The 57,671-nt window shown below is 51.5% G+C and carries 51 protein-coding genes and 1 other RNA gene (1 of these 52 cut by a window edge); 5 read left to right on the forward strand and 47 right to left on the reverse strand.

The window, feature by feature from the left end; genetic code table 11:
• Positions 1-46 precede the first annotated feature (46 nt).
• The 23 genes from C2I18_RS04565 to C2I18_RS04675 all read right to left on the reverse strand — a co-directional run bounded on the left by C2I18_RS04565 (position 47) and on the right by C2I18_RS04675 (position 27,642).
• Positions 47-820 carry a cell division protein FtsQ/DivIB gene (locus C2I18_RS04565; protein WP_249902006.1) on the reverse strand — a complete coding sequence of 258 codons (774 nt, stop codon included), beginning with the start codon at positions 818-820 and terminating at the stop codon, positions 47-49.
• 64 nt (positions 821-884) lie between these two features.
• Positions 885-2,168, reverse strand: coding sequence for a UDP-N-acetylglucosamine 1-carboxyvinyltransferase (gene murA, locus C2I18_RS04570; RefSeq protein ID WP_249900099.1), 1,284 nt, complete (start codon positions 2,166-2,168; stop codon positions 885-887).
• A gap of 198 nt (positions 2,169-2,366) precedes the next feature.
• Positions 2,367-3,482 carry an undecaprenyldiphospho-muramoylpentapeptide beta-N-acetylglucosaminyltransferase gene (gene murG / locus C2I18_RS04575; protein ID WP_249900100.1) on the reverse strand — a complete coding sequence of 372 codons (1,116 nt, stop codon included), beginning with the start codon at positions 3,480-3,482 and terminating at the stop codon, positions 2,367-2,369.
• A 5-nt stretch (positions 3,483-3,487) separates the two neighbouring features.
• Entirely contained in the window at positions 3,488-4,585 is a 1,098-nt protein-coding gene (gene spoVE, locus C2I18_RS04580) for a stage V sporulation protein E (protein WP_249900101.1), read from the reverse strand.
• Positions 4,586-4,634: 49 nt separating this feature from the next.
• The gene (murD, locus tag C2I18_RS04585; RefSeq protein ID WP_249900102.1) at positions 4,635-6,053 is read right to left on the reverse strand and encodes a UDP-N-acetylmuramoyl-L-alanine--D-glutamate ligase; all 1,419 of its coding nucleotides are present in this window, start codon (positions 6,051-6,053) and stop codon (positions 4,635-4,637) included.
• 3 nt (positions 6,054-6,056) lie between these two features.
• A complete protein-coding gene (gene mraY / locus C2I18_RS04590) occupies positions 6,057-7,022 on the reverse strand; it encodes a phospho-N-acetylmuramoyl-pentapeptide-transferase (protein ID WP_249900103.1) in 966 nt (321 codons plus the stop codon).
• A 21-nt stretch (positions 7,023-7,043) separates the two neighbouring features.
• Positions 7,044-8,447, reverse strand: coding sequence for a UDP-N-acetylmuramoyl-tripeptide--D-alanyl-D-alanine ligase (locus tag C2I18_RS04595; RefSeq protein WP_342760352.1), 1,404 nt, complete (start codon positions 8,445-8,447; stop codon positions 7,044-7,046).
• A complete protein-coding gene (locus C2I18_RS04600; protein WP_249900105.1) occupies positions 8,447-9,934 on the reverse strand; it encodes a UDP-N-acetylmuramoyl-L-alanyl-D-glutamate--2,6-diaminopimelate ligase in 1,488 nt (495 codons plus the stop codon). The genes C2I18_RS04595 and C2I18_RS04600 overlap by 1 nt, the downstream gene beginning before the upstream one ends.
• Positions 9,935-9,979: 45 nt before the next feature.
• Positions 9,980-11,905, reverse strand: a complete 1,926-nt coding sequence (locus C2I18_RS04605) for a stage V sporulation protein D (RefSeq protein WP_249900106.1) — start codon at positions 11,903-11,905, stop codon at positions 9,980-9,982.
• A 124-nt stretch (positions 11,906-12,029) separates the two neighbouring features.
• A complete protein-coding gene (locus tag C2I18_RS04610) occupies positions 12,030-14,273 on the reverse strand; it encodes a PASTA domain-containing penicillin-binding protein (protein ID WP_249900107.1) in 2,244 nt (747 codons plus the stop codon).
• A gap of 49 nt (positions 14,274-14,322) precedes the next feature.
• Positions 14,323-14,715, reverse strand: coding sequence for a cell division protein FtsL (locus C2I18_RS04615; protein ID WP_249900108.1), 393 nt, complete (start codon positions 14,713-14,715; stop codon positions 14,323-14,325).
• 24 nt (positions 14,716-14,739) lie between these two features.
• Positions 14,740-15,693 (reverse strand): 16S rRNA (cytosine(1402)-N(4))-methyltransferase RsmH, encoded by a 954-nt coding sequence (gene rsmH, locus C2I18_RS04620; protein WP_249900109.1) that lies wholly within the window; start codon positions 15,691-15,693, stop codon positions 14,740-14,742.
• Between the two features lie 49 nt (positions 15,694-15,742).
• Positions 15,743-16,180 carry a division/cell wall cluster transcriptional repressor MraZ gene (gene mraZ, locus C2I18_RS04625; protein WP_249900110.1) on the reverse strand — a complete coding sequence of 146 codons (438 nt, stop codon included), beginning with the start codon at positions 16,178-16,180 and terminating at the stop codon, positions 15,743-15,745.
• 236 nt (positions 16,181-16,416) lie between these two features.
• A complete protein-coding gene (locus tag C2I18_RS04630) occupies positions 16,417-17,688 on the reverse strand; it encodes an adenosylhomocysteinase (RefSeq protein ID WP_249900111.1) in 1,272 nt (423 codons plus the stop codon).
• A gap of 89 nt (positions 17,689-17,777) precedes the next feature.
• Positions 17,778-19,409: a bacillithiol biosynthesis cysteine-adding enzyme BshC gene (gene bshC, locus C2I18_RS04635; RefSeq protein WP_249900112.1), complete on the reverse strand. Its 1,632-nt coding sequence runs from the start codon at positions 19,407-19,409 to the stop codon at positions 17,778-17,780.
• A 176-nt stretch (positions 19,410-19,585) separates the two neighbouring features.
• The gene (locus tag C2I18_RS04640) at positions 19,586-20,506 is read right to left on the reverse strand and encodes an ABC transporter ATP-binding protein (protein ID WP_249900113.1); all 921 of its coding nucleotides are present in this window, start codon (positions 20,504-20,506) and stop codon (positions 19,586-19,588) included.
• Positions 20,503-21,498 carry an ABC transporter ATP-binding protein gene (locus C2I18_RS04645; protein WP_249900114.1) on the reverse strand — a complete coding sequence of 332 codons (996 nt, stop codon included), beginning with the start codon at positions 21,496-21,498 and terminating at the stop codon, positions 20,503-20,505. Before C2I18_RS04645 ends, C2I18_RS04640 begins: the two co-directional genes overlap by 4 nt.
• A gap of 13 nt (positions 21,499-21,511) precedes the next feature.
• Positions 21,512-22,441 carry an ABC transporter permease gene (locus C2I18_RS04650; RefSeq protein WP_481857917.1) on the reverse strand — a complete coding sequence of 310 codons (930 nt, stop codon included), beginning with the start codon at positions 22,439-22,441 and terminating at the stop codon, positions 21,512-21,514.
• 20 nt (positions 22,442-22,461) lie between these two features.
• Entirely contained in the window at positions 22,462-23,394 is a 933-nt protein-coding gene (locus C2I18_RS04655) for an ABC transporter permease (RefSeq protein WP_249900116.1), read from the reverse strand.
• Between the two features lie 217 nt (positions 23,395-23,611).
• Positions 23,612-25,336: a peptide ABC transporter substrate-binding protein gene (locus C2I18_RS04660; protein ID WP_249900117.1), complete on the reverse strand. Its 1,725-nt coding sequence runs from the start codon at positions 25,334-25,336 to the stop codon at positions 23,612-23,614.
• Positions 25,337-25,486: 150 nt separating this feature from the next.
• A complete protein-coding gene (locus C2I18_RS04665; RefSeq protein WP_249900118.1) occupies positions 25,487-25,873 on the reverse strand; it encodes a DUF3397 domain-containing protein in 387 nt (128 codons plus the stop codon).
• A gap of 6 nt (positions 25,874-25,879) precedes the next feature.
• Positions 25,880-26,860, reverse strand: coding sequence for a ketopantoate reductase family protein (locus C2I18_RS04670; protein WP_249900119.1), 981 nt, complete (start codon positions 26,858-26,860; stop codon positions 25,880-25,882).
• Between the two features lie 131 nt (positions 26,861-26,991).
• Complete coding sequence (locus tag C2I18_RS04675; protein ID WP_249900120.1) at positions 26,992-27,642, reverse strand: RsfA family transcriptional regulator; 651 nt, start codon at positions 27,640-27,642, stop codon at positions 26,992-26,994.
• A 347-nt stretch (positions 27,643-27,989) separates the two neighbouring features.
• Between C2I18_RS04675 and C2I18_RS04680 the strand changes: the two genes are divergently transcribed.
• Positions 27,990-28,226: a DUF2626 domain-containing protein gene (locus C2I18_RS04680; RefSeq protein WP_249900121.1), complete on the forward strand. Its 237-nt coding sequence runs from the start codon at positions 27,990-27,992 to the stop codon at positions 28,224-28,226.
• A 221-nt stretch (positions 28,227-28,447) separates the two neighbouring features.
• The gene (locus tag C2I18_RS04685; protein ID WP_249900122.1) at positions 28,448-29,518 is read left to right on the forward strand and encodes a coiled-coil domain-containing protein; all 1,071 of its coding nucleotides are present in this window, start codon (positions 28,448-28,450) and stop codon (positions 29,516-29,518) included.
• Here C2I18_RS04685 and C2I18_RS04690 read toward each other — a convergent pair.
• The gene (locus C2I18_RS04690; protein ID WP_249900123.1) at positions 29,510-30,742 is read right to left on the reverse strand and encodes an extracellular solute-binding protein; all 1,233 of its coding nucleotides are present in this window, start codon (positions 30,740-30,742) and stop codon (positions 29,510-29,512) included. The two genes, C2I18_RS04685 and C2I18_RS04690, sit on opposite strands and share 9 nt — an antisense overlap.
• Before the next feature lie 385 nt (positions 30,743-31,127).
• On the reverse strand, positions 31,128-32,459 hold the full coding sequence (locus tag C2I18_RS04695) for a PhoH family protein (RefSeq protein ID WP_249900124.1): 1,332 nt from the start codon (positions 32,457-32,459) through the stop codon (positions 31,128-31,130).
• Between the two features lie 103 nt (positions 32,460-32,562).
• Here C2I18_RS04695 and C2I18_RS04700 point away from each other — a divergent pair, with 103 nt between their 5' ends.
• Positions 32,563-33,138: a YhcN/YlaJ family sporulation lipoprotein gene (locus tag C2I18_RS04700; protein WP_249900125.1), complete on the forward strand. Its 576-nt coding sequence runs from the start codon at positions 32,563-32,565 to the stop codon at positions 33,136-33,138.
• Between the two features lie 50 nt (positions 33,139-33,188).
• On the opposite strand, the gene C2I18_RS04705 is transcribed toward C2I18_RS04700, so the two are convergent.
• From C2I18_RS04705 to C2I18_RS04760, 12 genes are all read right to left on the reverse strand, one after another.
• Complete coding sequence (locus C2I18_RS04705; protein WP_249900126.1) at positions 33,189-33,644, reverse strand: PNPOx family protein; 456 nt, start codon at positions 33,642-33,644, stop codon at positions 33,189-33,191.
• A 69-nt stretch (positions 33,645-33,713) separates the two neighbouring features.
• The gene (locus C2I18_RS04710) at positions 33,714-34,778 is read right to left on the reverse strand and encodes an LCP family protein (protein WP_249900127.1); all 1,065 of its coding nucleotides are present in this window, start codon (positions 34,776-34,778) and stop codon (positions 33,714-33,716) included.
• A gap of 83 nt (positions 34,779-34,861) precedes the next feature.
• The gene (locus C2I18_RS04715; protein ID WP_249900128.1) at positions 34,862-35,158 is read right to left on the reverse strand and encodes a YlaH-like family protein; all 297 of its coding nucleotides are present in this window, start codon (positions 35,156-35,158) and stop codon (positions 34,862-34,864) included.
• Positions 35,159-35,305: 147 nt separating this feature from the next.
• Positions 35,306-37,150 carry a translational GTPase TypA gene (gene typA / locus C2I18_RS04720; RefSeq protein ID WP_249900129.1) on the reverse strand — a complete coding sequence of 615 codons (1,845 nt, stop codon included), beginning with the start codon at positions 37,148-37,150 and terminating at the stop codon, positions 35,306-35,308.
• Positions 37,151-37,356: 206 nt separating this feature from the next.
• A complete protein-coding gene (locus C2I18_RS04725) occupies positions 37,357-37,851 on the reverse strand; it encodes a hypothetical protein (RefSeq protein ID WP_342760332.1) in 495 nt (164 codons plus the stop codon).
• A gap of 191 nt (positions 37,852-38,042) precedes the next feature.
• Complete coding sequence (locus C2I18_RS04730) at positions 38,043-38,702, reverse strand: TerC family protein (protein WP_249900131.1); 660 nt, start codon at positions 38,700-38,702, stop codon at positions 38,043-38,045.
• A 117-nt stretch (positions 38,703-38,819) separates the two neighbouring features.
• Positions 38,820-40,106 (reverse strand): tRNA uracil 4-sulfurtransferase ThiI, encoded by a 1,287-nt coding sequence (thiI, locus tag C2I18_RS04735; protein ID WP_481857873.1) that lies wholly within the window; start codon positions 40,104-40,106, stop codon positions 38,820-38,822.
• A gap of 3 nt (positions 40,107-40,109) precedes the next feature.
• Positions 40,110-41,261, reverse strand: coding sequence for a cysteine desulfurase family protein (locus C2I18_RS04740; protein WP_249900132.1), 1,152 nt, complete (start codon positions 41,259-41,261; stop codon positions 40,110-40,112).
• A 111-nt stretch (positions 41,262-41,372) separates the two neighbouring features.
• On the reverse strand, positions 41,373-42,080 hold the full coding sequence (locus tag C2I18_RS04745) for a lytic transglycosylase domain-containing protein (RefSeq protein WP_249900133.1): 708 nt from the start codon (positions 42,078-42,080) through the stop codon (positions 41,373-41,375).
• A gap of 202 nt (positions 42,081-42,282) precedes the next feature.
• Positions 42,283-42,681 carry a DUF5353 domain-containing protein gene (locus C2I18_RS04750; RefSeq protein ID WP_249900134.1) on the reverse strand — a complete coding sequence of 133 codons (399 nt, stop codon included), beginning with the start codon at positions 42,679-42,681 and terminating at the stop codon, positions 42,283-42,285.
• An 11-nt stretch (positions 42,682-42,692) separates the two neighbouring features.
• Complete coding sequence (locus tag C2I18_RS04755) at positions 42,693-42,917, reverse strand: DUF1540 domain-containing protein (RefSeq protein WP_249900135.1); 225 nt, start codon at positions 42,915-42,917, stop codon at positions 42,693-42,695.
• Between the two features lie 170 nt (positions 42,918-43,087).
• The gene (locus C2I18_RS04760) at positions 43,088-43,585 is read right to left on the reverse strand and encodes a YpuI family protein (RefSeq protein WP_249900136.1); all 498 of its coding nucleotides are present in this window, start codon (positions 43,583-43,585) and stop codon (positions 43,088-43,090) included.
• Positions 43,586-43,864: 279 nt separating this feature from the next.
• Between C2I18_RS04760 and C2I18_RS04765 the strand changes: the two genes are divergently transcribed.
• Entirely contained in the window at positions 43,865-45,766 is a 1,902-nt protein-coding gene (locus C2I18_RS04765) for a S8 family peptidase (protein ID WP_249900137.1), read from the forward strand.
• On the opposite strand, the gene pdxR is transcribed toward C2I18_RS04765, so the two are convergent.
• Positions 45,760-47,199: a MocR-like pyridoxine biosynthesis transcription factor PdxR gene (pdxR, locus tag C2I18_RS04770; RefSeq protein WP_249900138.1), complete on the reverse strand. Its 1,440-nt coding sequence runs from the start codon at positions 47,197-47,199 to the stop codon at positions 45,760-45,762. The genes C2I18_RS04765 and pdxR overlap by 7 nt on opposite strands.
• A gap of 101 nt (positions 47,200-47,300) precedes the next feature.
• Between pdxR and C2I18_RS04775 the strand changes: the two genes are divergently transcribed.
• On the forward strand, positions 47,301-48,533 hold the full coding sequence (locus tag C2I18_RS04775) for an aminotransferase-like domain-containing protein (RefSeq protein ID WP_249900139.1): 1,233 nt from the start codon (positions 47,301-47,303) through the stop codon (positions 48,531-48,533).
• Between the two features lie 106 nt (positions 48,534-48,639).
• Here the strand turns inward: C2I18_RS04775 and rnpB are convergent.
• The 9 genes from rnpB to glyQ form a co-directional block, all read right to left on the reverse strand.
• An RNA gene (gene rnpB, locus C2I18_RS04780) (RNase P RNA component class A) lies at positions 48,640-49,048 on the reverse strand.
• Positions 49,049-49,109: 61 nt separating this feature from the next.
• On the reverse strand, positions 49,110-50,225 hold the full coding sequence (locus C2I18_RS04785) for a Nif3-like dinuclear metal center hexameric protein (RefSeq protein ID WP_249900140.1): 1,116 nt from the start codon (positions 50,223-50,225) through the stop codon (positions 49,110-49,112).
• The gene (locus C2I18_RS04790; protein ID WP_249900141.1) at positions 50,201-50,977 is read right to left on the reverse strand and encodes a tRNA (adenine(22)-N(1))-methyltransferase; all 777 of its coding nucleotides are present in this window, start codon (positions 50,975-50,977) and stop codon (positions 50,201-50,203) included. Before C2I18_RS04790 ends, C2I18_RS04785 begins: the two co-directional genes overlap by 25 nt.
• Entirely contained in the window at positions 50,974-51,798 is an 825-nt protein-coding gene (locus C2I18_RS04795; protein ID WP_249900142.1) for a hypothetical protein, read from the reverse strand. The genes C2I18_RS04790 and C2I18_RS04795 overlap by 4 nt, the downstream gene beginning before the upstream one ends.
• Before the next feature lie 91 nt (positions 51,799-51,889).
• On the reverse strand, positions 51,890-53,026 hold the full coding sequence (gene rpoD / locus C2I18_RS04800; protein ID WP_249900143.1) for an RNA polymerase sigma factor RpoD: 1,137 nt from the start codon (positions 53,024-53,026) through the stop codon (positions 51,890-51,892).
• 40 nt (positions 53,027-53,066) lie between these two features.
• Complete coding sequence (dnaG, locus tag C2I18_RS04805; protein ID WP_249900144.1) at positions 53,067-54,887, reverse strand: DNA primase; 1,821 nt, start codon at positions 54,885-54,887, stop codon at positions 53,067-53,069.
• Positions 54,888-54,925: 38 nt separating this feature from the next.
• The gene (locus tag C2I18_RS04810) at positions 54,926-55,405 is read right to left on the reverse strand and encodes a YaiI/YqxD family protein (protein ID WP_249900145.1); all 480 of its coding nucleotides are present in this window, start codon (positions 55,403-55,405) and stop codon (positions 54,926-54,928) included.
• A 173-nt stretch (positions 55,406-55,578) separates the two neighbouring features.
• Positions 55,579-57,660 carry a glycine--tRNA ligase subunit beta gene (gene glyS, locus C2I18_RS04815; protein ID WP_249900146.1) on the reverse strand — a complete coding sequence of 694 codons (2,082 nt, stop codon included), beginning with the start codon at positions 57,658-57,660 and terminating at the stop codon, positions 55,579-55,581.
• A protein-coding gene (glyQ, locus tag C2I18_RS04820; RefSeq protein ID WP_249900147.1) for a glycine--tRNA ligase subunit alpha crosses the window boundary here: on the reverse strand, positions 57,653-57,671 show its 3' portion. Its footprint extends 869 nt past the window's final position; only the last 19 of its 888 coding nucleotides appear in the window; its start codon lies beyond the right edge, outside the window; its stop codon occupies positions 57,653-57,655. Before glyQ ends, glyS begins: the two co-directional genes overlap by 8 nt.

Genomic DNA, 57,671 nt, shown 5'->3' on the forward strand with positions numbered 1-57,671 from the left:
GTAAATCCGATTGTAGCATTTTTTCCGGTTCATTAGTAGGGACTAATTACTCTTCTATCTCCTCTATCTCCTCTATCTCTTCTTGATCATCCGCTTTAGGCGCAAACGGAACATAGGAATCCGCTTCAAGCATCTTGATCAGCCCCGGCTCCTCAGTTTCGATGACCTGATTTAAATATTCCACCTTCTCCCCCAGCAGGGATATCGCCGTAATCACTTCGAAATGGGAACGCGTGTACAACTTGATCCGGTCCGGAAAAGATAACGTGGGCGAAGGCACAATTTCCGAAATATCGCTGGTCAGTTCATTAGGGATCTCTGCGAGCGCCTGGCACAGCTTTGCTTTATAAGGATCATCTGCACCCCAATTGGTCAGTATAGGCTTCTCTACGGCAATGCCTGTTTCATTTACACTGACGGCCACCCCGCTCGACAGAATGGCTTCCAGGTTACCCTGCTGATCCAGCTCGTAGGCGACTGGCGGGTATTCTTTGATATTGATTAGAATGACGCCGGGAAAATTCTTGGTCACCACTGCCTCCTGAACGGTCTTAAGCTCTTTCAGAGACTCTGCAACACTGTCCTTCGAGACGGCAAAAAACTGCCCGCCAACCTTCAGACCGCTCTTCTCAAGCAGCTCCTCAGATGTGGAATATTTACTTCCCTGAAAGTTGATTTCCGTAATCCGGCTTACGGATGAACGGAAAAATATAACAGCCAGCAGCGCAATGAACAGCAGCAGCAGAATGAATGTAACCTTCCGGCTCATTTTTTTGTTAGGCTTGTCCTCTTTTAGCAGAGGTAAACGGGTTTTAGGCATTCTCATATCTCCGTAATAAGGCCCTGTCTCCTTCCTAGCATTGAACTGAAGGAGACAGGGAGCTTTAATTGGCCAAATCAAACGGTCCGGGCACAGGCACTTTGCGGCTGATCCTTGCACCCAGCTTCTGAAACAGCTTCTCGATGCCGTCGTACCCGCGGTCAATATGATGCGCCTGCTCCACAACTGTGGTCCCGTGAGCCGCAAGTCCGGCAATTACCAGGGCTGCACCTGCCCGGAGGTCCGTTGCTTCAACGGTCGCCCCGTACAATCTCTGCACACCGCGGATAAACGCACGGTTCAGATCAATGGAAATGTCCGCCCCCATCCGGGCCATCTCCTCCACATGCTTGAAGCGGCCTTCGAACACCGTCTCTTTGATCACACTGAAACCGTCAGCCAGCGTCAGCAGCACCATTACCTGTGATTGCAGGTCTGTGGGAAAGGAAGGATACGGGGAGGTCACAATCCTCTCTACCGCACGTGGACGCCCCATGCAGCTGATGTTAATTATATCATTGCATACGGTAATTTGAACACCGGCCCGCCTCAGAACATGAATCAGCGAGGTCAAATGGCTGGCATTCGTGTGTGTCAACGTAACACTGCCCCGTGTTGCTGCTGCAGCTATCATTACAGTTCCGGCGACAATCCGGTCGGGAATGACCTCGTACGTACAGGGCTTCAGCTCCTTAACCCCCTGGATCGTAATGGTATCGGTTCCGGCACCGATAATCTGGGCTCCCATTTCATTCAGATAGTTTTGCAGATCCTGAATCTCCGGTTCTCTGGCCGCGCCTGATATGGTTGTAGTGCCTTCCGCCTTAGCCGCTGCCATCATAATGTTCTCTGTCGCGCCTACGCTGGGATAGTCGAGATGAATATCCCCGCCTTTTAACTTTGCCGCCCGGCAGGAAATCCGTCCGTTGCTTTCTTCAATCTCGGCCCCGAGCTGCCTGAGGCCCTGGAGGTGAAGATCGATCTTGCGCTCCCCGATCGCGCAGCCTCCCGGCTGATAGATCGTAACTTCACCAAACCTGGATAACAGCGGCCCCATCAGAAAAATCGAGGACCTCATCTGCCGCATTAAATCCTCCGGAACATGGGAAGTCCCCAGGGATGAAGTATCAATGGTTACTGTCTCGTCCTGATGCACCGCCCGGCAGCCAAGCCTTTCCAGAATTTGAAGCATGGTTTCGATATCCAGCAGCTTCGGCACATTATGCAGTGAGTGAACTCCTTCGGCCAGCAGGCTAGCCGCCATAATCGGCAGTGCCGCATTTTTTGCTCCATGGATACGTATGGTGCCGGACAGGGGGTTCCCACCCTCAATCACCAATTTGTCCAATGTATCACCTCCGAGATTACCGCTCACCCACCACAAGCACTTTTTCATATACAGACCCTTGAAATGCCGTCTGAAAAGCGCCCTGGGTGATTGTCACGATTATAGGATTATCCTATGTTCATGACCCCGGGTGTGTGACAAAGGAGGATAATAAGAAGCAGCAGGCTTAACACTGCATTTGTACCATGGTTCAGAGCTTTAAGGCTTACGTGCTGCCGCCAGCCTGCGCATCTCGTTCACAACAAGTGCCGCAGAGTCTCTTTTGCCCAATCTCCGGGATGCTTCAGACATTTTTTGGCGTACGGATTCTTCGCCGATGATGCTCTGAACCGCCTCAAGCAAAGCTTTGCCGCTCAGATCCTTTTCAAGCAGCACGGTAGCAGCCCCTTCGCGCTCCAGCTGCCTTGCGTTCGCTTCCTGGTGATTGTTCGTCACATTCGGGGACGGAATAAGGACAGAGGGAATACCCAGAGCAGTAATCTCGGCCAAAAAGGATGCGCCTGCCCGGTTAACAATCAGTGAAGTACAAGCCAGAACCTCAGGCATGTTGTGAATATACGGCAGGACGTGCAGCCAGTTCGGTATGCTGCCAAGCTTGTCGCGCAGCGCTTTGCGGGTGTCTTCGAAGTAAGCTTCTCCGGTCACATACACATAGTGAACACCATTACCCTTACCCACATTAGGTGCCATTTCAATCATGGCCTGATTAATCGCCTTTGCCCCGCCGCTGCCTCCGACCACCAGAACCACTGTACTTCCTTCCGGAATGCCCAGGGAGGCGTAGCCGCGCTGGGGATTGGCTGTCGTTACTGTGGTCGCCCGGGGATTGCCTGTATAGATTACATTTTTGCTTCCCGGGAACGCTGACTCTGTCCCTTCGAAGCTGACGGCTACCGTATCCGCATACCGGCTCAGAAACTTATTTGTCAGGCCGGGGATCGCATTCTGTTCGTGAATCAGCGTAGGAATCCCCAGCCGCGACGCCGCATAAACCACAGGCCCGCACACGTATCCTCCGGTGCCGATGACCACATCCGGCTTAAATTCTTTCAGCATTGCTTTGGAAGCTTTGACGCCTTTTAGAAAACGCATTACCGTTTTGACATTGTCCATGGACAGCTTCCGGCGGAACCCGGTGATATCAATAGACTTGAAGGGAATTTTCTCCTGGGGGACCAGCTTGCTCTCCAGACCGCGTTTGCCTCCGATATACAAAAAGGCCGAGCCTTCCTCTTCGGTTTCCAGCTGCCTGGCTACGGCCACGGCCGGATAGATATGTCCTCCCGTGCCGCCGCCGCTTAATACGATACGCATGTCTTTCACCTCGCATGACGGGATAAATTAAGCAGAATGCCGAGTGCTGTAAGCATCAGAGTCAGTGAAGAACCTCCGTAGCTGATCAGCGGAAGCGTAATTCCCGTTACAGGCATCAGGCCGATAACTACACCGATGTTGATGATCACCTGAACGGCCACCATACAGACGATGCCTACGGCCAGATAGCTGCCAAAACGGTCAGGCAGGCTCATCGCCACCTTCATTCCGCGCCAGATCAGGATCAGGAACAGGCCCAGCACAATAAGCCCTCCGATAAACCCTAGCTCCTCGGCCAATATGGAAAAAATAAAATCAGTCTGCGGCTCCGGTACATAGCTGTACTTCTGTCTGCTCATGCCGAGCCCCAGACCGCCCAGACCGCCCGGACCAATTGCATACAGCGACTGGATAATCTGATAACCGGCTCCGAGGGGATCCGACCATGGATCGAGAAAGGCCGTGATCCGCTTCAGCCGGTAAGGAGCAGCAGCTATGAGTCCCGCAAAGCCTGCGGCTCCCAGTGCTCCGAGGGAGAGCAGATGCTTTCCCCGGGCTCCTGCTGTAAAAACAATCATCATCGCGGCACCGAACATGACAGTGCCTGTTCCAAGATCCGGCTGAAGCATGATGAGGGCAAAGGCTGTGCCGATCAGTGCAAGCGGCGGAAGCAGCCCGCGTGTGAAGGTAGAGATGTCATAATCCTCTTTGCTGAGCCAATTGGCCAGGAAGAGGATCATCCCCATCTTCATAAATTCGGAGGGCTGGATGCCGAAGGAGCTGATGCCCAGCCAGCTGCGCGCACCGCCGCGTACAACACCGATACCGGGAATCAGCACCAGAATAAGCAGCGCGAAACAGACGAGAAGCGCCGGCTTCGCAAGCTTCTTCAGCACCACGTACTCCGTGTTCGCGGTAATGAACATGGCGATCAGTCCCAGCCCGGCAAACAGCAGCTGTCTTTTGACAAAATAAAATGAATCCCCATAATTGCGGAAGCCAAGTACAGACCCCGCACTGTACACCATCACCATGCCGACAGCCAGCAAAGCCAGAATAGGAATGAGCAGCCAGATATCGGGCGCATGACGCGTTTTGTTCATCAGGAGCACACCTCTTGCATCCGTAGTAGGGGCTTATCCACCCCCCTACTTAAAGGTTATGCACCGCCTCTTTAAAAATACGCCCGCGCTCCTCATAGGATGTGAACATATCCCAGCTGGCACAGGCGGGAGACAGCAGCACGACATCTCCTGCTTCCGCCAGGGCGGAAGCCTCCCGCACGGCCTCCTGCAGCACGGCGGCGGCGCTCTCTCCATTATCGACGGAGATCACCGCCTTTACTCCTGCCAGCTGTGCAACTCCTGCCAGCTTGTCCTTTGTCTGGCCCAGTGCCACCAGTGCCTTTACTCCGCCAAGGACAGGCAGCAGCTCCATGTAGTCAGAACCGCGGTCAAGGCCTCCGGCGATCAGCACAACAGGCTGCTTGAAAGAGCCCAGTGCCATAGCCGTTGCTTTGGAATTGGTAGCTTTGGAGTTGTTATAATAGGCAGCGCCGCCCTTCTCAGCCACATATTCCAGACGGTGCTCCACGCCCCGGAACGAGGCCAGCACTCCGCCCAGCACCGCCGGGTCTGCCCCGGCTGCAATTGCGATTCCGCAGGCAGCCAGCGCGTTCTCCACATTAAAGCGGCCGGGCAGCCCGATGGAGTCCACGGCAGCAATCTCTGTTTCACTCTCCGTATAATCACGGTACACAATTACCCGCTGGAGATCATCCTCGGTATCCGGCACATAGGAAGGGCGCACAAATATCCCCTGAACAAGCTCCTCCGTCATGGAGAAGGGCAAAATTCCAGCTTTGATGTAGGGAACCAGCCCGCGGCAGACGGGATCATCCCAGTTCAGCACTGCCGTATCTTCGGGTCCCTGATTCGCGAACAGCTTGGCTTTGGAGGCCACATAATCGTCCATGTCGCCATGATAGTCCAAATGGGTCTCGGCTACATTTAGCAGACAGCCTACCTTGGGGCGGAAAGACTCCGTCCCTTTCAGCTGGAAGCTGCTCAGCTCCACAACCATCCAGTTGTCCTCATCCGCGTCCTGTGCGGCCTGACTGAGCGGAGTACCGATATTACCGGCCACAATCGGCTTCATCCCGGCAGCCTCCAGCATACGGCCAACCCAGGTTGTGGTTGTCGTTTTGCCGTTGGACCCGGTAATGCCGATCATCGGAGCAGCGCAGAGGCGGTAAGCCACCTCTACCTCGGTCACAATCTCGATGCCGAGCGCCAGCGCCTGCTGAACAGGCGGAGCGGAATAAGGTATGCCCGGATTCTTGACGACCAGACTTATCCCCTCATGGATCAGCCCGTCAGGATGCCCGCCGCATATAACAGAAATTCCCAAAGCCTCCAGTTCGGAAGCTTCGGGACTCTGATCTCTTTCTTTTTTGTCATTAACAGTGACCACAGCGCCATGTTCGTGGAGCACCTTGGCCACCTGGACGCCGCTTTTCGCGAGGCCCAGGACAACTACTTCTTCACCGCGGTACAGATCCGGATGCTTCATTACTTACAACCCCTTGCTCAAGATTAGTCCAACTGCCGCCAGCACCAGGCCTACTGCCCAGAAGGAGACGACTACCCGCCATTCCGACCATCCGCCCAGCTCAAAGTGATGATGAATCGGACTCATTCTGAAAATGCGCTTGCCGCGTGTTTTGAAGGAAACCACCTGCAGGACAACAGAGAGCATCTCTATTACAAAAACACCGCCGATGACCACAAACAGGAGCTCGCTTTTGGTAACAATGGCGATTGCACCGATGGCACCTCCGATTCCGAAGGAGCCGAAATCGCCCATAAATACTTTTGCCGGATGGGCATTGAATACCAGGAAACCAAGTACCGCCCCGATCATCGCCGCCGCGCACACACCAGCCGAAATAGAAGTCGCCTGCATGGCTACAACGGCAAAAGCAGCGAGGGCAATCGCACTGACACCCGACAGCAGACCGTCTACGCCATCTGTAAAGTTAACGGCATTGGTTACCGCCATCATCATGATAATAATAAACGGATAATAGAACCAGGCCCCCCAGTCAAAGCTGATGCCCGTACCCGGTATGCTGATGCCGGTATTGTGGTCTGCAGAAATCAGCAGAGCGCACAAAACAACCCCGACCAGAAGCTGACCGAACAATTTTTGACGCGCTGTGAGGCCCAGCGAGCGTTTGAAAGCAATTTTGATATAATCATCCAGGAACCCGATTAGCCCATAGCCGAGCGTAGCCACCAGAAGGACATAAAAGTCTGAATCTACTACGGAAAATTTCAAAAAAGATAACGTGAACGCCACCATGATGATAATCCCGCCCATAGTCGGCGTCCCCGCTTTTTTCAAATGGGATTGCGGCCCGTCGTCGCGGACTTGCTGTCCGAATTTCATCCTGCGCAGCAGCGGAATGATGAGCGGAGCGGCAATGACCGCAAGGATAAAGGACACGGCAATCGTCAGCAGCAGAAGTTGATAATCCATGGGTACACCCCCTCCATTCTATTAGGTCTGTTTGAAATGTTCATTTAAGCTCTGCAGCACATGTTCCAGCCGCATGCCTCTGGATGCCTTGAAGAGCACTACATCTCCGGCATCGCATCTGCTGATCAGGTCAGAGGTCAGCTTCTCTTTATCGGTAAAAGCAAACACCCGCCCGGCTCCGAATTTCTGTTCGGCAGCTTCGGCAATGTGGGCCGAGAGCGGTCCATAGGCAAATACCAGATCGGTTTCTGCAGGATCCAGATAGTTCCCGATCTCCCTGTGAAACTCTGCTTCATCCGGCCCAAGTTCCAGCATGTCCCCCAGCACAGCGATCCGGCTGCCGCCTGTTTTCATAGACTGCAGCACATCGATTGCCGCTTTCATGGAAGTGGGACTTGCATTATAGGCATCATTAAGAAGCGTGAGCCCCGAAGCGGTCTGAATGACCTCGATCCGCATGCCCGTAAGCTTAAGTCCTGTCAGCCCTTCTGCTATATTCTGCTCAGACACGCCGTAATGACGTGCTACTGCCAGCGCAGCGAGCGCATTGACGACATTATGCCGGCCTTGCAGCGGCAGTGTTAAGGCATTGTCCTGATGAAGGTTGCTGGTAAACGTCATACCTTCATTATGGGTCATCATTCCGGTCGGATAATCATCATTGTCTGCAGACAGGCCGAACCGGAATGTCTTGATATCCTCCGGTGCATGGAAGTTCTCCTCTGCCATAACCTCAGCGAGCAGCGGCTCATCCCCGTTGTAAATCAGCAGGCCGCCCCGCTTCAGTCCTTCGGCAATCTCCAGTTTCGCCCGGGCAATCTCTTTCCGGGAGCCGAGCTGAAGTAAATGTGACTCTCCTATATTGGTAATCACCGCGACATCAGGCGGCGCAAGCGCAGCCAGCAGGGCAATTTCCCCCCGCGAGCTCATACCCATTTCCAGAATGGCAATCTGCACATCTTCACTCATGGAAAGGACGGTAAGCGGCAGTCCGATATGATTATTGAAGTTGCCCTGGGTTTTGTGGACCTTATACTGCTTCTCAAGCAGGGCTGTAATCATGTCCTTGGTCGTAGTTTTACCATTGCTGCCTGTTACGCCGACAACCTGCGGGGCAATCTGGCTCAAGTAGGCAGCAGACAGCTTCTGCAGCGCAGACAGGGTGTCATCCACCAGAATGACGCCGCCTCCTTCAGGTGCCAGTCCCTTATCCCGCTGCCACAGGGTTGCTGCACTCCCAGCAGCCAGCGCCGCCGCGCTGTAATGATGACCGTCAAAATGGTCTCCGGCAAGCGGCACAAACAGGCAGCCCGGAGTGATTTTGCGGGAGTCGGTAACGACCCCGGCAACGGCTACATCCATATCTTCAGCGGAGGACAGCTCTCCCCCGCACATAAAAGCGATATCTCGCAGAGTTCTAGTAATCAATAGCTTCGGCCCCTTATCACTTCTTTGGCAACGAGGCGGTCATCGAAATCATGAACCACTCCGCCGATCAGCTGGTAGGTCTCATGACCTTTCCCCGCAATCAATACTACATCGCCGGGGCTTGCCATTTCAACAGCTTTTCTGATCGCTTCCCGCCGGTCGGGAATCAGCTCATAACGCTCCTCCGGCACTCCGTCCTCCGTCAGCCCTGCCTCGATATCCTGCAGAATCAGGAGGGGATCCTCCGTCCGCGGATTGTCTGAGGTCACGATCACATTGTCGCTGTATTTTGCCGCAATTTTACCCATTAGCGGCCGTTTGGTCCGGTCTCTGTCTCCGCCGCAGCCAAAAACGGTAAGGACCTTGCCGGCAGCAAATTCACAGACTGCCTTCAGCACATTTTCCAAGCCGTCAGGTGTATGGGCATAGTCCACGATCACAGCAAAATCCTGTCCCTCGTCAACGGATTCCACACGTCCCGCTACACCGGCTACTGACTCCAGACTGGTTTTGATCTCTTCAAGCGGCACATCTTCAAGAAGAGCGGCAGTAATTGCAGCAAGCGCATTGTACACGTTGAATTTCCCGACCATGCGCAGAGAGATATCGGCTTCCCCTTTAAACGTATCCACATGGAAAAATGTTCCTTTGGCCGTAATGGAAATCTGCGAAGCTCTTACATTCGCGCTGTTGTCTATGCCATATGTAATCACTTCCGCTGCAGTCTGGGCGGCGTAATAGGCGCTTGCCGCATCATCCGCATTAAGCACGGCATATTTGCGGTCTTCCTTCCATGGGGAGATCACATTGCCCAGGCGTGAGAAGAATAAACCTTTAACAGCACGGTACTCTTCCATCGTATGATGGTAGTCCAAATGATCCTGGGTCAGGTTTGTAAAAATGGCTGTTCGGTAATCCGTCCCCTTTACCCGTCCTTGCTGCAGCGCATGGGAAGATACCTCCATCACACAGCACTGTACGCCTTTTGCAGCCATATCATGCAGTGTCCGCTGCAGTTCAAGCGATTCCTGGGTCGTACCGGACATGGGATAGTTCTGCCCGTCATAACGCATTTGAATCGTCCCGATCAGCCCGGTCTTTACTCCATGATCCTCCATAATCCGTTCGATCAGATAGGTGGTTGTAGTTTTGCCATTGGTTCCGGTAACCCCGATCATCTTCATCCGGCTGCTGGGCGAACCGAAGAAGGCATTGGATAACACCGACATTGCGTACCGGCTGTCGTCCACTATAATCTGCGGAAGATCAATATCCAGCTTACGCTCACAGACGAGCGCCGATGCGCCTTGTGCAGCAGCCTGCGGTGCATAGTCATGACCGTCCACTGTATGACCCGGGAGACAGATGAACAGGTCGCCCGGTTTTACTTTGCGGGAATCCGTCTGAAGATCCGTAATCTCTGTCTCGCCCTCCCCGTAAAGCCGCGCAGCTGCAAGACAGGAAGATAGTTCATTAACTTTCATAGCAATCCCTCACTCTACTTTGTCAGATGCATTCTCTTGTAAATATTATTCACTGGAAGCTCCCATATATATCCGGATGGTCGAACCCTGCTCTACCCTTGCTCCCGCTTTGGGAGCTTGATTAATTACCGTATTACCGGTACCCGAACGGACAAGGGAAAAATTCATGTTGAGATCCTCATAAATGTCCTGTACTGTAGCTCCGGTAAGATCCGGAACCGTCACAATCGGAGTCTCGCCGTACTTATAAGTTTTGGGGAGCTGGTCTTTGCGTTCCGGAACCTTCAGCACGTGAAGCGCATCCTCCAAAATGTTCTGTACGATTGGAGCTGCAACCACCCCTCCGAACTGGATGCCTTTCGGGTTATCCACCGCCGTATAGACCACGATTTGCGGATCATCTGCTGGTGCAAAGCCGATAAAGGATACAATATGCTCTGTCGCAGAATAACGTCCGTTGATGACTTTTTGTGCCGTCCCTGTCTTGCCTCCCACACGGTAACCGTCAATAAATGCCGGCCTTCCCGTGCCTTTGGCAACTACGCTCTCAAGGGCAGCACGCACCTTTTTCGAGGTCTCCTCCGAAATAACCTGCCGCACCATTTCAGGCTCCACTTGCGATACGGTCTGTCCCGTTTCCGGGTTTATCCATGCCTTGGCAACATGGGGGGTATACAATTTCCCGCCATTAATCGCCGCGGACACCGCTGCGATCTGCTGAAGGGGAGTGACCGATACGCCCTGGCCGAAGGCCGTCGTAGCCAGCTCCACCGGACCAACCTGTGAAAGCTTGAACAGGATGCCGCTGGCCTCACCGTTCAGATCAATGCCTGTTTTTGCGCCAAAGCCGAAGTTGCGGATGTACTGGAATAAGGAATCCTTCCCGAGACGCTGCCCCAGTGCCACAAATCCCGGATTGCAGGAGTTCTCCACCACTTCAAGGAAGGTTTGGCTGCCATGGCCGCCCTTCTTCCAGCAGCGCAGCTTGGCTCCGCCGACCTCAACATAACCCGGATCAAAAAAATGCTCGTTCATCAGATCAACCTTGCCCTCTTCCAGTGCAGCAGCGAGCGTTATGATCTTGAAGGTGGAACCCGGCTCGTATGTCATCCAAATCGGCAGATTGCGGTTATATACCTTGGGATCATATTCTTTATAATTTTCAGGCTCATAGCCCGGGCGGCTTGCCATAGCCAGGATTTCACCGTTCTTCGGATTCATGGCAATCGACCAGGCACCCTGTGCCTGATATTTCACCATCGCCTGGTCCAGCTCCCGTTCCATAATGGACTGAATCTGCTTGTCGATGGTCAGCTGCAGGCTCAGGCCTTCCTGGGGCTCGGTATATTTCTCCGATGAACCCGGCATAAGCCGTCCCCCCGCATCAGACAGATAGGACACATTCCCGCCAATTCCCTTCAGCAGCTTGTCGTAAATGCTCTCGACTCCTGTAATCCCCTGATTATCGATTCCTGTGAATCCAAGAATATGTGCCGCCAGATCCCCATAAGGATAAAAGCGTTTGTTATCCTCAGCCACAACGATGCCCGGCAGCTGCAAATCACGGATGCTCGCAGCAAGCTCCATCGTAATTTTGCGGCCGCCGGGCTGTAGCTTCACCGATGACTCCCGTTTGGACATCAAAGCCGCCAGCTTCTCCTCGGTCATTCCGAGAAGCGGAGCCAGCTGCTGTGCCGTCTTTTGCTTATCCTTCACCTGTACAGGAACCGCATAAACAGTCGGCGAGCTGACATTATAAGCCAGCGGGGCACCCCCGCGGTCCAGTATTTTACCGCGTTTGGCGGTATAAGGAATATTGCGGCGCCAGGATTCCTCCGCTTTTGCGCTTAACTTCTCCCCCTGAAACAGCTGTACATAAGCCAGACGTACGGCCAGCGATCCGAACAATAATGCCAGTCCCAGCAGCGTCCACAGCATTCTGCGCCGGGTGATGACTTTTGAAACCTTCATTTTCGTTCTCCCCGCTTTCCCTCGATTAGACATGATCACTTATCTCATGACTATTCGGGACAAACAGGGCTTAGAACAAGCCTTATATACCTGCTCCTCTGAATCGCACTGCCGCTAATTCTGTTTAGTTGGTTTCCGCATCCGGATCGCTGCCCTGTTCTCCATCCTCCGGCACCGTAACCGGGATATCTTCGCCATATTCATTAATCGGATTCAGCGTCAGCGTTACAGTTGTCTTGCCGTTCTTGACGCCCTCGGTCTGTTCCTGGACATAGCCTTCTCCCTCCACGGCAATCCCTACTTTCAGAAGGTTAAGGATTTCCAGGGCATCGCGGAGTGACTGCCCCCTTAAATCCGGGATCACCAGCTTGTCACCCTGCTGGCTGAGGATATAAATGCGTTGGCCGGCAGCAAGCGGAGTATCCTTCTCAGGGTATTGGCTTACCACAGCAGCTCCGGTACCCACCGCTTCAAAGTCATAGCCTTGAGCCAGCAGAAGCTCTTTGGCTTCCTTCACGGTTTTGCCCGTAAGATCAGGCGTGGAACGCATGGCAGCAACTTCTGTCTTCGCTGTCTGTCCGCTGCTGTCCGCAGAACTTTCTTCCAGCTTAGGCACACCCATATATTGCAGGGTCTGGGATACAATCTCCTTGAATACCGGACCCGCCGCAGCACCGCCGCCAGCAGCATCCGCAGGCTCGTCAATGACGACATAGACTGCAATCTTCGGATTATCAGCCGGTGCGTATCCCAGGAAGGAAGAGCGCACCTTGTCCCGGTCATATCCACCCTTGCCGTCAGGTTTGATTGCCGTACCGGTCTTGCCTGCTACCCTGTAGCCTTCAATGTAAGCATGGCGTCCGGTTCCATGGTCAAGGTCGGCAACGACCTGCTCCAGATAGCTGCTGGTTTCCCTGGCGCTTTCTTCAGATATAACCTGACGCACTACCTGCGGCTGGGTTACGGTAGTTTTGCCCGTATTGGGATCGGTGATCTCCTTGACCACATGCGGCACCATCAGCTTGCCGCCGTTGGCGATGGCTGAGACGGCAGTCAGCTGCTGAATCGGCGTGACAAGCACTTTACCATGCCCGTAGGCAATCGTCGCATTCTCCGAAGCATTATTCGCTGTTGGATTGACGATTCCGCTGACTTCACCCGGCAGATCAATACCGGTCAGATTGTTAAATCCAAAATCGTTCACGTATTGCAGCAGCCGTTCCGGACCGAGCATTTCATAGCCAAGCTTGACGAAGGCTACGTTACTTGAACGCTTCACGCCTTCCAGGAAGGAGATTTCGCCATAACCGGCTCTCTTCTGGTCATACAGCGGCTTGCCGTACCCCTTGATGCGGATCGAACCGGACATGAAGGTTGCATCCGGATCGAACAAATTCTCCTCCACTGCTCCGGCAAGCGGCACAATCTTGAACGTGGAGCCTGGTTCAAATCTCGTTTTGATGGCATGATTGAAGAATACTCCGGGATCAGAAGCATAATTCCAGAACTCATTCGGATTAAAGGTCGGCATATTCGCGAGGCCTAGAATCTCCATCGTGTTCGGGTCAGCAGCGATTACCGTTATGCTCTTCGGCTTATATTCTGCATACGCCTTGGCCATTGCTTCTTCAATATAATACTGAATGGTGCTGTCGATCGTCAGCTTGAAATTGCTGCCATTTACAACCGGCTGGTACGTATCCTGCGAGTTTGGCAGCTTGATTCCTTTACCGTCACTTTGATAGAGCAGCTTGCCGTTGGTGCCTTTGAGCTGCTTGTCAAAATAAGATTCCATTCCCATCACGGCATTGCCGTCCCGGTCGGTGTATCCTAAGATATGTGCCGCACGGCTGCCCTGAGGATAATAACGCTTCTGTTCTCTTACCAGACCAACGCCGGTCTCGATAATATCGTGGCCTTCACGAAGCTTCTTAATGAAATCCTCTACTTTATTCTTCAGTTCTTCGTCGATTTTCCAGCCTTCGTTGCGGATTTCCCGGTTTTTCAGGTATTCGCCTTTCTCATTCTTGGCTTCCACCAGCTTCTTCAGCTCAGCAACCGGCTTGTCTAGCAGATCATGCAGTCCCTGGATGACCTCTTCTCCGATTCCCAGCTCGTTAATGACCTCAGGATCCACAACGACGGTATAAGCAGGCACATCGCTGGCCAGAATGTTACCGTTACGGTCTTCAATCGTCCCGCGTACCGCTTTAATCTCCGACGTATGCGCCCACTGCGCAGCCGCTTTTTCCTGCCAAAAATCACTCTGCAGAACCTGAATCCAGAATACCCGGACGACCAAAACAAGAAAAAAGAGGGTAATACACCCTCCTATAAACAGCGTGCGAAGTTTTATTCTTTTTACCATAAGCAAACCTCACAACCTCTATTGTTGTGCAGCTGCAGTCAGCTGCCAATTACTTGTCACTGCCGCTTGCCGGATTGTCCGCCGAGACACGGATGGTTTTATCCGCATCCGGAGTCACATATCCCTGCTCTTTAGCTCTCTGGGCTACCGTCTGCTCAAGCTTCTGCTTTTCCATCTGATAAATGCCAATTTGCTTCTTGTTCTGGGCAATTTCGCTGTCCAGCTTTTGCGCCTGCAGGTTCAAATCATAAATATGGACGTATCGTGATATCAGAGTCACTGCTACGAGCACAAATACGCCCAGTGTCAGCATATACAAAAGTTTCTCCTGCAGCGGAAGTCCATGCCGCCTGGTGACGACTTTTTTCTTCTCGCGGTAAAGCGGATTTACCTCTTCTTTTCTTTTCGGTTGAACTGCTAAATTGCCGCGGGTATAGGCCATCTCTGACTCTCCTTTATCGTCATTTTATAATTTCTCTGCGATGCGCAGTTTTGCTGAACGGGCGCGCGGGTTAAGCTCGAGTTCTTCCTCGGAAGGCACCAGAGGCTTGCGGTTAACTAACTTGACAGTGCCTTCTGCGCCGCATACACAAAACGGAAAGTCAGGCGGACAAGTACATTTGCTTAAATAGCTGCTGAAAATCTGTTTGCAGATCCGGTCTTCCAGAGAGTGAAAGGTAATCACCGACACTCTTCCTCCGGGTGCGAGACAACGCACTGCTCCATGCAGCCCTTCCTCGAATGCGCCAAGCTCGTCATTAACAGCAATTCTGAGACCCTGAAAGCTGCGTTTGGCGGGATGCCCCCCCGTTCTGCGCGCGGCTGCAGGTATACCTTCCTTGATCAGCTCGGCCAATTCTCCCGTACTCTCCACCGGCCGAACTTCTCTGCGCTCTACAATCTTCCGGGCAATCCTGCGTGAAAACTTCTCTTCCCCATACTGGAAAAGCACACGGGCGATTTCCTGCTCCGGCCATGTATTCACGATTTCGGCTGCGGTCAAGAGTGCGGACTGATCCATCCGCATATCCAGCGGAGCATCATGATTATAGCTGAACCCCCGTTCCCCTTCATCAAACTGGGGCGAAGATACACCAAGATCAAACAGGATTCCATCTACCTGCGGTACGCCGTCCTTCTTGGGCACAAACGGAAGGTCCCTGAGCACGTACTCAAGGTCGCGAAAGTTAGTTTTGACCGTCACAACCTTCTCTCCGTATTCGGCCAGCTTCTCTTTTGCGTTCTCCAAAGCCCAATCATCCTGATCCAGACAGATCAGCCGGCCTTGCCCGCTGAGCTTGGACGCGATAAGAGAACTGTGTCCCGCGCCTCCAAGCGTACAATCGACATAGATGCCATCCTTCTTGATGCGCAGCCCTTCTGTCGCTTCTTCCTTAAGCACCGTGATGTGGTGAAACAAGCTGCATCCCTCCAGGGCAGTATTCGAATTCTAAAAAAAAATGTATGTGTTATAGATCAAAATTGAAATCCACCAATTTCTCGGCAATCTCGTTGAACGATTCCTCTGACTGTTCGAAGTACTGCTCCCATAGCTCCTTGTTCCAGATCTCCACCCGGTTCGAAACGCCCAGAATTACACAGTCCTTGTCCAGCTTGGCATACTGCCGCAAATTACCCGGCAGATTCACCCTGCCTTGCTTGTCCCATACACATTCGGTCGCTCCCGAAAAAAAGAAACGGCTGAAGGCACGGGCATCCGATTTCATCAGTGAAAGGCTTTTGAGCTTTTGCTCCATGATTCCCCATTCTTCCATGGGATAAACAAACAAGCAGGAGTCGAGGCCGCGGGTCGCTACAAAGGAGCTTCCAAGCAACTCACGGAACTTGGCCGGAATAATGATTCGGCCCTTGTCGTCGATGGTATGCTGGAATTCCCCCATGAACATATCTTTCCCCACCCCTTGTTACCGATTCCCCACTTTACCCCACTTTACACCACCTAAGCATAATAGATTCGCCATCAAAAATCAAAAACCTTTTTCATGTACGAGGTAATTTTTTCTTATTTGTCAAGACATAAAGTGTTCAAATCCCATCGCACCCGTTTATTCTCCGGAATATAGCACAGCAAAAAGCCCGGCCAATGGTGCTGCCGGGCTTTTGCTGTGTAATGAGACAACGATTAGTCGTTCAGATTCCAGCTGTCCAAATACTCGACCTGTGCCGGAGTCAGGCTGTCGATTGAGATCCCCAGGCTCTCCAGCTTGTAGCGGGCTACCTGTTCGTCCAGATCGTAAGGAACATTTTCAACTTTTACACCAATGTTCTTGTAGTTGTCATTTACATATTTAAGCGAAAGGGCCTGCAGTGCAAAGGTCGTATCCATAATCTCTGCCGGATGGCCGTCGGCCGCTCCCAGATTTACGAGTCTGCCTTCTGCCAGCAGGTACAGTTTGCGTCCGTCCTTCAGCTGATATTCCTCAATATTTTTGCGGACCGTGCGCTGGGATACCGATCTATCCGCCAGCTCCGGCTTGTTCACTTCAACGTCGAAGTGCCCGGCATTACACAGGATCGCGCCGTCCTTCATCACATCGTAATGCTCGCCGCGGATTACATAACGGTTGCCTGTAACTGTTACGAAGAAGTCACCCTGTTTGGCAGCTTCCAGCATCGGCATGACATGGAATCCGTCCATATGCGCTTCAACAGCTTTGATTGCATCCACTTCAGTAACGATGACGTTGGCGCCGAGGCCTTTAGCACGCATAGCCACACCTTTTCCGCACCAGCCGTAGCCTACAACAACTACAGTTTTACCGGCAACAATCAGGTTGGTTGTACGGACAATGCCATCCCAGGCCGATTGGCCTGTACCGTAACGGTTATCGAACAAATACTTGCAGTAAGCATCATTGACAGCTACCATCGGGAACTTCAGAATGCCCTGCTTTTGCAGTGCCTTCAGCCGGATAATTCCCGTAGTTGTCTCTTCAGCACCGCCGCGGATATTCTCCATCAGATCCGGACGCTCCGAATGCAGCAGCGTAGCGAAATCTCCGCCGTCATCAATAATCAGATCCGGCTTGCTCTCCAGCGCCTTTATGTTCAGCGCCTTGAATTCCTCCGGTGAAGGATTGTATTTAGCGAATACTGTAATGCCGTCTTCGACAAGCGCTGCACACACATCATCCTGTGTCGAGAGCGGATTGGAGCCGGTAATCGTCACTTCGGCGCCGCCGGCCTGCACAACCTTTGCCAAATAAGCCGTTTTTGCTTCCAGATGAAGCGTAATTGACACCTTCAGCCCTTTAAACGGCTGCTCGGCTTCAAACTGCTCACGGATCCGGTTCAGCACCGGCATATGCTGGCGGACCCAGTCGATTTTGAGATGTCCCTCAGGCGCGAGCGACATATCGGCGACAATACTGTTTTGTTTCGACAATGAACTCATGATAAACCTCCTGGATTAAAAGTTTTTGAAGCCTATGCTTCATGGGGCATTCTTCGCAAAAACCCGCTTCGGAAGCATTCGCTTTTTTCCTACATATAAATAATACGGTGTGTCCCGCTGAAATCGGCAGGGATGGCCATCAGCTCATCCAGCCAGGCGAGGCCGTAGCGGTTCAGGTAAAACATGACATTGTATACTCTTTCCTGCGGTTTGCCCTGAGGCATCAGTGAAAGCTCAATCCGTTCCCACTGGCGGAGTGCTGCTTCATTCTGGTTCTCCATCGCATCCTGCGCCTTTCCCTGCAGAAAAGCAATCTGGTCCAGAATCTTCTCTTTATTGTTGCTGCCCAGCTTAAGCAGGCCTGCCTGTATACTTCCCAGCTGTTCAATGAGCGGCTCATACATCGCGGTAAAAGCATCCTTAACCTCATCAAACCGGCGTCCCAGCTCCAGTTCATCCTGAGCTTTCAGCCACTCTTTTCTTTTTTGTTCCAGACCCTGGTGCACATCACTAAAGGAGAGGCCGTACTTGTCCATATGCTTTTGCAGCGTACCCTCAATAATGGTAAAAGACATCCGCGGAAGAATCAGCGGCATCTGCCCCCCGACCACCCCGAATGCAGCCTGCGGGATAGCCCAATATGCGATTTCACCCTGGCCCAGAACCGTTCCCAGCACGGGCAGCACATAATCCTGCATTAGCGGGCGTGTCAGCACATTGTTGCTGAAGCGTTCCGGGTGATTCTCAAGCTCAGCCAGTAACTCTTCCTTTGAAAAAGAGACGCGTCCCTTGCGGTCAGTGAAACGTCCCCCCTCTTTATGCAGAAGCAGGCGCGCACCTCCATATATATAGAAGAGATTTGCATTGCCAGGGGTCACATCAGCCTGCAGTTCATACCCGCCGGCAGTTATTTCCGAAGCCGATTGCTTGTAAGCTGCCTCCAGCTCATCATTACGATCAATCAGTTCGGCAAAAAATGGCTGTTCCAGTCTGCGGAGAGCAGGATCGGCAGAATCCAGCAGAATCAGACCGAACCGGCCGAACAAGGATCCAACAAGCTTCGCAAAAGCATCGCTCATGCTTTCCGCTGAACCTGAGGATTTGCGGATAAACTCCATAATCTGCGGTTTAAATTCACTGTCCTGAAGCAATCCGTCCAGCTGCTCAACAATCTGCAGCCAGTCTCCTTCTTCTATAAGAATACTGCTGACAGAAGACCTCGGGCCTTCAGGTTTGTCCACTTTAATGCGGGTGACTTCTCCCGAACGGTTCAGTACAAAGGTATGATTCACTTCGTCCCAGTCATGATCCTCACCGGCGATCCAAAACAGCGGCACTACAGGACGGCCAAGCTGTTCTGCGGCTTCTTTGGCCGCAAGAATGGTGGTCATGGCTTTGTATATAACAAACAGCGGGCCTGTAAACAGGCCGCTTTGCTGTCCGCCGCTGACCACAAGCGTGCCCGGCTGCTCAAGCAGTGCCAGGGAATGCATGACTTCAGCATGGGAGTTGTGTTGTTCATTATAACTCCGCAGCACTGAAGCTACCTGAAAGCGGTCAGCCCTGCGTTCCTCACTGCTATCCAGCCAGTCTGCCCGGCGGGCTCTGCTTGCCTCATTTCTGAAATCCCCGCCGTACAAATGCTGAACCTTGTCATAATGGTATATATAGTCGCCTGCGAGCGCAGATCCGCCCGCGAGCGGTTCCGGTATTACGTTCATCTGCTAGTGCCTCCTGTTCTACTCTGCCTGCTATATGTAAACATAAAATTCTTAAACTCTTTATGATTGTATCCAAAGTCGGGTGCTGCGTCAAAGCAAAGCATTGAACAGCAAAAGCCTGATGCAATTTTCAGGGCGAAAATCGCAGCAGGCTTGATACAATTCCGGACTGACTCTTAAGCAAATGCCTTGGCAACAAAGTGGCCTTTGGATACTTCCACAAGCTCAAAATCGCTGTCATTGCTTTTCTCATCAGCCGCATAAATCGGGCTGCCAAGCTCGTTATGCAGAATAATGCGCTTTTTGTTGGCTTCAATTTCCGGATCCGGAACCGGAATCGCCGACAACAGCGACTTGGTATACGGGTGAATCGGATTAGCGTAAAGCTCTTCACTCTCTGCCAGTTCAACCATTCTGCCCAGGTACATTACCGCTACGCGGTCACTGATATGCTTAACCATGGACAAATCATGCGCGATGAACAGGTAAGTCAGTCCAAGACGCTCCTGGAGTTCCTTAAGCAGGTTGACAACCTGCGCCTGGATAGACACGTCAAGTGCGGAGATCGGTTCATCACAGACAATAAATTTCGGATTTACTGCAAGTGAACGGGCAATCCCGATCCGCTGGCGCTGACCGCCAGAGAATTCGTGCGGATAACGGGTAGCGTGGTCATGGTTAAGACCAACCATATCCAGCAGCTCTTCAATCCGTTTTTTGCGCTCCGCACGGCTGCCGGACAACCCGTGGATGTCCAGGGCTTCACCGATGATATCAGAAACGGTCAGCCGCGGATTAAGCGAGGCGTACGGATCCTGAAAGATCATCTGCATGTCACGGCGCAGTGCCTTCATTTTGCCCGGGGATAGTTTATAAATATCAGTACCGTTATACTTCACGCTTCCCGCAGTCGGTTCGTAAAGACGAAGAACCGTACGGCCGGCAGTAGTCTTACCGCAGCCGGATTCCCCTACCATTCCCAGGGTTTCACCTTCGCGAATCGAGAAATTAACATTATCAACAGCCTTAAGAACTTTACCTTTGCCTACATTAAAATACTTCTTAAGACCTTCAACTTCAATCAGGTTCTTACTCAAACGTACTGCACCTCCTTGGCCATCGAATGCAGATTCCAGCAGCGCGCCATATGCGTTCCGCTGAATTCTGTAACGCCGGGATCGATTTGTCCGCAGACATGCATTGCTTCGCTGCAACGCGCGGCAAACGGACAGCCGACCGGCGGCTTAATCAGATCCGGGGGAGTCCCGATGATCGGAATCAGCGGCTCACCCTTCTTTTGGTCCAGGCGGGGCATCGACCGCAGCAGTCCCTTTGTGTACGGATGCTGAGGATTCTTGAAGATTTCCCATCTGGTACCTGTTTCTACTACTTCACCGGCATACATTACGATAACCCGGTCGCACATGCCGGCCACAACTCCGAGATCGTGGGTGATCAAAATGATGGAAGTTCCCAGTTTTTGCTGCATGTCTTTCATAACGTCCATGATTTGCGCCTGAATGGTTACGTCAAGCGCTGTTGTCGGCTCATCCGCAATAAGCAGAGCCGGGCGGCAGGCGAGTGCAATGGCTATCATTACACGCTGGCGCATTCCGCCGGAGAATTCGTGGGGATATTGGTTAAAGCGAGCCTCCGCATTGTTAATGCCGACTAACCCCAGCATTTCAATACCTTGCCTCTTCGCTTCGGCCGCTGACATATTCTGATGTTTGATCAAAACTTCGGTTAACTGTTTACCAACTTTGATCGTTGGGTTCAAAGAAGTCATCGGGTCTTGAAATATCATGCCAATATCTTTGCCGCGAATGCTTTCCATTTGTTTCATGCTTTTATTCAGCAGATTCTGTCCTTGAAAAATAATCTCGCCCTGTTTTACTCTGGAGGGCGGCGTAGGAACAAGCCGCATAATCGACTGCGCTGTAACGCTTTTGCCGCTGCCGGATTCCCCGACAATAGCTACCGTTTCACCTTTGCCTACTTCAAAATTCATTCCGCGGACAGCCTGTACTTCTCCGCCTTTTACAAAAAAAGAGACATGCAAATCTTTAACCTGCAGAATGGGCTCCATCAATGATCACCTCCTATTTTTTCAGCTTAGGATCCAATGCGTCGCGGAGTCCGTCACCAAAAATGTTAAAGGAAAGCATGGTCAAGCTGATTACAAGCGCAGGGAAAATCATACGCCATGGGTAGTACATCCATCCTGTAAGGGAGTCATTGATCATCGAACCGAGTGAAGCAACCGGTGCTTGTACACCCAGACCCAGGAAGCTCAGGAAGGCTTCAGAGAAAATGGCACTTGGTACGGAAAGTGTCACGGTAACGATGATAGGTCCCATTGCATTCGGAAGCAAATGCTTGAACAGCAGACGTTTCCAGTCTGCACCCATCGAACGGGAGGCCAAAATGAACTCGCGGTTCTTCAGCTGCATAATTTCGCCGCGGACAATCCACGACATATTAATCCAGCCGGTAATGGTCAGGGCAAGGATAATGGTCCACAGACTCGGTTCAAATACAACGAGCAGCATAATTACAACAAGCAGGTAAGGAATCGAATACAAAATTTCAGAGAACTTGTTCATGATGGTGTCGACACGTCCGCCGAAGAATCCCATGATCCCGCCGTAAATGACACCGAAGATCAAGTCGATACACGCAGCAGCAAGACCAACAATCAAGGAAATACGGGCACCCATCCAGGTACGGACAAATACGTCGCGTCCAAAATCATCTGTTCCAAATAAATGTTCCCATGATGGCGGTTTGTTCGTGCTCATCAAATCATTTGAATCATATGTGTAAGGAACCAAGTGCGGGGCTACAATAGCCATAATTACAATCAAAAGCATAATCACCAGCGCTGTCATAGCCAGTTTGTTCTGGCGCAGGCGCTGCCACGCATCCTGCCAAGCGGAGAGGCTTTCTCGTTGAATGACTTCCGCTTCTTTTTCATCAATCCCGATTTTACGGAAATCCTCAGGCTTCAATTCCACTTGCGGTGAAACCATATTGTTATTTGCAGCCAACGTTAGTCCTCCTTTCCTCCAGCCAGTTTAATACGCGGATCAACAGCAACATAAGCGACGTCTGTGAGGAAACGTGCAACCATCAGAATGACGCCGTAGAAAATGGTGATACCCATAATGATAGGATAGTCACGGGTATTAATAGCTTGTACGAACTGTTTACCGATACCGCCGATACCGAAGATCTGCTCAATAACTACCGAACCGGTAATGATGTTTGCAGTCATGGGTCCCACATAAGTGATTACCGGCATAATACCGTTACGCAGTACGTGACGGGCAAGGATTGACATCCAGCTGAGGCCTTTTGCCTTTGCTGTTTTAATGTAATCAGAATGCAGCACCTCAAGCATACTTGAACGGGTTAGACGGGCTATTACGGCTATCGGAGACGCCGTCAGAGCCATAACCGGGAGGAAATAGTTCATCGGCCCCTGGAAGCCCATAACAGGGAAAATCTTCCAGTGATATGCCAGCAGGTATTGCAGAAGTGAAGCCACAACAAAGCTCGGTACCGCGATACCGAGAACAGCCAACACCATTGCGATATTATCAATCAATCTCCGGTGATACAAGGCTGCAAGCATACCCAGTGCCACACCAACAATAACTGCTACGATAATAGCGACTACACCAAGCTTCAGCGATGAGGAGAAGGTTTGTGAAATAATATCAGTTACTTCCTGATTCAGCATCTTCATGGAAATGCCGAGGTCACCCTTAAGAATGTTCTTCAGATAAAGCACGTACTGCTCAAAGACGGGCTTGTCCAAATTATACTGCGCGTACAAGCGCTGCAGAATTTGTTCAGGAATTTTTTTCTCGGATGTAAACGGATCGCCCGGAATTGCTTTCATTAGGAAAAAGGTCGCAGAAATCAAGACAAACAGCGAAACTACCATATGGAGAAATCTGTTGAAAATATAACGAACCATGCCCGCCATCACCTCCTTCGACAATATTTTTACTTACCTATTGTAAGGAAAAAACAATCATTTGTCTATTTGATCAAATTTCTATTTTTCCCAAATAATCGCATTTATCACCCAATACAAAAAAAAGGGATATATATGGAGTTCCACATATATATCCCGAAGTAATATAAAAACTTCAGACTATTATATTACTGTATTTGGTTATCTTTATTGGATCCTAGTGCTCAAGCAGGTAAGCACGGGACAGGTCGATTGCACCACTGAAGTCAAGAGTTACACCTTTGAGGTATTCTTTGTTCAGGGAGTTGTTAGTGTAGTAGTAGATCGGAATAACAATCATGTCATCCATAATGAGTTTTTCAGCTGCTGCGAATTTCTCTTGGCGAACAGCGTTGTCCGAAGAAGTTTTTGCTTCTTGGATCAGTTTGTCATACGCAGGGTTGGAGTATCCAGTGTCGTTGTTACCGCCGCCGGTTACCCACATATCCAGGTAAGTCATTGGATCATTGTAATCCGCGGACCAGCCTGCACGTGCTACTTGGTAGTTCAGGTTAGTTTTGTCTTCGAGGAAAACGCCCCACTCTTTGTTTTCCAGTTTAACTTCAACGCCGAGCGCCTTTTTCCACATATCAGCTACGGCAACCGCAATCTTTTGGTGACCTTCACTAGTATTGTAGGAAAGGGTGAAGCTCAGTTTATCCAGACCTTCTTCAGCCAGACCTTCAGCAAGCAATGTTTTAGCTTCTTCTACATTTTCACCAAAGTATTGGGAATCATCTACGGAAGTACGGAATTCTTCACCATTACTTTGGATACCTGGAGGAACGAAACCAAATGCCGGGATTTGTCCGCCAAGAGTGATGTTATCAATGATTGGCTGACGTTCAATCGCCATAGCCAAAGCTTTACGGATTTTAGCGTTAGTAAATGGTTTTTCAGTTACATTGAACTGGTAGTAGTAAACGCTGGCAATACCTTTTCTTACAAATTCGTTAGGCAGTTCTTTCTCAACGATTGGCAGCTGCTCGGTTGGAATTTCACCGATCGGGCCGCCTGCACGGTCAAGCTCACCGTTCTTGTAGCTCAGCAGCTCAGTTGCGCCGCTGTTTACGATGGAGAAGTTGATGGCTTGTGCTTTGATTTGATCAGCTGCATAGTAGTTCGGGTTCTTAGTTACAGCCAGGGATTGTCCAGTAGTCCACTCAGTCAGAGTGAAAGGTCCGTTAGTGATTTGGGTTTCAACAGTAGTTGCCCATTTTGCGTTGTCAGCAGCGGAGCTGTGTACTGGGTAGTACGTATAGAAAGACAGCAGACCCAGGAAATAAGGTGTCGGGTTAGCCAGTGTAACTTCAAGAGTTTTGTCGTCAATTACTTTTACGCCAACTTGGCTGAAATCAGTAATCTTGCCGGTGTTGAAATCTTCAGCACCTTTGATGTAGTACAGCTGGTAAGCGTAAGGAGCAGCTTGCTCAGCATTTGGATCAAGTACACGCTGCCATGCAAATGCAAAATCGTTTGCAGTTACAGGGTCGCCGTTACTCCATTGTGCATCACGAATTTTGAACGTGTACACAAGACCGTCAGGGGAAATTTCCCAAGACTCAGCCATACCTTCTTCAGCTTGTCCTGTTTCTGCATTTTGACGGGTAAGACCTTCGTACATCAATTTCAGGATTGCATTGGAAGTACTGTCTTGCGCTTGTTGCGGATCAAATGTCGGAGGCTCGGAGCTCAGGTTGATTTTGAGCGTTTGGTCAGCAGCCAATTTCTCTTCGCCGTCTGTACCTGTGTTCGTGTTGCCTGCATTGTCAGTCGCCGGCGCGTTCGTCGGGCTGGCATTGTTACCGCTGTTGGCTGCATTGTTTCCGCCGCAACCAGCAAGCACTGTGCCGATTACGAGAACCAATGCAATCATGAGCAATAGACTTTTACTCTTCTTCATCTAGCAGTTCCCCCTAAATAGAATGTGGTATATGGTTTATGATTATACAACCAGTGGTCAAAAAAATCTAGAGCAATATTTTCTGAAAACAGATTTTTTTTAAAACTTTAAAATTTTGTGACATTGACGCTTCACCGGAGCAGCGGAACATTACATCGCTTGTGATATGTAGCGGATAAGGCCTGTGATCATGAACAGCACATAACAGGCGCCCAGAAAAAAGAATGAAAGCCGCCAAACTGCCCGAAGTAACCGTTTTCCGTCCACTTTTCCTTTCAACCTGTTTTGGGCGCCTCCAATCAGTCCGGCGGATATTAATACAATAATTAGTATAAGAAAAAATCCGAATTGTGAATTGAAGATGTTATTGAACAAGGCCGATACGGATAATAATAAAAAAATTGTAGTGATATCCATGGCCAGAAATAAAGTACTTCTTTTCTCTTTTTTGAGCCCAATGCCTATAAAATAAACAAGTAAAAAAGGTACAACCGGGATGACGCTTAAAGTAATAAATGAATTTGTCAAAATCTCCAAACAGCCTCACCTCTCCCTCACCATCATGCCTTCTACCATCCGGCAAACCCAGCGGTTCAGCGGTACCTGTACCCCGCAGCGCTCTCCCATATCCACTATGTATCCGTTAATCCAGCGAACTTCAGTCGCCCTCAGGGCCGTAACATCGGCAAGCATAGAAGAAATGTTGCCCGATGTAGCACGGCAGACCGATAAAATGTTCTCCCAGGCGCCGTCCTCATAACGTATCCCGCAGGCATCATATACACTGATAGCTTCCTTATAGAGTTCCTTCATTAACTGAATACGCTCTTCAGAGGCAAGCAGTTCACCATTCCTGATGCGCCAGATCGCGGTGAGCGGATTAATTACGGCATTGATCAAGAGTTTCCGGTAAATCATGGTATCCATGTCATTCGACAAATGGGCGGAAAATCCTGCTGATCTGAGTTGTTTAATAAGAGTTCTTACAGAAGTGTTTCCCTCCTCCTGTTTCTCTGCTGCAAGTAACTTCTTGCTGTTCCAGTCCTTTCCGATATATAGTTCTCCTTTTCCTGCGTGAATAACCCCGTTTGCGGTTTTTCTTTTGGCCGCTTCGGTAGTTACGGCAGCCCATATGGATGCCTCAGGCAGCAATTCCCTGAGAAACTCTAAATGGCCGTATCCATTTTGAAAACAGAGAATATTCAAGCGGCTCCCGCTGAGAGGACTGAATATTTCCGGCATTTCATAATGAAGCGCGTTCTGCTTGACCGTGATTGCCGTCCAGTCGCCAGGCTCATGAAGATATGCTTCAGCAAAGCCATGTACAGATGCTGCACTGAACGTATCTCCTGCTATGACAACTGCTGCCTGTCCGTTCTCATAGCTGATGCCCAGTCCGCTGTGTTTAAGCGCCCGGCTTTGTTCTTCACTGCGGCACCAGAGCCTGACGCCGTTTCCAGATTGAATAAGCTTCCCGGCCAGCAGCAAGCCTATGGATCCCGCACCTATAATATCTATTTTCATGTCAGCCCCCCGCAGTCTTCCAATAATTTCCCCTCATTATATCCCGCCAGACTTTGCAAAAGCAAAAACAAAAAACCGCAAATGCTCTGCCGTCCGGCCAGCTGATTTGCGGGTTATGCTTAAACTGATACCTATTCCATGCGCTCCAGGTTACCATTAGCATCCATTTTGAACCGTGTCTTCATTTCTTCTTCTTCTTCATTGAGGAAAGCCAGTCTGCGGGCGCGGTCCATAATTTGAATCAGAGCCTTGTAATCATCGTTCACCACACGGTAATCGCTTTGGGCCAGATTGACCTCTTTGGACAAACGCTCATTCTCTGTCCTTAATTCAATCAGTTCTTCTTCCTTTTCACGCAGATCTCTTTCCAGCATTTTCAGCTGGCGTCCTGCCTCCTGAAACGTTCCTTTCCATTGTCTGAGAAACCGGATTACGGCATCAATAGATAACGAATTTTCATTCAGTCCTTCGCTCCGCCCGTATTCCTCTTCAACGTCCCCGAGGATCAGCCCTGCTACCTGGGCCCCCCTGTTCACCGGCTGTTTCTTCAGATAACTGCGCTTCTGTCGCTGGCCCTTAGCGATGCTTATGGCATCTTCATAGCTTTTGCGGACACAGCTGTTCCAGCGGAAACCGCATGCCGCCGAGGTTCTGCCGATTTTTTCGCCCACCTCTTCAAACGCGGCAAGCTGTGTGCTGCCCTCCCGGATATGACGCAGCGTTATTTCCGCCAATATCAAATCATCTTCTGCGCTCCAAGCATCTTGTCTAACGGCTGTCATAAAGCCTAACCCTCCTAACAACATCTTGAAATAACCATCTTCATAACCGGCAGCTCCGCCGGGTAGTGAATAGGGATAAAAGCTGCTTACTCCATTTCTATGCCTCTAATAGAGTTCATAGAATCTATTTGATACTAAATTGTATTTCCATTTTGTCCACACATCATACTCTCGCTGCTATAAATTCTGAGTTCTGGTGCAAAACGGATACGTCAATTACATAAATCATAAAACTTATAAAAATGCATAATTTTTTCAATGAATTCGTTTACAGGCTTTTCAGCAGAGGGTATAATTACTCTTAAGAATGATTATTCGGGAGACATTTCTTAAAGGGGGTACTCTCTTTGGACCGCATGTTTCGCGTACTCGGTTTTTTCACGCTGACGATTGGACTCATGGCATTTGCCGGGGATCTGACCGAAATGGCTCTGCTCTTCTTTTTACAAACCGCATTTTTTGTAATCCTGGGCTATATGAAATTTACGGAAAAGACCTACGTTCTGCTCTTCTGGGGGTACATGATCGTTGCCTTCAGCGGATTCAGCTACTGGACAGTCTTCCAAATGGGTCTACCGCTATAAAATCCGCTCACAAAACGGATATGTTCCTTGCATAAGGAGCGTTTCCGTTTTTTTTGTTGTATTTTTTAGGTCTCCGGCCGATAAACAGGGTATGATATTTTAACAGGACAAAACATATTAATAGTACATACATTTTTATTGCATAAGGTGGTGGTGTCGTGCTCTCCTGTAAAAATACTCGCCGAAAGTTGTTCTTCCTGCTCATGCTGCTCCTCTGCACTATGCTGCCGCTAACACGGGCTGCTCAGCTGTCCGCCAGCTCCGGGGCCTCATTTTCCGCTCCTGGACCTGATATTCCGGATAACGCCGAAACCCGCAAGCTGCTGGAGCAGAGCCTGTCTTCGGCTGAGATCGAACGTGAAATTATAAGAATTACCGCCGAACAGTCTGTCCTTGAAAAAAAGGTAAACCTGCTGCAGAAAGAGGCTGCGGACAAAGAAACCGCCATTTCTGAACAGCAGGAACGTGCCGGTGCTGTCATCCGTGCTTATTATATGGGAGACCGGGACGGCCTGCTCGGAGCCCTGCTCTCAGCCAAAAGTATCGGCAGACTGCTCGCCTTATATGATTATTATGAAATTATTATCGGCAGGGATCGTGATATATTAACGCAATACAAGGAGCAGTATAAAGATTTGAAGTCTGTAATTCTTACTGCACAGCGCAGTGCCCAGGAGCTGGAGCAGCTCAAGGCGAGTCTTACAGAGCAAAAGATACGTGTGGCCGCTTTGAATGAAGAAATCGAGGGCGGAATCAGAGACAGCAGTGACCCCGAGAGCCTGAGTGCACTGCTGGAGGAATTTACGAGGTATTGGGAGAACATCGGTCTTCATGAGGTAAAAACGTATTTTAAAGCTTTATCCGCTGCGATGAATCATCTGCCGCAGTTCGTCCAGAGCCACGACGGGATGCTGACCCGAAAAGGCATGACCTACCATCTCGCCCTGAAGCAGGAGGACCTGAATGATTTTCTGGTATCGCAAAACCCTCTTTTTAAAGATTTTGCCTTCCAGTTTGCAGATGGCCAGGTCACCGCTTCCGGTACCAGCGGAGGCTTGTCCCTTACGCTTACCGGTCATTACACGATTCAAGAGGAACCGGTGAGCGGGCTGATGTTCCATGTCGACAACGTCGTCTTTAATGGACTGGAGCTGCCGGATTCCACGCGCGAGTCGCTGGAAGAGGAGTTTGATCTGGGCTTTTATCCGGGGAAAATAGTATCCTTCCTGCATGCCACAGATGTAGAGAGCAAGGATGGCGTCCTGCATGTCAAGCTCTCCATCTCATTCTGACTCTTGTGCCAGCATCTCTTTGAACCCTGCAGCGTCAAGTTCGCCGGTAAGCAGCGATTTTACCGCACCGGAGATTTCGCCCCATCTGCCTGCTGTGTCTTCCCCTGTAACCGCTTCGTCTGAGAGCAGCTGCCCGGCATCAAACGGAAGCCCGGCAATCTCCGGCAATCCTGTCCGGTACAAGGCGTCCAGAGCGGGCAGGCGCCCGGTATTCTCAAGCCATTCCAGCTGGGCGCTACTTGAGGTAATATAGGCAAGCCATTCCACCGCAGCTTCCGGATTATCTGATTCTGCCGGAAGCGCGAAAAAACGGCTGTACATATAATTATTCGCGGTGCTTCCGTCAATCGGCGGCAGTTCGGCTGCAAGCGAAGAATTGCCGTGCTTTTGCCATTCTGAGAGCGGAAGCGCGGCTACGGCGAGCCTTCCCTCTTGAAGCAGATTCCATATCTCCTCATTGAATCTGCTCGTAAAATAGAAATAACTCCGCGCATATTGGGTCCACTCCAGTGCCTCATCATCTCCGGAAGACCAGCCGGCAGAGCCCATACTTTTCAGAACCGCTGAAAAACCGTATGGATTACGGGTATCCAGGGCAAGTAAATATTTCTCCGCTTTCTGCTCTTCACGAAGCTGCCCCAGTATTACATTCCAGTCTTCCAGACTTTTTGGCGCCTGCTCAAGCCCCAGCTCCTGCAGACGTGCCGGAGAATACACCAGCACATAAGGATCAATATCGAGCGGTACTCCCCAGTCATATCCGTTCCACTGCATCTGGGGAATCAGCACGGTCAGCGGAGAGCTCCCCGGAACACTCTGATATACATCCACCGGGAGCAAATAGCCCGAAGTGGCCAGCTCAGGGATATTCCGTCCATCCGTCATTATGATGTCCGGACTTTCCCCTACCGTCAAATCATTCTTCAGGTTCTCCGCTGTTTCTTCGCTGTCCACATTGCTCAGTATGACTTCCACGCCGCTGGACAGTGTGTAATTGCTGTTGATCCGTTCAAGCTCACGCAGCTCCTCGTTGTTAAGCGACACACGGACGTGCAGGCTCTGCACAGCGCCCTGCTCGCCTGAAGCCGGCCGCTCCGACTGGTTCAGCGGCTGGTTCCGCGGGAAGGAGCCCTCATTGGTGTCCAGCTCCATGCTCGGCGACAAGCCTGTCAGTGCCAGCAGCAATATTGCAAACAGCAGCCAATAGTTTTTGCGTCTCAGCATGATGGAGCCCCTTCCCGTCTCATACAAAAGTTTGTCCCTTTATTTTACCAGATGTTCCCGATGTTGTCTTTGGCGGGAGAACGGCAGAGGTACTATAAAAAATCTGAATTTAATTCATGGCTCCAGGCGTATTGCGCAATTCCGGGGAATGTTTGGACTTCCGGCCGCTGTTGTCTCCAGATTTATTTGATTTGTACCGCTTTTAGCGGATTAAATCCGGAGACAAAGGCGGACGCATTCGCTCCTACAGTTCCAAACTTCCCCTCCATTGCTTCCGCCTCTGTGCAGCTCTTTAATTCAGGTTAAAAATACAGACCTCGCCGTTCAGTGGGCTGGGCAGGAAAAAGCCGGGAGATGATGCTCTCCCGGCTTTTGGTATAGGTCGTTATAGCAGGTCTGCGGCCAGCTGGGCCAGGCGGGAACGCTCGCCCTTTTCCAAAGTGATATGCCCGCTGATGCCCTGCTGCTTGAATTTCTCGACGATATAGCTGAGCCCGTTGCTCGCCGCATCCAGATAAGGATGGTCAATTTGCTCCGGGTCGCCCATCAGGATCACCTTACTGCCCTCTCCGGCCCTGGAGACGATGGTCTTTACCTCATGGCGGGAGAGGTTCTGCGCTTCATCTATAATGATGAACTGTCCCGGAATGGAACGTCCGCGGATATAGGTAAGGGCCTCCACCTGGATACTTCCCAGTCCCATAAGGATTTTATCGATGTCTCCGGCTTTCTTCGTATCGAACAGAAACTCAAGGTTGTCATAGATCGGCTGCATCCACGGACGGAGCTTTTCATCCTTTTCACCGGGGAGATAACCGATATCCTTGCCCATCGGTACGACCGGGCGGGCGATCAGCAGTTTTTTGTAACGGTGCTCATCCTCCACCTTGAACAGCCCTGCGGCGAGTGCCAGCAGTGTCTTGCCTGTTCCCGCCTTGCCGGTGATGGTTACCAGCGGAATATCCTCATTCAGAAGCAATTCAAGCGCCATCCGCTGCTGGGCATTGCGGGCGCTGATTCCCCATACGGCATCATTACCCATATACAGCGGCTCCAGGCGGGATGCATCACTATTTACTTTTAGCAGGGCAGATTTGCCGGTGCCTATTTCATCCTTGAGAATGACAAATTCATGCGGATAGAGCGGATAGGACAGGGCCAGCTGTTTTACGGATAAGGAACGGTTGCTGTAATACTCATCAATCAGGGAGGGATGAACCATCAAGGACTGGTAGCCCGAGTACAGCTCATTCAGATCTCCTGTACGGTCGGATAAATAATCCTCAGGCGTAATGCCGAGCACATCAGCTTTGATACGGACCAGAACATCTTTACTTACGAGTACCACAGGACGGGGTTCAGCTTGTTCATTCTCTTCTATGAGATAATTGAGCGCTACAGCCAATATCCGGTTGTCGTTGGACACTTCCCCGAACATTTCCTGTACCTTTACGAAGCTGCGGTGGTTAAGCTCCACCTTCAGCGTTCCTCCATGCGCAAGCACCACACCGCTATGCAGGTGGCCCAGCTCCCGGAGTCCGTCTAACAAGCGTGACACAGTGCGGGCGTTGCGGCCGATTTCATCGGCATTGCGTTTCTTGGAGTCGATTTCTTCCAGGACTACGGCAGGTATGACCACCTCATGCTCCTTGAAAGCAAAGATCGAATTGGGGTCGTGCAACAGCACGTTGGTATCAAGAACAAATATCTTTTTCATGGTATCCCCTCCACAGCGCCTGGTTTGATTGATCATACATAACTCTTTTCAGCAAGGGCAAGATAAAATCACATAATGATTCAAACTGAAAGGAGTAAGCTATATGAGAAAATCAATGTGTCTGTTGCTGGTACTGCTGCTGCTGACTAGCTGCGGTATCGCTAATAAAGAGACATCACCCTCTCCTCAGGATAAACAATCTGCAAATGCTGTTAATGATCCGGGGAATTACGGGGTCACTCCATTGTCGGATAACGGAAATACTGCAGCAGATCCGGAGAATTACACCGGACAGGCTTCTGATGTTCAGGAGGAAAGCGATGCTGCACTGAAAGACCATTTTGAACAATTGGCCATGAGAGTGCCTGGTGTTGACGGCGCCCACTGTGTCGTAATGAACAATACGGCTGTGGTCGGCATTGACGTTGACGGTTCACTTACGCGTTCGCGTGTAGGAAACATCAAATATTCTGTCGCAGAGGCTATCCGTAAAGATCCGCGGGGCGTCAAAGCACTCGTAACAGCAGATATCGACATTACAAGCAGGCTGAACGAGATGGGCCGCCATATTTCCCGGGGAAACCCGGTGTCCGGCTTCGGCGCAGAGATGGCTGACATCATTGGCCGCATCATGCCGCAGTTTCCGGAGGATACCAGCCCCCAAGGCAATAGCCAGTAAATCCTGCAGCAAAATTTAACATCAATGTGCAAAAAAAGCCTAGTGAGGGATCACTGGGCTTTTTTCATTGCGGCAAAAACCTGCGAGTCCAGCCTCTCAGCCGCACGCGCATCGTATACTATCGCATATTTCGGGGCGGACTCAAGCTGCGCGCCATAGAACAGCGCGTTGCGGACCGCTTCAATTTCAACATCAAAACAGCACATCTTAAAAGGCACATCCGCAAGCGGATCCTGCCTCACGGCAGCGCGGCCGTTAATCGCATGAACCGTACCCTCACCAAAGATGGTGATCGTTACCATTGGATTCACCTTCATGTTGTTGACCAGTCTGGAACGGTGGTCGACCGCCAGGCGCACGATAGAAGGGCTTACTGCATAGATCCAGGAAATAGCGGTGGACGTAGGTCCTCCCGATTCCGCATCCACAGTGTTAAGCAGAACAAAAGTCTCCGACTGCAGCATCGTTAGCAGGGATTCATTGAGTTGAGCAACGGCTTCGGACATAAGTACAGGCCCCCTATGCGGCAAAGTGCATTCAATTAATTATATTATAGCACATGCCTAAACTTGCATTCAATTTACACCGGCAATCCGGTTCTGCAGGCTTTTCCGTGCCGTCTCCAGCTCTTCATCATTAATATATACATATGGACTGCGCCAGGTTCCGGTTACAGGGACAAATTCTACATTCTCTTTTGAAATCTCCCAGTAGGTGGCAATGAGACTCTTAATCTGTGCGCTTTCGATATCTGTCTTCATATTGTTGTCAACAGCGTCAAGCACTTTGCCGATTTTGAGCACTCCGCCCAGGGATTGCATTTGCCCAACCAGTGAATTCAGCACTTCATTCTGGCGCTTGTTGCGGTCAAAATCGTCTGAAGCCTCTGTTTTGGGGCTGCAGTTGGATTTACGGTAACGGACATAGTCCAGCGCTTCGTCGCCGTCCAGCTGTGCGGGACCCTTTTTCAGATTGATATCCGTTCCGTCCACACTGTCGGTATAACACATGTCTGCGCTGATGTTCACGTCCACGCCGCCCAGCTCATCCACGATATCCCGGAAGCCCTGAAAATCCAGTACGGTTACGTAGTCAACCTTAACGTCCAGATACTTGCTCATCATTGTTTTCATTTCATCCTCGGCAAGAATTCCCGATTCGTCCTCCTTACCCTTGAAGCGGGAGTAGAAGGCATTGATTTTCGTTTTTTTGTACCCGCTGAGCTCCACATAGGTATCACGCGGCAGCGACACAACAGTTGCAGATTTGGTCACCGGATTCAGCGATGCCACCATAATCACATCCGTCAGATTGGACGGGTGCTCCGGCCGGTTGTCGGTTCCGAGCAGCAGCATGGTCAGCGGTTTGCTTGAAGCCAGCTGTTCTTCCTGTACAGGCTGGTCAACGCCGAATCCGCCCTGCTCAAACTTATAATACAGATAACCCATATAGGCCAGTACGGCTATAACTGCGACCAGAAGAATCATCAGCAGTGTTCTGACCATACGGGCAAAGGGGCTCCGCTTTTTAGCCTTCTTCTTGGCTGCTTTGCCGGACGCTGTGCTCTTGGCTGGCTGTACTCTGCCGCTCTGCTGCGCGCCCGGTCTTCTTGGAGGTAAACTTCCTTTGCTGTTGCTCATAATGTAACAAAGTCCTTTTCATTTCGCATAGATTTGGATTTAATCATACATAAATAGACGACTCCCTGGCGGAAAAGTTGCGTTCAGGACCGTTTGGCCGCCGCCGCAGCTTTGCGTTTCTGTCTCGCTTCGACAAAATAGCGGACCCGCACCAGCAGCATCAGCCCGACTGCAACCAGCAGGCACTGGATAATCGGCAGCTTGTCATGCTGAAAAATGAGGAGCATGCCCGAACCGGCTGCCATCATGATATAAAGTAAAATTTCTTTGCCGACGGACAGCTTCTGATTCACGCGGAATACCCGGTTATACACATAAGTAAGCAGTACAAATATGACGATATAAGCGACAACAGGATGCTCAGCAAACCAGCTTTGCACAGCTCGTCACTCCTCCCGAGAATAAGTATCGCTTACATTATAGCACTCAAGGCCGATTTAAGCCGCAATAAATCCATGCAATTTAAATGATCTTGGCAAAAGAAAAAGGCCGCCGGATTTCACATCCTGCGGCCTTTGTATCACCACTTACGCTTGGCTTGCTTGAGCCTGCTTACGCTGCTTCTCGGCACGCTCGCGCTCACCCTTGTTCAGGATCTTCTTGCGCAGACGAACGGATTTAGGCGTGATTTCACAGTATTCATCATCGTTCAGGTACTCAAGAGCGCCTTCCAGCGAGAACATCCGTGGAGTTTTCATTTTTACCGTTTCATCCTTGGTTGCAGAACGCACGTTGGTCAGTGCTTTTTCTTTACAGATGTTCACGATGATATCGTTATCGCGGGTATGCTCGCCCACGATCATGCCTTCATAAATGTCTGTACCCGGCTCAAGGAACAGGATACCGCGGTCTTCTACACCCATCATGCCGTAGAAGGTTGAGGTTCCGGTCTCACTGGATACAAGCACACCCTGGTGACGTCCGCCGACTTGACCGCCAATCAGTGGGGCGTAGCTGTCAAAGGCATGGTTCATTACACCATAACCGCGTGTCAGTGTCAGGAAGTGGGTGTTGTAACCGATCAGGCCGCGGGCAGGAATCAGGAATTCCAGGCGCACCTGGCCGGTTCCGTTGTTAATCATGTTGACCATCTCCGCTTTGCGGGTGCCCAGGCTTTCCATTACTGCGCCCATGCTTTCTTCAGGAACATCGATCAGCAGACGCTCGAGCGGCTCCATTTTGGCACCGTCGATTTCTTTTACGATAACCTCAGGCTTGGAAACCTGCAGTTCATAACCTTCACGGCGCATGTTCTCGATCAGGATACCGAGGTGAAGCTCACCGCGGCCGGATACGACAAATGCGTCAGGGCTGTCAGTTTCGTCTACACGCAAGCTGACATCAGTTTCAAGCTCTTTGAACAGGCGCTCACGCAGTTTACGGGAAGTCACCCATTTTCCTTCTTTACCGGCAAACGGGCTGTTGTTCACGAGGAACGTCATTTGCATGGTAGGCTCATCAATCTTCAGCACCGGGAGTGCTTCCGGATTGGCCGGATCGGCAATTGTTTCACCGATGTTAATGTCTTTGATACCGGCAATGGCTACAATGTCACCTGCACCGGCTTCTTCCGTTTCAACACGCTTCAGGCCCTGGAAGCCGAACAGCTTCTCGATGCGGGCTGTTTTGCTCTTGCCGTCGCGCATAATAACTGTTACGGATTGGCCTTGCTTAATTACGCCGCGGTTAACACGTCCAACTGCAATACGTCCCAGATATTCGTTGTAATCCATCAGAGTCACCAGGAATTGCAGCGGCTCATCAACTTTTTCAGTCGGATGCGGAATATACTCCGTAATGGTGTCGTAAAGTGCCTGCATGTTATCGTCCTGTTTTTCAGGATCAAGGCTTGATGTACCGTTAAGCGCAGAAGCATAGACAACCGGGAATTCCAGCTGATCGTCGTTAGCTTCCAGCTCAATGAACAGATCCAGCACTTCATCGATAACTTCCTTCGGACGGGCAAAAGGACGGTCAATCTTGTTCACAACAACGATTGGGGTCAGGTTTTGCTCCAGCGCTTTGCGCAGAACGAATTTCGTCTGCGGCATGCAGCCTTCATAAGCATCAACAACGAGCAGTACGCCGTCAACCATCTTCATGATCCGTTCCACTTCGCCGCCGAAGTCAGCATGGCCCGGTGTATCTACGATGTTGATCAGGAACTCTTTATAGGTAATGGCAGTGTTTTTGGCAAGGATGGTGATTCCGCGTTCCCGCTCCAGATCGTTGGAGTCCATGGCACGTTCCTGCAGGGTTTCGTGGGCGCTGAAAATACCCGACTGCTGCAGAAGCTGATCGACGAGTGTTGTTTTACCATGGTCAACGTGGGCAATGATCGCAATATTGCGGATATCTTTTCTTGAATGCATGATTTGTATCCAAATCCTCTCATTTATCAAATTAAAATTGATTAAATTCTTAGCATGTCACGGCAATCTCACAAAAGAAGCGCCTGGCAGAAAGCCGACGCTCCAACATTCATTAATATTATAGTGAAAGCACTATGAAAAGCAAGTCTTTTTATGAAAAAACGGTTTCCAGCTCCGTTTAATTTTGCTAATTGTACAGCACCGGCTTACCAGCCTCCGTTCCACTTCCTGCGGCTCCCGGTTTTTCGCCTTCCGGCCATCAGCCAGATACCGGCAGCAATCAGCACCGCGCCAAGCAGATAAAGAGCCCCGGTGCCCATCAGACTAAAAATAAACAGCACCAGACTAAGGAGTCCCAAAATGACAGCGGCAGTCGTCAGCCCCCCCGTACGCGCCCGCGAATAGAGGGAATATTCGTACAGCCCGGCAGCCACGCCGAGCAGAAGGAGCGGCCACAGATGGGCCATAAATCCCCAGCCCCATGTATTGCAGAATCCCAGCACCAGCCCGCTCACCGTTAAAAAACCGGCCGGGATCAGCACGGCTGCCGGAGCACGGCGGCTGAAGAAGAGCACATGCAGGAGCAGACCGGGAATCAGAATCAGGAGAGGCCACAGGACGCGTCCGAGAAACCCGAACACTCCCAGGTTTCCGAGCAAAATGATAATACCGGCGATGGCGATGAACAAACCGAGTTTCATGTCATTTTTGGAAGACAAATCTCATCCATCCCTTCAAAATTCACGTTTCAGCACTATATTTCTTATAGTTTAGCCGAAAAATGACGAAAACACCATTAATCTGCATGAAAAATAAATGACTGAAGTGCAGGCTAAAAAGGCTGCGCCAGGGCTTGTTCATCCCCGACCACAGCCTTCAGTATTGCCTGTTCCTATCCCGCGGATACCAGGCGGCGTTTGACCGCCCCCGAGAGCACCACGAGAATTCCAAGCAGCAGCGGCAGCAGCGCATGGATTGACGGCAGCAGGAAGGAGATCACGGCTCCAAACTTGGCATCCTGCAGCAGCATTTCTCCTGCCGTGTAGGCCAGTATGTATGCTCCGATGAATACCAGTACCGGAAAACGGTGCAGCAGGCCCACAATAATTCCGCTTCCCCAGACGACGATCGGAATACTCAGGGCGATCCCGATGATGATCAGCGCCAGATCTCCTTTGGCCAGCCCTGCAATGGCCAGCACATTATCCAGGCTCATCACAAAATCCGCCAGCAGGATCGTCCGCACCGACTTCCATACCGTCGAGCCTTCCTCCACCCTGACCTCTTCCTCTTCCTCCAGCAGCAGCTTAAAGGCGATCCACAGCAGCAGGATGCCTCCACCGGCTTCAATGTAGGGGATTTTCAGCAGAAGCACAGCCGCAAAGGTCAGGATGCAGCGCAGTGCAACCGCCCCGGCCGCTCCCCACCAGACTGCCGTTTTGCGGTGCTTTTCGGGCAGGTTTTTGCTGGCCATGGCAATGACCATAGCATTATCCCCGCTCAGCACAAGGTTGATCATCAGTATTTTCCCAAGCAGCAACAAGGATTCCATTATCGCTTACCTCCCCGGACTACATGTATTTACATGTATGTCCAAAATGGGCAAGCTATGCTTCCTTACGGGCTTTTTTTACGCAGCCGTGCTGTTCTGTGCTTGCGGGCGGTTACTCTAGAACCATTCTTCCTGCAGTCCGGCCCCGGCCTGAACAACCTCCTTCGGCTTTTCGTCCCCGTATGGCGTGATCGTTACCGTCTCCGTTGCAGCCAATGCAGCCTCGAGCAATGCGGCATATCCCGGCAGTGTCGCTTCAATTTTGTCCACAATGCGGAGATTGGGGTTAGTCGTCGGTGATTTCGGCACAAACAATGTGCAGCAATCCTCATAAGGCAGGATAGACAAGTCATAAGTCCCGATCGTCTTGGAAATTTCGACAATTTCACTTTTGTCCATCATAACCAGCGGACGCAGCATAGGCAGCTGTGTTGCACGCCCGATGACATTCATGCTGGAGAGGGTCTGGCTGGCAACCTGCCCGAGGCTTTCACCGGTTACGAGCGCAAGCGCGCCTTCCCGTTCAGCCAGCCGTGTGGTAATCTTCAGCATAGCCCGCCGCATGAGCGTGATAATCAGATTATCCTGGCCGATGCCGGTAAAAGAGGTCTGCACCTCTGTAAACGGCACCAGGTGCAGCTTGATTACACCTGCATAACGTGACAGTACGCGGGTCAGGTCCACAACCTTCTGCCTGGCCAGCTCGCTGGTGTACGGAAAGCTGTAAAAATGGACGCACTCCACTTCCAGTCCCCGGCGCATAGATGACCAGCCGGCTACCGGGCTGTCGATGCCCCCGGAGAGGAGCAGCATCGCCTTGCCGTTCGTTCCCAGCGGGAAGCCGCCGACTCCGGCAATACTCTCGCAGAAGATATAGGTGCCGCCTTCGCGGATTTCGATTCTGAGCTCCAGCTGCGGCGATTTCACATCGACAATCAGGCCGGGATATCCCTGCAGCAGCGGAGTGGAGATCAATTTGTTCATCTCTATTGAGCCGTGGGGAAAGTCCTTCCACACCCGGCGTACATTGACCTTAAAGGTCGTTCCCTGTGCAGGAGCGATAATTGTAAGGAAGCTGCGGCTGACGGCCAAAATATCCTCCAGTTCGGACCGGGAGACCCTGACCGGACTTACAGAGGCAATGCCGAATACATTCTTCAGGGCTTCAGCCAGCTCGGCAGCCGGTTCGCCGTTCAGCGTTACATAGATCCGCCCGAACTCCTTGCTGAGCACAGCCTTGGGATATGGCTTGACCATCTCCTTGACATGACGCAGCACCGTTTTTTCAAACCGGGCGCGGTTTTTGCCCTTCAGTGTAAATTCCCCGAAACGCAGGAGCAGCATATCAGCGTATTCCATACTTCTTCCACTGCCCGCAGCAGCTCCGGATTGTATATTTTCCATTCGTTATTTCACGCCTCCTTCAGCAATCTTTAATGCTTGTACTGCCTTTAGCAGCGCTTGTTCCAGCTCAGCGACATCCGCTTCTGAATGGCTGTCCCCGAAGCTGATGCGGATGCCGCCTAAAGCCTCCCTGACATCCTTGCCCATAGACAGCAGTATCCGGCTGGGCTCCGCCAGCCGCGATGAACAGGCTGAGCGGGTGGATACTTCCATTCCCAGCTCCTCCAGCTTGCGGGCCATCACCTCGCCCTTCATGCCAGGGTAGGAAAAATGTACAATATGAGGTGCCCCATCCTTCCTGCTGTTCACGACAAACTCAGGGATGCCGCCAAGAAAATCAAACAGTCTGTCTCTAAGCGGAATAACCCGGGCATTAAAAGCCTCGCGCTGTTCGCCGCTCATCCTTACTGCTTTGGCCGAAGCTACAATTCCCGGAACATTCTCTGTACCCGCACGGCTTCCATCCTCCTGGGAACCGCCTGACAGCAGCGGAAACAGCGTAACGCCCTCTCTTACATACAGTATACCCACTCCGCGCGGTCCGCGGATTTTGTGCGGCGACAGGCTGTACAGATCCGCCTGCCATTCCTTAATCCGGGTCTCAAGCTTACCGTAGCCCTGCACGCCATCCACATGAAGCAGCGTCCGGCGGTTGGCGGCTTTGACCTGCCGGCCGATCTCGCCGAGCGGCTGCACGGTTCCTACTTCATTGTTAACATGCATCACACTAACGAGCACCGTATCCTGACGGACGGCAGAGGCGATACGCTCAGGATCTATAATCCCGCTGCGCTCCGGAGAGACGAAGGTCACTTCCCAGCCCAGCTTCTGCAGCTGCAGGCAGCTCTCATACACCGAAGGGTGCTCCAGTTCCGTAGTTACTATGTGGCGGCCTCTGCCCTGATACTGCAGAGCAGCACCTTTTACTGCCAGATTGTTGCTCTCGGTTGCCCCGGAGGTAAACAGGATCTCCTTCGGATGCACACCCAGCGCTGCTGCGGTTACTTCTCTCGAACGTCTGACCAGCCTGTCCGCCTCTGTTCCGCTCCTGTACAGCGAGGAGGGATTGGCATAATGCAGCTTCATAACTTGTTCAACCGTCTGCACCACCTCGTCATAAGGCGGGGCAGCAGCGGCATAATCCCAGTAAAGCATATATCGGAGGTCTCCTTTGCTTCTTATGAAAGTCTTACAGCCGGAAAAAGGACCAACCGGGTCCGGTGCCGCCTGCAGCAGCTCCGGGCATAACCCGTTTGATCCTTTTTATTATACCGCGTATTCGGCGCGGGCGCGTTCAATTTTGGCAATATAGGCCTGGGTCTCTTTGGGCAGCAGGGAAAGCTTCTCCATCAGTTCCTCATCACTGCTCACTCCGAGTTTGTTCACCCGTCCCGGTCCCGCGTTGTAGGCTGCAAGTGCCATCTTCTCTTCCCCGTCATACCTCTTCAGCTGATAAGACAGGTAGCGTACCCCCCCGTCAATGCTCTGGGCCGGATCAAAAGGATCGGAGACCCCGAGTCCGTTTGCCGTTCCATCCATCAGCTGCATCAGTCCCTTCGCTCCGGCAGAGGATACGACATTCGGGTTAAATGAAGATTCCGTATCAATAACAGCCTTGATTAAATCTGCAGGCACACCGTATTTGCTGCTGGCCGTCTGGATCAGCTCTTCATAATCTGTAGGCTTGGTTGCTGTTATTTCCCCGGAAATGGCGCTGTAAGACTCCGTGACGCTGCCCATCTGCTGCCAGAGCAGATTGCCCAGAGAAGAGCTGCCCGCAAGTGCGCCGGGCGTTCCGGAGGTGCTGCCGCCCGCAGATTGCAGCGCAGCTTCCTGAAGCACCGCGGCAAACTCAGCGGAGTTTGGCTTGGTCACTTCGCGCGTATCATTTACCGGATCAGTTTTGATGCTGCCGCTCTTCAGATTCACCCAACGCAGTCCCTGTCCGCTTACCGAAGCAGGATTGATTTCCATGCTGCACATTCCTTCTTTCAAGTTATGGTCTTATATATAAATCTCTGATGTTCAGGTTCTCTATTTTAAATTTAAAATACGGCTTTATTTTACAATTTATTCATGGCAATTGCTATATGCAGCATGAAAAAAACAGACCTAAGACCCTGATAGATGGGTCTTAAAGCCTGTTTGAAATGCAGTCAATTTGGTTTCATGCTGGTTAACGGGCAAAAGGAATCATGATAAAATAGCTCAGCGTAGAGACAATCCCCAGCCCCATAGCCCAGGCCCCTGTTGTTTTCTGGCCTCTGGCATAAGCGTAATACCCCAGTACAGCCGCTGCGGGACCCAAAATAATCGACCACATAAATAAAGATGCGATCCCGAGTGCAAGACCTGTATACCCTAATCCTTTACTGCCGCTGCGGGCTTGGCTGCTGTCCCCGGTTTCTGCATCACCGGATCCGGCTCTGCCGGCCCGGACCGGAACAGGACTTACCTCTGCAGCGTATTCTTCGTTTAGCGAACGGTCCCGGCGCGGGTAGTCTACTCTCCGCGGACGTAGGGTGACTTTTTTGCGCTGGGAGCGGTCCAGCTTCGATTCCTGGTGTTTCTCCATTTCCTTGCCCCCTAAGTTTGTGGCTTGAAGGTCAGACAGCAGGTAGCGGATGAAGTGCTTGCATGGTCATGGTGCTGATGGTGCTCTGTCAGTTCTTCGGCGAATTCTTCCCGGTATTTGCTGCCGACATGCTTGTCAATTTCAATGACGATTTCCTCGGCACGGCACAGGTTTTGTTCACCCCAATAATGACAGTTGCTTACACTGCATCTGACCAGCGGTTTTGCGGTTGTCATATTTGATCACCTCACTGTCATTATGTCCGCGGAGTTTCATCTCTATGCGGGAGCAGAATTGTTCCCAGTGATCCCCGCTGGGCACCTTTTTAACCGGGCAAAAAGACAAAAAGGGACCGCATATGCCATGAATCCATGACATATACGGTCCTTTAATATTACAAATGATGTTAAACCTGGTTTTGCATGCGCTTCTCTGTCAAATAATCATTTTCGTAATAATTGAGGTCATCGCGCAGTTCTTCATACACCTTCGTAATTTCCATAATGATGTCGCGTACAGGACGGACAGGTTTTTTGCGGAAACGGATGGCATCCTGCCCGGTGTAAGCATAACGTCCATCTTCGGAATAACTTTCGTTCTTCGGATAGAAGAAGTTGTTCACTCCGTAGTGATATACATTATAAAGCGCTTTATGCGCAAAGGCTTCATCGAATGTAGCGCGGCGCAGGGCAACTCCCAGCTTCTCATAAGACATTTCCGAGAACACCAGCAGATGGCGGAGATCCGATAAGAAACCTTGATAGAATGCCACTGTTTCCTCATCTTCCTCGGTTACCAGCTGCGGCAGAGCATGCCCGTTAAGGAATAGTTCCATTTTTTCGATTGCAAATTTAAGCTTTTCTCTCGTCGTCTCACTCAATTTCTGCACATTGGCTGCTGACATGGCGGTTGCTCCCCCTTATTAGTCCTTGCTGTAGTCGTTAATGACAGGTGTTGCCTACTGATTGCGTACTGTACATTGCCTATTCATAGATAAAGTTAATTCAACGTATCTCCCAGCATCTTATCACTTGCTGAACTATCAAATTGACGGTTTAGGAGGCGTTTACTTTTTGATATTAACATAAAAGCTTGTAAGGCGGTATCCTTTTCTATTGATGCATAAAACCGTTCTGCTCTTCCAACCCTATACTTACTACAATGCCATGAAGGAGCGGAGAATATGTCGCGAAAAAACATCACGGCTGCGGGTCTGATTACCGCTGCATTCACGGTGGCCCTGCTGACTTTTGCCTTGCGCCCGGACGAGGACGGGAGGCTGAAGCAGGCCGCTGTTCCCGGTCCCCCGCAGGAAAAAACAATCAAGAAAACCTCGCTGGTTCAGGATGTCAGTGCTACGGACCGTCTGAACAGGATTGATGCGGGCAAACATCTCCGAGCAATGCTTGCAGATACGCATGGCGCGTCCGCCGGGGATATTTCAGCATATGCCAAAGACTTGCGGCAGGGACACGGGCATATCACCATGCTGATGTGGATTGATTTCCATACGCAGAAGACAAGCACGTTCCAGTCCTCACTGCCAGAGGGCAGCGAGCAGGAGAACAGGCAGCTGCTGAGGTATCTGAAATCCGCCAAAACGGCTCTCCGGGGACACCAGTCTTATGAGTCTCCCTCTTTTGTCGTTAAGGGCAAAAAATATTACTTCACAGCCCAGCGCGACCAGGAAGGCCGTATAGGTCTCATCGCCCTGATTAACCAGCAAATCCTCGACCGCGTCGCTGAACATCAGCTTAAGAACCTGCGGCTGATTCCTTATCCGAAGGAAGGCAAATACCGCGTAGAATCCGTCCATGCGGATACACTCCGGGATCTCACTGTCAAGACAGGCCATGATAACGAGAACGCCAGCCATTTCTACGAGAATGAAATCGTTGTCCGTTTCCCGAACGGCCATCCTACTGCCGGACAGCTCCGGACAATAACAGCGGATATCCGGTGCAAGGAGCCGCGCAAACTGGGATACGCTTATATTTTCCGGTCGGAGAAAATGAATTACAGCCAGCTCAAAGCTTACTTCGACCGAAAATGGCATCCGCAATATACGGAGCCTCACTATATGTATTTAACCAATGAAACCGCAGCCGAAAATCCGGCGGCCAATGTACTGACCCCAAATGATCTTTTGTTCTCCACCTATCAGTGGAATTTGCCCGCGATTGAGACCGAAGCAGGCTGGAATCTGACCAAAGGGAGCAAGGAAGTAATCGTTGCGGTTATTGATACCGGTGTGCAGGCAAGCCATCCCGATCTGCAGGGCCAGCTGCTGAACGGATATAATGCGATTGCAAATGGTTCAGCCCCGGAGGATGACGTTGGCCATGGCACACATGTGGCCGGGATTATCGGTGCGCTGACCAACAACGAAGAAGGGGTAGCCGGCATAAGCTGGTACAACAAAATCCTGCCGGTCAAAGCGCTCGATAATTCCGGCGCCGGGACGACCTACTCCGTAGCGGAAGGTATTATATGGGCAGCCGATAAAGGGGCCAAAGTCATCAATCTCAGCCTGGGCAACTATGCCGATTCACAGTTCCTGCATGATGCCATTAAATACGCTTATGACCGCGACGTCGTGATTGTATCCGCATCAGGCAATGACAATACAGAACGTCCGGGGTACCCTGCCGCCTATGAGGAAGTGCTTGCGGTGGCTGCCACGAATGCCAACGGAGAGAGAGCCTCCTTCTCCAACTACGGGGATTATATCGATGTGGCAGCCCCCGGAGAAAGCATTGCCAGCACCTACCCTGATAACCAATATGCCGCATTATCCGGCACGTCCATGGCGAGTCCTCATGTTGCTGCGCTTGCGGGTCTTGTCCGCTCTCTTAACCCTGCCCTGACCAACAAGGAAGTGATGGAGCTAATGATGTCCGGCACTGTGGACCTGGGTGATCCCGGACATGACAAATATTTCGGCTGGGGCCAGGTAGATATTTATAAAACCCTGCAGGCTGCCGCAGGCGGCCAGGTTCCGCTGCAGCTCTACCCGCAGCATGTCGGCAAGCAGCTCAAATCGCTGCGGCAGAGCCTTACGAACGGTAAGCAGCCGGTTCAGTGACATGACTTCAGATGGCGGTCCAGCAAACCAAGGAGCAGCTTCAGCCCGCGCTCCATATTGTCCTCTGTCATCTGTGAATAGCATAGACGGATATGCCTGGAGGGGGTATTGCCCGCATAGCAGACATCGCCGGGGAGGAACGAAATCCCTTCCAGCTCAGCCAGCTCATGCAGCTGCCCGATGTCGAGGGAAGGCGGAAGCTGCAGCCACAGATTGAGGCCGCCCCCCGGGATGTTCCAGGTTATCCCCGGGGGTGCATATTTCTTCAACAGACTTACCGCCTTCTCCATGCGAACACGCAGGGCTGTCCGCAGCCGGGCCACGTACGTATCATACTGACGGGCGATGAAGGGGAGCACTGCCCGCTGGTTCAGCAGGGGACTCCCGAGATCGCTGGCTGATTTGGCGGCGATCAGCCTGGAGAGAATGTCGCCTCCTGCAGCTACACAGGCAATCCGGCAGCCCGGCGCGATGACTTTGCTGAAGCTTTTCATATATACAACATGTCCGTCTTCATCCAGCGATTTGACCGGGGGCGGCGGAGGCTTAAGAAAGTATAAATCACTGAACGGATCATCCTCCACAATGAGACAGCGGTAGCTGCGGGCAAGCTCCAGCAGCCGCTGTCTTCTTGCCATGCTCATCGTCACCCCGCTCGGATTCTGGAAGGTCGGCACAGTATAGATCAGCTTCGGCGGCCTCCGGTCACAGAGCCTTGTAAGCACATCCACTCTCATCCCTTCATGATCCGTAGGTACAAAAATCATATCCGCTCCCCGTCCGGCAAAAACGTCGATTGCTCCTGTATAACTGGGCGCCTCAAGGTAAACTGTATCCCCGGGTCCGATAAAGGTCCGGGCCACGAGGTCAATTCCCTGCTGGGCCCCGCTGGTAATCATTAATTCCGATGCATGGACAGTAATCCCTCGGGCCTGCAGATGCCTCTGCATTACTTCCCGCAGCTCAATATCCCCTTGAAAATTACCGTAAGAAGCCATCAGCTCCGGCTGCCCGGTCACCAGCAGCGACATCGTATCCCCAATATCCTTCAAGGGGAGAAGCTCGCCGTGAATGGCAGCCAGATGAAACGGGTATTCCACCCGGGAGTAGTCAAAATTACGCCACAGCTGGGCCCGCGGCAAATAATCGTCATAGCCTTTCTGCCATGTTGAACCGGGGTCGGCAGACCTTCTCTTCTTGTCAGCCACAAAGCAGCCTTTTCCCTGGCTGCAGATTATATGTCCGCGGCTCTCCAGCTCATCATAGGCCTTGCTCACGGTCACCTGGCTCACTTTAAGTGAAGATGCCAGCTTTCTTACAGACGGCAGCCGTATCCCCGGCTGCAGCAGTCCTGAGGTGATCCGCTGGGCCAGCGTCTCGCTGATCTGCTGCGGCAGAGGTTTACTGCCGCTGCGGACTAAATCAATATGCATCCGGCTCCGCCTCCAACTGTTATATTTACCGCTTTACTGTTATACCGCTATGCCGTTATGATACAACAAAATTCAATCTCATTCACGGGGAGCAAAATATTATGAAGATCAATTACTCTGCGATGACGGATCACCTCGGATCTTCGGCCGTCCGCGATATTCTTAAAATAACGCAGGGCAAAGAGATTATCTCTCTGGCCGGCGGTTTGCCGGGAGAAGAGCTGTTTCCGGTAGAGGCTGTACGCGACGCCTACAACCGCGCACTTGCCGGCAGTGCCTCTGCCCTGCAGTACGGCCTCACTGAAGGCTATACGCCGCTGCGCGAGGCTGTTGCCGGAAGGCTGACAGATCAGGGGATCCCTGTTCAGGCTGCTGAAATGATTCTCACCACAGGCTCGCAGCAGGCTATTGACCTCCTGTGCAAGGTGCTGCTTGACCCGGGTGATGCCGTGCTCGTTGAAGCACCTACTTATCTGGCTGCCCTGCAGGTGCTCGGTTCCTACCGCGCTGATATACACAGAGTGGACAGTGACGAAGACGGAATGCTTCCCGAGCATCTGGAAGAGCAGCTCCGTACTCACCGTCCCAAGCTGCTGTACACCGTTCCAACCTTCAATAATCCTTCAGGAGCAAGCTGGAGCAGGGAACGGAGGGAACAAACTGTTGAATTATGCCGCCGGTACAATGTGCTGATTCTGGAAGACAATCCTTACGGCGAGATCAGGTTCGATGAAACCCCTGGCGCCTATCCGCCCCCTATGGCCGCCATTGACAGAAGCTCAGGCGGTGAATCCTGTGTCGTATACACCGGGACCTTCTCCAAGATTGTTGCCCCTGCGCTGCGCACCGGCTGGATCGTGGGACCGGCCGGACTGATCGGCATGATTGCCAAGGCCAAACAGGCCGCCGATCTGCATTCCAGCGCCATTGACCAGCGTGCGCTCCATGAGCTGCTGATGTCCTTTGATATTGAATCGCACATCCGCCTGATCTCCAGGGAGTATTATTCACGTATGAAGCTGCTGTCTGCAGAGATTACCTCGCGCGGCCTCATGGGAGCTCATTTTCAGGAGCCGAGGGGCGGAATGTTCCTGTGGCTGACACTGTCCGGAGGGATCAACACCACTGACCTGCTGCCGTTCGCTGTAGAGCAGGGAGTGGCGTTTGTACCGGGGGAAGTGTTCTATTCCTCGCAGCCCATGAAGAACACCATGCGGCTTAACTTCACGCATACGCCGCCTGAGCTGCTTCCGCAGGCGGTGGAGCGCCTGGAAAAAGCGCTGATCGCCTATAACGCTCACCTGGAGGCATCGCTTGCACGCACACTTAATTAATCTGATTATCTTCGAAATATAAGTACAGAAAAGCGGCCTTCCTGAGGAAGGCCGCTGTTTTGTTGTCTATAGGCTTCGTATAAATGCTGTATAATGGGTTGTCAGTTAGGAAAGTTTGCCGTAAGCCGGGTTCTGTGCTCGTCGTGGTTCAAACGGGAACTACCCTCCCACCATAAGCGACAATCATCTATCTAGGCCGTACATTACTGCACGGCTCCAGCGACCAACCTAGACACGCCTCAGGCGAAGGCTGTACTTCCGTAAAGGAAGCACTGTGTCTCATTAGGTCTTGCTCCAGATGGGGTTTACCAGGAACGAAGTCACCAGCGTTCCTCGGGGTCTCTTACACCTCGGTTCCATCCTTGCCTGTGCCGCCCGAAAGCGGCCATCGGCGGTCCATTTCTGTGGCACTATCCTTCGGCTCGCGCCGACTGGACGTTATCCAGCACCCTGCCTTATGGAGCCCGGACTTTCCTCCCGCGGCCTGAGCCGCCGGCGATTGTCTGTCAAACTTTCCGTACAACATTGTATATTATACAGACTTGGCTGTTCCTGCACAAGTGCTAATCCGTGGAATTACAGGAATTTGAAAGGCTCGGTATCAATCTGCGAGGCATGGACAGCTGTGCCGTATTTATGCTCCTTAAGCTTGTCCTCAAGCCATTGCGCCACCTTGTCTTTCATAATCTTCTCGGCATTATGTCCCGGATCAATCAGGGTAATTCCGGCCAGGTAAGCATCCTGTGCCGTATGGTAATCAATATCCCCGGTCACCAGCACATCCGCCCCCTTGAAGATCGCACTGTTATAATATTTCGCTCCTGAACCGCCCATCACCGCCGCTTTGCGGATCGGACGGTCCAGTTCCCCGACGACACGGACATGCTCCACCTGCAGTCCGCTTTTAACCGTCTCAACAAATTCACGGAGCGTCGTAGGCTCTTTAAGTTTGCCGACTCTGCCCAGGCCCAGGCTGCGTCCCTTGAGGTCCATAGAGTACAGATCATAGGCCACTTCTTCATACGGATGGGCCTTCAGCATCGCCTGTACTACCTTGTTGCGGATGGACAAAGGAACAATGGTCTCAATACGGACCTCTTCAGCCCGTTCCATCTGTCCCGCCTCCCCGATAAAAGGATCCGAGCCTTCGCGCGGAATAAAGGTGCCGTAGCCTTCAATATTGAAGCTGCAGTGGCTGTAATTGCCGATCCAGCCCGCTCCCGCGTTCAGAACAGCATCAAGCACCTTCTGATGATGATCCTTAGGCACGAAGACAACCAGCTTGGAGAGCTGGTCGGAATGGATATCTTTGATCGGAGCCCCGTTTTCGATTCCCAGAGCTTCAGCCATCCAGTCATTCATCCCGCCTTCAGCCACATCAAGATTGGTGTGGCTGATATAGACGGCGACATCATTTTTGATCAGCTTCTCATAAAGCTTGCCTGCCGGAGTGTCGGTCTGGATACCCTTGATCGGCCGGAAAATAATGGCGTGATGGGCAATGATCAGGTTACAGCCCCGGGCAATAGCCTCATCCACGACAGCGTCGTTAACGTCCAGCGCCACCAGCACACCGCTGATTTCCTTCTGCAGACTGCCCAGCTGGAGACCGATGTTGTCCCATTCCTCCGCCAGATGCTTGGGGGCAAGCTGCTCCATATACTGAATTACAGTTTGTCCTTTGGCAAACATGACAGCACCTCCGAAATCGTTGTAATCTGTGCTTTGATCTTGTTCCGCTTCTCTTCTGCCGATTCCAGCTCCGACCGGGAGAGCGATGTTAAAATCCCTTCCAGCTTCGCAATTTCCCCCTGCCATTTGGACAGGAAAGCCCCGTTCGGCTTCTGCAGCAGCAAAGGGCCCATCTGCAGCAGCAAATCCCTGCCGCACACCAGACCGCTGCCCAGGGTTTGTTCCGCGTACAGCTGCTCATTGGTTAGACCGGCAGCGGGATCTTCAGGAACTGCGGTCAGTATTTCATAGATCTTGCCGTCTTCCTCCAGAATATGCTCCGCAGTCAGCACCCAGCCGTTACCCAGCAGCCAGCGGCGCAGAATATCCTCGCCTACATTCGGCTGCAGCGCCAGCGTCTTGACGCCTTCGAGCTTCCCGCCGCTTTGGCCACGGTCAAGAATAGCGGCAATCAGCGAGCCGCCCATCCCCGCAATGGAGATACAGTCCGCTTCCCCGGGCTGCAGCACTTCAAGGCCGTCTCCCCGCCGCACGGCGATTTTGTGGCCAAGGCCGGCTTCTGCCACCCCTTTGCAGGCAGCATCGAAAGGGCCGGGATTTACTTCTCCTGCAATGGCAGAGACAGCTGTTCCGCTCTCCAGGGCAGCTACAGGAAGCAGCGCATGATCTGAGCCGATATCGGCCAGTCTGCTGCCTGCCGGGACCTGCTCCAGCACAAGCTGAAGCCGGTCAGATAATTTTACGTTGTTCATGAAGTCACCCACGCTATCCAATTTTTTCGGAAGATAAACAGCAGGGCCAGGCCTGCCGCCACCTTAACTATTAATAATACGGATACCCATTCCGGGAAACCTGTTCTGAGCCACAGGGCATCTACCTCAGGCATCAGCCACAAGGAGACGCCAACCCCCAGATAAACGCCTGACACCCCGTTCACCCGGTGATACAGCAGCCAGCTGAGCCAGATCATCAGTCCGCACAGCGGCAGCCATAGCAGTTCAATCTCCAGCATGGACGCGTCAGGGCGCATCCGGCCGGATACTCCGGCATAGAGCAGTGCAAAAAAAGCAAACCCGCAATAGTGCAGCAGTCCTATACGCAGTGTAAACCCGAGAACGCACCATAGCAAACCGCAGCCGGCTATCAGCAGCGGCCTCCAGAAATCCGGATCCAGATTATGTAGGGCAATCAGCCATAACCCGAAAACCATCGTCAGCAGGCTCCCTGCTCCGGCCAGAATCAGGCTGATCATGTTGTTGCGGTCCCGGAAAATGGCCGAGTATCCATAGCATACAATGAGAACACACAAGGCTGTGGCAAGTTGCAAAGGCCAGGGAAAAACGCTAAAATAAAGACTAATCAAGAAAATCAAGGAAATTATCCCAAAACCAAACAGCCACACTTTGATGTTTCCCTGCTGAAGATTTTGCAGTGATACCGGATTGCTGTCCTTGATTTCCGTCTCATCGTTGTAAAGATTCGTCAGGAAATCACAATACTGTTCAGGAAGCAGCTTGCTCCTTCTCCAGTAATTAATTTCTCTTAATATAGTTTCACGCTTTTCCAAATTCAACGGCTTCCCTCTTTTCACACCATGTCTTTGGGTATATTTAAGCCAAAAGGACCTCCTGCCACTGTGCAGCAGAAGGTCCATAGTATACAGCCTATTCGAGGAAATCTTTAAGCCGTTTGCTGCGGCTCGGGTGGCGGAGCTTACGCAGTGCCTTGGCTTCAATCTGGCGGATCCGTTCGCGGGTAACGCCGAACACTTTACCTACTTCCTCAAGTGTTCTCGTCCGGCCGTCATCCAGACCGAACCGGAGACGAAGCACATTCTCCTCACGCTCGGTGAGCGTGTCCAGCACATCCTCCAATTGCTCCTTAAGCAGCTCATACGCAGCTGCATCCGCAGGTGCAAGAGCCTCCTGATCCTCAATGAAATCGCCGAGATGCGAATCATCCTCTTCCCCGATCGGTGTCTCCAGTGAGACCGGTTCCTGGGCAATCTTCATGATTTCTCTAACCTTTTCCACCGTCAGCTCCATCTCAGCCGCAATTTCTTCCGGCGAAGGCTCGCGTCCCAGCTCCTGAAGCAGCTGGCGGGAGACACGGATCAGCTTGTTGATCGTTTCAACCATATGCACGGGAATACGGATCGTCCGGGCCTGGTCGGCAATCGCCCGGGTAATCGCCTGGCGAATCCACCATGTAGCATAGGTACTGAACTTGAATCCTTTGTTGTGGTCGAATTTTTCTACCGCTTTGATCAGCCCCATGTTCCCTTCCTGAATCAAATCCAGGAACAGCATCCCGCGTCCTACATAGCGTTTTGCAATGCTGACTACGAGCCGCAGGTTCGCTTCGGCAAGACGGCGTTTGGCTTCCTCGTCACCGTTCTTGATTCTCATGGCCAGTTCGACTTCATCGTCAGCCGAGAGCAGCGGAACACGGCCGATTTCTTTCAGGTACATCCGTACAGGGTCATTGATCTTGATGCCCGGAGGCAGCGACAAATCATCGTCGAAGCTGAAGTCATCGCCATCGCTGTTCTCATTATCCTCACTTTGACGGAGCGGATTAGAGCCTTCTTCGTCATTTTCGTTCACAACCTCGATGCCGTGGTCGCTAAGCTGCTCGTAGAATTCCTCCATCTGCTCGGGATCCTGATCAAACGGCGACAATTTCTCCATGATATCTTTGTAATTCAGTGATGATCTTTTCTTGCCATGCTCAATAAGCTGGTCCTTAACCTGATCCAGAGTAAATTCTGCTTCCAGTTCAGTATGCTGATCGTTCGCCATAATTCGACTCCCTCCTCCCTAGGTACATCGTGTCAGTTCATTATTGTCTCTCTAGGGTTATAATCTCACTTGCAATTTGTGCAGCGCGTAAAAAGTCACCGGATTTCTCCGCCTGAATCATCTCTTCACGCTTTTGTTCCATCTTGCGCTGTGTCGGGTATTTTTTCACTTCCCGGATGCAATCATCGAGCTCCTGTGTATTCCATACCGGAGGTGTATCCATCATGGATATCGCCGTCGCGGTCTTCTCGAGCCGGTCATCCTGCAGCGAAGATAGAAACCGGCTAATGCCGGGTGGTTTGCCTTGCGCGTAGTAGGCATATAGATAAGCGGCAATTGCCGCATGATCATCGATGTTGAACTCTTCTCCGAGGCGTTCGCCCACATAAGCGGCAGCATCCGGGTCCTGGATCATAAAAGATAACAGGCGCCGTTCCGCAGCATGATAAGCGGGCAGCAGAGCAGGTGTCTGCACTTGCCCTTTTTTATGCCTACCATTATTCCACCTTTTATCGTTATTATCCCCTTCAGGGATGTTTTTTTGCATCGATGCGCGAAGCAGGTTGCAGTCCTGCTTTAAGCTATCATATGACAGCTCAAGCTCAGAGGATATTTCCCGCAGATATACTTCCCGCTCCGTGGAGGAGTGCAGGGTGGCAATAATTTCAAGCGCCTCCTTGACATAGGCAATTTTGCCGTCTTCCTCTAGGAGTATATGGTTTTTTTTCAGATATATAAGCTTAAATTTTATCGATGAAACTGCGGAATCAATGACCTGTTCCCTGAACCGCTCCCCGCCGTGACGGGAGATAAATTCATCCGGGTCCAGTCCGCTTGGAAGCAGGGCCACCTTCACTCTAAGACCGTTATCTTCCAGCATCGGGATCGCCTTCATGGCTGCGGCTTGTCCCGCACGGTCACCGTCGTAGGCGAGAACAATCTCGTCTCCGAGGCTTTTCATCAGCGCCACATGGCCTTCAGTAAGGGAAGTACCCATCGTCGCTACGCCGTTATGCACCCCTGCATCCCATGCCGAAATGACATCCCCGTATCCTTCAAAAAGAACGATCTGCCGCGTTTTGCGGATGGATGCTTTGGACTGGTGCAGATTGTACAGAATCCGGCTTTTGTTAAATAGTCTGCTCTCCGGGGAATTCAGGTATTTCGGCTGTCCTTCCCCAAGAATTCTTCCGGCAAAAGCAATGGTCTTGCCCATGCGGTTCGCAATCGGAAATATAATCCGCCCGCGGAAACGGTCGATATACCCTTTGCCTTCGCCTCTGGCAGACAGCAGCCCGCCTTTTTCCATTTCGGCAAGGTCAAAGCTCCGTTTCTCCAAAAACTGCAGCAGGGTATCCCAGCGGTCCGGGGCAAAGCCGATTTGAAACTGGTCGATCATTTTGTCGCTGAAGTTCCGGGATCTCAAATAGTTCATTGCGGCTGTGCCGTATTCCGTATTCTTCAACAAAAAATGATAAAATTTTGCCGACAATTCATACGCCTGAATCAGCCGGTCCCGTTCAGGATCGGGAGGCGACAGCGTTCCTCCTTTGCCCTCCGGAATGGGAATATCACTTTCTTCCGCCATTATTCTGACTGCTTCGGGGAAGGATAGTCCTTCGATTTCCATCCTGAATTTGATGGCATTTCCGCCCATACCGCAGCCAAAGCAATGAAAGACTCCCCGGTCCGGGGTCACAGTGAAGGAAGGGGATTTCTCCGAATGAAACGGGCAGAGGCCCCATAAATATTTCCCCTGCTTGGACAAATGGACAACCTTACCGACGGTATCGACGATATCATGACGCGCAAGCACATTCTCGATAACGTCTTCCGGAATATTACCGTGTCCGCTAGCCACTCAACCACCTTCATCTCTTAACAAATAAATATAATTCGCTATAGCTGTACATTCTCCTGCAAAAATGTTAAAACTTTTGTCAGTTTATGTTGAAAAAGATTTTTTTCCTCCGCAGTGATCGCTTTCGGTCCTTTGGAATAATGGCCGCGTCTGCGTTCAACCGCTCTTGCATGCCTGCTCTCCAGCATAAAATCCATATTCGAATCATCATATTCCTGACCCCTGTTGGAGAGAACCCTGCAGCGTTTGCCCAACGCCAGCGCAGCCAGGCCGTAATCCTGCGTAACGACTACATCCCCTGCAGTAATATGATTGGCGATATACAGGTCCGCGCTGTCAGCCCCCCGGTCAACCTGCACTACAGTAACGCCTTTTTCAGCCTGCAGCACATGATCATAGGACGAGACCATCAGCACCGGAATCCCAAAGGAACGGGCAACGGCAGCGATCTCCTTTTTGACCGGACAAGCATCTCCGTCGACAACAATCTTTCTTCCCCGGGACTTTTCCAGATCCATCACCAAATTCCTGTGTAATATATATACGCTTTGCCCAACCGAAATCCTTCTTTGATAAAGCATAAATACGGAACGAATGTCAACTAACGCATTGGCACCGTTCCGTATATTTATACCCTAAACCATCGATCTATACCATAAGTCACACATATTTCAAGCAGAAATTCCGAAAATTACCAGACCAGCTTACTGAAGTCAGCGAAAATTCTAGAGTCGGCATCGATAGTAGACAGCAGTGCAAGACGGTTGGCACGGATGCCTTCATTCTCAGCCATAACCATGACGGAATCAAAAAATCCGGTTACTGCATCCTTCAGGCCCGAAAGAATCTGCAGGGCTTCTGCCGCATTTCTGGATGCTAACGCTTCGCGGTAAGGGGTGTGAATGGATTGCCATGTTTCGTACAGCTTCAGTTCCGCTTCTTCTTTCAGCAGCGAAGGCTCGATTTCAGCACCTTCGGCTGCTTTGGCGGCCAGATTGCTTACACGGGTCAATGAATCCACGATGATTTTGAAGTCAGCCACGGAATTTACAGCCTCCGTAAGGGCATGGCTTCTGCCTACCACGTCAACAATGTCATCGAACCCTGCGGCCGTAACTGCATCAACCACATCGTAGCGCACATTGTCATCGGACAGGAGGCGTTTCACACGCAGACCGAAGAACTCGTAAAGGTTTATACGCAGCTCAGGGCTAAAATGTTTCTCTGTGCGCAAACTTTCATGAACTTCCACGGCTATCGTGAAAATTTCCTGCAAACTTACCGGCAGCTTATGCTCCAGAAGCATCTGCACAATACCTGCTGCCTGGCGGCGCAGTGCGTAAGGGTCCTGGGAACCGGTCGGGATAATACCGATGGAGAAGCTTCCGACAATTGTATCGATTTTATCTGCAAGACTGACAACCAGTCCCGCTTCAGTCGATGGTACACTGTCTCCGGCAAAACGCGGCTGATAATGCTCGAAAATCCCTTTGGCCACATTCTCCGCTTCTCCTGCTTTACGGGCATAATCCTCACCCATGGTACCCTGCAGCTCAGGGAATTCGCCAACCATCTGGGTTACGAGGTCAAATTTGCAAATATCAGCGGTACGGCTGATTTCAGCCGCTGCTGTCTCAGAAAGCTCAAGCTTGGCAGCGAGACGGTCGGCAATCGCCCGGATTCTGCGCACCTTGTCGCCAATACTGCCCAGCTCCACCTGATACACAATACTTTCTAGCTTGGCGAGGGCATCGCTGATTTGCAGCTTCTGATCTTCTTCATAAAAGAACTTGGCATCCGACAGACGTGCGCGCAGCACCTTTTCGTTTCCTTTGGCAATGACATCCAGCGATTCTGCATTACCGTTACGTACAGTGACAAAGAACGGCAGCAGCTTGCCTGAAGCGTCGAGTACCGGGAAATAACGCTGATGCTCACGCATCGAGGTGATCAGCACATCCTGCGGAATGTTCAGGAATGAAGGGTCGAAGGTACCGAACAGTACGGTCGGTGTTTCAACCAGGAACAATACCTCTTCCAGAAGATCGTCCTTGATGGCAATGGTCCAGCTTTTCTCTTCAGCCAGCTTGTTGATCTGCTCGAGAATCAGCTTTTGGCGCTCTTCGACATCTACCAGCACATGCTGTGCACGGAGAGCTTCAACATACTGTGCCGGCTCGGAAATAGCTGCTTCCTGTCCAAGGAAACGATGACCGCGGCTTACATTACCGGCTTTAACGCCTGTAATTTCCAGGTCAATGATCTCCTGCCCGAACAGGGCCACCAGCCAGCGGATCGGACGGACAAATTTGAAATCATACGCTCCCCAGCGCATATTCTTCGGAAAAGTCATTGCGCTGACGATTCCGCTGAGCCCCTCGGAGAGCAGGGAAGCCGTGTCTACACCGTCACTGCTCTTGGTGGCATAAATATATTCAACCCCGGCCAGCTCTTTAAAAGTAAACTGCTCCGGTGATACGCCCTGGCTGCGGGCAAAGCCGAGTGCCGCCTTGCTCCAGTCCCCGTTCTGGTCGAGGGCGATTTTGCGTGACGGTCCTTTTACCTCTTCGCTCACATCACTCTGTCTCTCGGCAGCGTCCTTCACTAGTACCGCAAGACGGCGCGGCGTAGCATAAGCGGTAATTCCATTGTGTTCGATACGGGAAGACTCCAGCCATTTGGCTGTTCTGTCTTTAAGCTGCTCCATTGCCGCCCGGATAAACCGTGCAGGAATTTCCTCAAGTCCGATTTCAAACAAAATATCTTTAGACATGCTCAGCACCT

It is taken from the genome of Paenibacillus sp. PK3_47 (assembly GCF_023520895.1).
GTDB lineage: Bacteria > Bacillota > Bacilli > Paenibacillales > Paenibacillaceae > Paenibacillus_AQ.

Bases quoted from the DNA above. Each gene is read 5' to 3' on its own strand.
- C2I18_RS04565 (WP_249902006.1), bottom strand. From the start codon at position 820: ATGCCTAAAACCCGTTTACCTCTGCTAAAAGAGGACAAGCCTAACAAA.
- murG (WP_249900100.1), bottom strand. From the start codon at position 3,482: ATGCGTATCGTATTAAGCGGCGGCGGCACGGGAGGACATATCTATCCG.
- spoVE (WP_249900101.1), bottom strand. From the start codon at position 4,585: ATGAACAAAACGCGTCATGCGCCCGATATCTGGCTGCTCATTCCTATT.
- murD (WP_249900102.1), bottom strand. From the start codon at position 6,053: ATGAAGCATCCGGATCTGTACCGCGGTGAAGAAGTAGTTGTCCTGGGC.
- mraY (WP_249900103.1), bottom strand. From the start codon at position 7,022: ATGGATTATCAACTTCTGCTGCTGACGATTGCCGTGTCCTTTATCCTT.
- C2I18_RS04600 (WP_249900105.1), bottom strand. From the start codon at position 9,934: ATGAAAGTTAATGAACTATCTTCCTGTCTTGCAGCTGCGCGGCTTTAC.
- C2I18_RS04605 (WP_249900106.1), bottom strand. From the start codon at position 11,905: ATGAAGGTTTCAAAAGTCATCACCCGGCGCAGAATGCTGTGGACGCTG.
- C2I18_RS04610 (WP_249900107.1), bottom strand. From the start codon at position 14,273: ATGGTAAAAAGAATAAAACTTCGCACGCTGTTTATAGGAGGGTGTATT.
- C2I18_RS04615 (WP_249900108.1), bottom strand. From the start codon at position 14,715: ATGGCCTATACCCGCGGCAATTTAGCAGTTCAACCGAAAAGAAAAGAA.
- mraZ (WP_249900110.1), bottom strand. From the start codon at position 16,180: ATGTTCATGGGGGAATTCCAGCATACCATCGACGACAAGGGCCGAATC.
- C2I18_RS04630 (WP_249900111.1), bottom strand. From the start codon at position 17,688: ATGAGTTCATTGTCGAAACAAAACAGTATTGTCGCCGATATGTCGCTC.
- bshC (WP_249900112.1), bottom strand. From the start codon at position 19,409: ATGAACGTAATACCGGAACCGCTCGCGGGCGGATCTGCGCTCGCAGGC.
- C2I18_RS04645 (WP_249900114.1), bottom strand. From the start codon at position 21,498: ATGGAGCCCATTCTGCAGGTTAAAGATTTGCATGTCTCTTTTTTTGTA.
- C2I18_RS04650 (WP_481857917.1), bottom strand. From the start codon at position 22,441: ATGGTTTCACCGCAAGTGGAATTGAAGCCTGAGGATTTCCGTAAAATC.
- C2I18_RS04655 (WP_249900116.1), bottom strand. From the start codon at position 23,394: ATGGTTCGTTATATTTTCAACAGATTTCTCCATATGGTAGTTTCGCTG.
- C2I18_RS04660 (WP_249900117.1), bottom strand. From the start codon at position 25,336: ATGAAGAAGAGTAAAAGTCTATTGCTCATGATTGCATTGGTTCTCGTA.
- C2I18_RS04670 (WP_249900119.1), bottom strand. From the start codon at position 26,860: ATGAAAATAGATATTATAGGTGCGGGATCCATAGGCTTGCTGCTGGCC.
- C2I18_RS04675 (WP_249900120.1), bottom strand. From the start codon at position 27,642: ATGACAGCCGTTAGACAAGATGCTTGGAGCGCAGAAGATGATTTGATA.
- C2I18_RS04685 (WP_249900122.1), top strand. From the start codon at position 28,448: ATGCTGCCGCTAACACGGGCTGCTCAGCTGTCCGCCAGCTCCGGGGCC.
- C2I18_RS04690 (WP_249900123.1), bottom strand. From the start codon at position 30,742: ATGCTGAGACGCAAAAACTATTGGCTGCTGTTTGCAATATTGCTGCTG.
- C2I18_RS04695 (WP_249900124.1), bottom strand. From the start codon at position 32,459: ATGAAAAAGATATTTGTTCTTGATACCAACGTGCTGTTGCACGACCCC.
- C2I18_RS04700 (WP_249900125.1), top strand. From the start codon at position 32,563: ATGAGAAAATCAATGTGTCTGTTGCTGGTACTGCTGCTGCTGACTAGC.
- C2I18_RS04705 (WP_249900126.1), bottom strand. From the start codon at position 33,644: ATGTCCGAAGCCGTTGCTCAACTCAATGAATCCCTGCTAACGATGCTG.
- C2I18_RS04710 (WP_249900127.1), bottom strand. From the start codon at position 34,778: ATGAGCAACAGCAAAGGAAGTTTACCTCCAAGAAGACCGGGCGCGCAG.
- typA (WP_249900129.1), bottom strand. From the start codon at position 37,150: ATGCATTCAAGAAAAGATATCCGCAATATTGCGATCATTGCCCACGTT.
- C2I18_RS04725 (WP_342760332.1), bottom strand. From the start codon at position 37,851: ATGAAACTCGGTTTGTTCATCGCCATCGCCGGTATTATCATTTTGCTC.
- C2I18_RS04730 (WP_249900131.1), bottom strand. From the start codon at position 38,702: ATGGAATCCTTGTTGCTGCTTGGGAAAATACTGATGATCAACCTTGTG.
- thiI (WP_481857873.1), bottom strand. From the start codon at position 40,106: ATGGAAAATATACAATCCGGAGCTGCTGCGGGCAGTGGAAGAAGTATG.
- C2I18_RS04740 (WP_249900132.1), bottom strand. From the start codon at position 41,261: ATGCTTTACTGGGATTATGCCGCTGCTGCCCCGCCTTATGACGAGGTG.
- C2I18_RS04745 (WP_249900133.1), bottom strand. From the start codon at position 42,080: ATGGAAATCAATCCTGCTTCGGTAAGCGGACAGGGACTGCGTTGGGTG.
- C2I18_RS04750 (WP_249900134.1), bottom strand. From the start codon at position 42,681: ATGGAGAAACACCAGGAATCGAAGCTGGACCGCTCCCAGCGCAAAAAA.
- C2I18_RS04755 (WP_249900135.1), bottom strand. From the start codon at position 42,917: ATGACAACCGCAAAACCGCTGGTCAGATGCAGTGTAAGCAACTGTCAT.
- C2I18_RS04760 (WP_249900136.1), bottom strand. From the start codon at position 43,585: ATGTCAGCAGCCAATGTGCAGAAATTGAGTGAGACGACGAGAGAAAAG.
- C2I18_RS04765 (WP_249900137.1), top strand. From the start codon at position 43,865: ATGTCGCGAAAAAACATCACGGCTGCGGGTCTGATTACCGCTGCATTC.
- pdxR (WP_249900138.1), bottom strand. From the start codon at position 47,199: ATGCATATTGATTTAGTCCGCAGCGGCAGTAAACCTCTGCCGCAGCAG.
- C2I18_RS04775 (WP_249900139.1), top strand. From the start codon at position 47,301: ATGAAGATCAATTACTCTGCGATGACGGATCACCTCGGATCTTCGGCC.
- C2I18_RS04785 (WP_249900140.1), bottom strand. From the start codon at position 50,225: ATGTTTGCCAAAGGACAAACTGTAATTCAGTATATGGAGCAGCTTGCC.
- C2I18_RS04790 (WP_249900141.1), bottom strand. From the start codon at position 50,977: ATGAACAACGTAAAATTATCTGACCGGCTTCAGCTTGTGCTGGAGCAG.
- rpoD (WP_249900143.1), bottom strand. From the start codon at position 53,026: ATGGCGAACGATCAGCATACTGAACTGGAAGCAGAATTTACTCTGGAT.
- C2I18_RS04810 (WP_249900145.1), bottom strand. From the start codon at position 55,405: ATGGATCTGGAAAAGTCCCGGGGAAGAAAGATTGTTGTCGACGGAGAT.
- glyS (WP_249900146.1), bottom strand. From the start codon at position 57,660: ATGTCTAAAGATATTTTGTTTGAAATCGGACTTGAGGAAATTCCTGCA.